The 56,843-nt window shown below is 38.3% G+C and carries 61 protein-coding genes (2 of these 61 cut by a window edge); 18 read left to right on the forward strand and 43 right to left on the reverse strand.

Features of this window, described 5'->3' with window-relative positions:
* A protein-coding gene (locus ACNHOZ_RS18200) for an ArnT family glycosyltransferase (RefSeq protein ID WP_048021185.1) crosses the window boundary here: on the reverse strand, nucleotides 1–1,319 show its 5' portion. The gene continues 964 nt to the left of window position 1, outside the view; only the first 1,319 of its 2,283 coding nucleotides appear in the window; it begins with the start codon at nucleotides 1,317–1,319; its stop codon lies off the left edge, out of view.
* Between the two features lie 238 nt (nucleotides 1,320–1,557).
* Here ACNHOZ_RS18200 and ACNHOZ_RS18205 point away from each other — a divergent pair, with 238 nt between their 5' ends.
* Together ACNHOZ_RS18205 and ACNHOZ_RS18210 are read left to right on the forward strand one after the other, a co-directional pair.
* A complete protein-coding gene (locus tag ACNHOZ_RS18205; protein ID WP_014460341.1) occupies nucleotides 1,558–2,130 on the forward strand; it encodes a GNAT family N-acetyltransferase in 573 nt (190 codons plus the stop codon).
* 71 nt (nucleotides 2,131–2,201) lie between these two features.
* Complete coding sequence (locus ACNHOZ_RS18210) at nucleotides 2,202–2,426, forward strand: hypothetical protein (RefSeq protein ID WP_048021187.1); 225 nt, start codon at nucleotides 2,202–2,204, stop codon at nucleotides 2,424–2,426.
* A 59-nt stretch (nucleotides 2,427–2,485) separates the two neighbouring features.
* Here ACNHOZ_RS18210 and ACNHOZ_RS18215 read toward each other — a convergent pair whose 3' ends face one another.
* The 3 genes from ACNHOZ_RS18215 to ACNHOZ_RS18225 all read right to left on the reverse strand — a co-directional run bounded on the left by ACNHOZ_RS18215 (nucleotide 2,486) and on the right by ACNHOZ_RS18225 (nucleotide 4,818).
* The gene (locus tag ACNHOZ_RS18215; protein WP_028413551.1) at nucleotides 2,486–3,358 is read right to left on the reverse strand and encodes an STAS domain-containing protein; all 873 of its coding nucleotides are present in this window, start codon (nucleotides 3,356–3,358) and stop codon (nucleotides 2,486–2,488) included.
* Between the two features lie 393 nt (nucleotides 3,359–3,751).
* Nucleotides 3,752–4,444 (reverse strand): LrgB family protein, encoded by a 693-nt coding sequence (locus ACNHOZ_RS18220; RefSeq protein ID WP_028413552.1) that lies wholly within the window; start codon nucleotides 4,442–4,444, stop codon nucleotides 3,752–3,754.
* A complete protein-coding gene (locus ACNHOZ_RS18225; protein WP_033578834.1) occupies nucleotides 4,414–4,818 on the reverse strand; it encodes a CidA/LrgA family holin-like protein in 405 nt (134 codons plus the stop codon). Before ACNHOZ_RS18225 ends, ACNHOZ_RS18220 begins: the two co-directional genes overlap by 31 nt.
* Before the next feature lie 190 nt (nucleotides 4,819–5,008).
* Between ACNHOZ_RS18225 and ACNHOZ_RS18230 the strand changes: the two genes are divergently transcribed.
* Nucleotides 5,009–5,440: a MarR family winged helix-turn-helix transcriptional regulator gene (locus ACNHOZ_RS18230; protein ID WP_048021189.1), complete on the forward strand. Its 432-nt coding sequence runs from the start codon at nucleotides 5,009–5,011 to the stop codon at nucleotides 5,438–5,440.
* 105 nt (nucleotides 5,441–5,545) lie between these two features.
* Nucleotides 5,546–5,827, forward strand: coding sequence for a hypothetical protein (locus ACNHOZ_RS18235; protein ID WP_080754416.1), 282 nt, complete (start codon nucleotides 5,546–5,548; stop codon nucleotides 5,825–5,827).
* Between the two features lie 36 nt (nucleotides 5,828–5,863).
* Here ACNHOZ_RS18235 and ACNHOZ_RS18240 read toward each other — a convergent pair whose 3' ends face one another.
* Both ACNHOZ_RS18240 and ACNHOZ_RS18245 read right to left on the reverse strand, forming a co-directional pair.
* The gene (locus ACNHOZ_RS18240) at nucleotides 5,864–6,343 is read right to left on the reverse strand and encodes a GNAT family N-acetyltransferase (protein ID WP_048021498.1); all 480 of its coding nucleotides are present in this window, start codon (nucleotides 6,341–6,343) and stop codon (nucleotides 5,864–5,866) included.
* A 218-nt stretch (nucleotides 6,344–6,561) separates the two neighbouring features.
* Nucleotides 6,562–7,986: a phospholipase D-like domain-containing protein gene (locus ACNHOZ_RS18245; RefSeq protein WP_048021499.1), complete on the reverse strand. Its 1,425-nt coding sequence runs from the start codon at nucleotides 7,984–7,986 to the stop codon at nucleotides 6,562–6,564.
* 172 nt (nucleotides 7,987–8,158) lie between these two features.
* Here ACNHOZ_RS18245 and ACNHOZ_RS18250 point away from each other — a divergent pair, with 172 nt between their 5' ends.
* Entirely contained in the window at nucleotides 8,159–8,425 is a 267-nt protein-coding gene (locus ACNHOZ_RS18250; protein WP_028413557.1) for a hypothetical protein, read from the forward strand.
* A gap of 2 nt (nucleotides 8,426–8,427) precedes the next feature.
* On the opposite strand, the gene ACNHOZ_RS18255 is transcribed toward ACNHOZ_RS18250, so the two are convergent.
* The 3 genes from ACNHOZ_RS18255 to ACNHOZ_RS18265 all read right to left on the reverse strand — a co-directional run bounded on the left by ACNHOZ_RS18255 (nucleotide 8,428) and on the right by ACNHOZ_RS18265 (nucleotide 11,641).
* Nucleotides 8,428–9,027, reverse strand: a complete 600-nt coding sequence (locus ACNHOZ_RS18255) for a DUF3298 and DUF4163 domain-containing protein (RefSeq protein WP_048021191.1) — start codon at nucleotides 9,025–9,027, stop codon at nucleotides 8,428–8,430.
* 110 nt (nucleotides 9,028–9,137) lie between these two features.
* Nucleotides 9,138–9,992 (reverse strand): bifunctional methylenetetrahydrofolate dehydrogenase/methenyltetrahydrofolate cyclohydrolase FolD, encoded by an 855-nt coding sequence (gene folD, locus ACNHOZ_RS18260; RefSeq protein WP_028408722.1) that lies wholly within the window; start codon nucleotides 9,990–9,992, stop codon nucleotides 9,138–9,140.
* Between the two features lie 248 nt (nucleotides 9,993–10,240).
* Entirely contained in the window at nucleotides 10,241–11,641 is a 1,401-nt protein-coding gene (locus ACNHOZ_RS18265) for a tannase/feruloyl esterase family alpha/beta hydrolase (protein WP_034265692.1), read from the reverse strand.
* A 202-nt stretch (nucleotides 11,642–11,843) separates the two neighbouring features.
* On the opposite strand from ACNHOZ_RS18265, the gene ACNHOZ_RS18270 reads away from it, so the two are divergent.
* Nucleotides 11,844–12,314, forward strand: coding sequence for a staygreen family protein (locus ACNHOZ_RS18270; protein ID WP_028413560.1), 471 nt, complete (start codon nucleotides 11,844–11,846; stop codon nucleotides 12,312–12,314).
* A gap of 52 nt (nucleotides 12,315–12,366) precedes the next feature.
* Nucleotides 12,367–12,846, forward strand: coding sequence for a hypothetical protein (locus tag ACNHOZ_RS18275; RefSeq protein ID WP_047751087.1), 480 nt, complete (start codon nucleotides 12,367–12,369; stop codon nucleotides 12,844–12,846).
* A 33-nt stretch (nucleotides 12,847–12,879) separates the two neighbouring features.
* On the opposite strand, the gene gltD is transcribed toward ACNHOZ_RS18275, so the two are convergent.
* Both gltD and gltB read right to left on the reverse strand, forming a co-directional pair.
* Complete coding sequence (gene gltD / locus ACNHOZ_RS18280; protein WP_255900666.1) at nucleotides 12,880–14,361, reverse strand: glutamate synthase small subunit; 1,482 nt, start codon at nucleotides 14,359–14,361, stop codon at nucleotides 12,880–12,882.
* Nucleotides 14,362–14,377: 16 nt separating this feature from the next.
* Nucleotides 14,378–18,931, reverse strand: coding sequence for a glutamate synthase large subunit (gltB, locus tag ACNHOZ_RS18285; protein WP_447697263.1), 4,554 nt, complete (start codon nucleotides 18,929–18,931; stop codon nucleotides 14,378–14,380).
* A 134-nt stretch (nucleotides 18,932–19,065) separates the two neighbouring features.
* Here gltB and ACNHOZ_RS18290 point away from each other — a divergent pair, with 134 nt between their 5' ends.
* On the forward strand, nucleotides 19,066–19,968 hold the full coding sequence (locus ACNHOZ_RS18290) for a LysR family transcriptional regulator (protein ID WP_013056801.1): 903 nt from the start codon (nucleotides 19,066–19,068) through the stop codon (nucleotides 19,966–19,968).
* A 160-nt stretch (nucleotides 19,969–20,128) separates the two neighbouring features.
* Nucleotides 20,129–21,199, forward strand: coding sequence for a DUF3900 domain-containing protein (locus tag ACNHOZ_RS18295; RefSeq protein ID WP_447697264.1), 1,071 nt, complete (start codon nucleotides 20,129–20,131; stop codon nucleotides 21,197–21,199).
* Between the two features lie 72 nt (nucleotides 21,200–21,271).
* Here the strand turns inward: ACNHOZ_RS18295 and ACNHOZ_RS18300 are convergent, their stop codons facing one another.
* The gene (locus ACNHOZ_RS18300) at nucleotides 21,272–21,451 is read right to left on the reverse strand and encodes a small acid-soluble spore protein H (protein WP_048021199.1); all 180 of its coding nucleotides are present in this window, start codon (nucleotides 21,449–21,451) and stop codon (nucleotides 21,272–21,274) included.
* A gap of 77 nt (nucleotides 21,452–21,528) precedes the next feature.
* Complete coding sequence (locus ACNHOZ_RS18305; RefSeq protein WP_048021201.1) at nucleotides 21,529–21,888, reverse strand: hypothetical protein; 360 nt, start codon at nucleotides 21,886–21,888, stop codon at nucleotides 21,529–21,531.
* 221 nt (nucleotides 21,889–22,109) lie between these two features.
* Between ACNHOZ_RS18305 and ACNHOZ_RS18310 the strand changes: the two genes are divergently transcribed.
* The 3 genes from ACNHOZ_RS18310 to ACNHOZ_RS18320 all read left to right on the forward strand — a co-directional run bounded on the left by ACNHOZ_RS18310 (nucleotide 22,110) and on the right by ACNHOZ_RS18320 (nucleotide 23,048).
* Complete coding sequence (locus tag ACNHOZ_RS18310) at nucleotides 22,110–22,418, forward strand: flagellar hook-associated protein FlgK (RefSeq protein WP_013056797.1); 309 nt, start codon at nucleotides 22,110–22,112, stop codon at nucleotides 22,416–22,418.
* Nucleotides 22,419–22,559: 141 nt separating this feature from the next.
* Nucleotides 22,560–22,706: a hypothetical protein gene (locus ACNHOZ_RS18315; RefSeq protein ID WP_098626789.1), complete on the forward strand. Its 147-nt coding sequence runs from the start codon at nucleotides 22,560–22,562 to the stop codon at nucleotides 22,704–22,706.
* A gap of 129 nt (nucleotides 22,707–22,835) precedes the next feature.
* The gene (locus ACNHOZ_RS18320) at nucleotides 22,836–23,048 is read left to right on the forward strand and encodes a hypothetical protein (RefSeq protein WP_028413567.1); all 213 of its coding nucleotides are present in this window, start codon (nucleotides 22,836–22,838) and stop codon (nucleotides 23,046–23,048) included.
* 60 nt (nucleotides 23,049–23,108) lie between these two features.
* Here ACNHOZ_RS18320 and ACNHOZ_RS18325 read toward each other — a convergent pair whose 3' ends face one another.
* From ACNHOZ_RS18325 to ACNHOZ_RS18340, 4 genes are all read right to left on the reverse strand, one after another.
* Nucleotides 23,109–23,543: a MerR family transcriptional regulator gene (locus ACNHOZ_RS18325; RefSeq protein ID WP_033578828.1), complete on the reverse strand. Its 435-nt coding sequence runs from the start codon at nucleotides 23,541–23,543 to the stop codon at nucleotides 23,109–23,111.
* A 524-nt stretch (nucleotides 23,544–24,067) separates the two neighbouring features.
* Nucleotides 24,068–24,676: a methyltransferase gene (locus ACNHOZ_RS18330; protein ID WP_447697265.1), complete on the reverse strand. Its 609-nt coding sequence runs from the start codon at nucleotides 24,674–24,676 to the stop codon at nucleotides 24,068–24,070.
* Between the two features lie 68 nt (nucleotides 24,677–24,744).
* Nucleotides 24,745–24,921: a hypothetical protein gene (locus ACNHOZ_RS18335; protein WP_165573411.1), complete on the reverse strand. Its 177-nt coding sequence runs from the start codon at nucleotides 24,919–24,921 to the stop codon at nucleotides 24,745–24,747.
* A 95-nt stretch (nucleotides 24,922–25,016) separates the two neighbouring features.
* Entirely contained in the window at nucleotides 25,017–25,631 is a 615-nt protein-coding gene (locus ACNHOZ_RS18340) for a poly-gamma-glutamate hydrolase family protein (RefSeq protein WP_447697266.1), read from the reverse strand.
* Between the two features lie 391 nt (nucleotides 25,632–26,022).
* Here ACNHOZ_RS18340 and cyoE point away from each other — a divergent pair, with 391 nt between their 5' ends.
* Nucleotides 26,023–26,940, forward strand: a complete 918-nt coding sequence (gene cyoE, locus ACNHOZ_RS18345) for a heme o synthase (RefSeq protein ID WP_013056789.1) — start codon at nucleotides 26,023–26,025, stop codon at nucleotides 26,938–26,940.
* 24 nt (nucleotides 26,941–26,964) lie between these two features.
* Here the strand turns inward: cyoE and ACNHOZ_RS18350 are convergent, their stop codons facing one another.
* Nucleotides 26,965–27,903: a carbohydrate kinase family protein gene (locus tag ACNHOZ_RS18350; RefSeq protein WP_447697267.1), complete on the reverse strand. Its 939-nt coding sequence runs from the start codon at nucleotides 27,901–27,903 to the stop codon at nucleotides 26,965–26,967.
* A gap of 1 nt (nucleotide 27,904) precedes the next feature.
* Nucleotides 27,905–28,114, reverse strand: a complete 210-nt coding sequence (locus ACNHOZ_RS18355) for a cysteine-rich CWC family protein (protein ID WP_063247299.1) — start codon at nucleotides 28,112–28,114, stop codon at nucleotides 27,905–27,907.
* A gap of 162 nt (nucleotides 28,115–28,276) precedes the next feature.
* Here ACNHOZ_RS18355 and ACNHOZ_RS18360 point away from each other — a divergent pair, with 162 nt between their 5' ends.
* On the forward strand, nucleotides 28,277–29,635 hold the full coding sequence (locus ACNHOZ_RS18360; RefSeq protein WP_447697268.1) for a D-serine ammonia-lyase: 1,359 nt from the start codon (nucleotides 28,277–28,279) through the stop codon (nucleotides 29,633–29,635).
* Nucleotides 29,636–29,666: 31 nt separating this feature from the next.
* Here ACNHOZ_RS18360 and ACNHOZ_RS18365 read toward each other — a convergent pair whose 3' ends face one another.
* The 3 genes from ACNHOZ_RS18365 to ACNHOZ_RS18375 form a co-directional block, all read right to left on the reverse strand.
* On the reverse strand, nucleotides 29,667–31,049 hold the full coding sequence (locus tag ACNHOZ_RS18365; protein ID WP_257042552.1) for a PH domain-containing protein: 1,383 nt from the start codon (nucleotides 31,047–31,049) through the stop codon (nucleotides 29,667–29,669).
* Nucleotides 31,042–31,524, reverse strand: a complete 483-nt coding sequence (locus tag ACNHOZ_RS18370) for a PH domain-containing protein (RefSeq protein WP_013056785.1) — start codon at nucleotides 31,522–31,524, stop codon at nucleotides 31,042–31,044. The genes ACNHOZ_RS18365 and ACNHOZ_RS18370 overlap by 8 nt, the downstream gene beginning before the upstream one ends.
* A gap of 142 nt (nucleotides 31,525–31,666) precedes the next feature.
* On the reverse strand, nucleotides 31,667–32,998 hold the full coding sequence (locus ACNHOZ_RS18375) for an NAD-dependent malic enzyme (RefSeq protein WP_034265658.1): 1,332 nt from the start codon (nucleotides 32,996–32,998) through the stop codon (nucleotides 31,667–31,669).
* 303 nt (nucleotides 32,999–33,301) lie between these two features.
* Here ACNHOZ_RS18375 and ACNHOZ_RS18380 point away from each other — a divergent pair, with 303 nt between their 5' ends.
* Nucleotides 33,302–33,880 (forward strand): LOG family protein, encoded by a 579-nt coding sequence (locus ACNHOZ_RS18380; protein ID WP_028413576.1) that lies wholly within the window; start codon nucleotides 33,302–33,304, stop codon nucleotides 33,878–33,880.
* A gap of 29 nt (nucleotides 33,881–33,909) precedes the next feature.
* On the opposite strand, the gene ACNHOZ_RS18385 is transcribed toward ACNHOZ_RS18380, so the two are convergent.
* Complete coding sequence (locus tag ACNHOZ_RS18385; protein ID WP_221833439.1) at nucleotides 33,910–35,121, reverse strand: cytochrome P450; 1,212 nt, start codon at nucleotides 35,119–35,121, stop codon at nucleotides 33,910–33,912.
* Between the two features lie 285 nt (nucleotides 35,122–35,406).
* Between ACNHOZ_RS18385 and ACNHOZ_RS18390 the strand changes: the two genes are divergently transcribed.
* On the forward strand, nucleotides 35,407–36,138 hold the full coding sequence (locus ACNHOZ_RS18390) for a ZIP family metal transporter (protein WP_221833441.1): 732 nt from the start codon (nucleotides 35,407–35,409) through the stop codon (nucleotides 36,136–36,138).
* Between the two features lie 83 nt (nucleotides 36,139–36,221).
* A complete protein-coding gene (locus ACNHOZ_RS18395; protein ID WP_028413579.1) occupies nucleotides 36,222–36,767 on the forward strand; it encodes a DUF4825 domain-containing protein in 546 nt (181 codons plus the stop codon).
* Nucleotides 36,768–36,787: 20 nt separating this feature from the next.
* Here the strand turns inward: ACNHOZ_RS18395 and ACNHOZ_RS18400 are convergent, their stop codons facing one another.
* The 11 genes from ACNHOZ_RS18400 to ACNHOZ_RS18450 form a co-directional block, all read right to left on the reverse strand.
* On the reverse strand, nucleotides 36,788–37,690 hold the full coding sequence (locus tag ACNHOZ_RS18400) for a GNAT family N-acetyltransferase (protein WP_048021212.1): 903 nt from the start codon (nucleotides 37,688–37,690) through the stop codon (nucleotides 36,788–36,790).
* A gap of 149 nt (nucleotides 37,691–37,839) precedes the next feature.
* Nucleotides 37,840–39,189, reverse strand: a complete 1,350-nt coding sequence (fucP, locus tag ACNHOZ_RS18405; protein ID WP_048021214.1) for an L-fucose:H+ symporter permease — start codon at nucleotides 39,187–39,189, stop codon at nucleotides 37,840–37,842.
* Nucleotides 39,190–39,277: 88 nt separating this feature from the next.
* On the reverse strand, nucleotides 39,278–40,003 hold the full coding sequence (gene nagB, locus ACNHOZ_RS18410; protein WP_447697269.1) for a glucosamine-6-phosphate deaminase: 726 nt from the start codon (nucleotides 40,001–40,003) through the stop codon (nucleotides 39,278–39,280).
* 107 nt (nucleotides 40,004–40,110) lie between these two features.
* On the reverse strand, nucleotides 40,111–41,070 hold the full coding sequence (locus ACNHOZ_RS18415; RefSeq protein ID WP_033578816.1) for a shikimate dehydrogenase family protein: 960 nt from the start codon (nucleotides 41,068–41,070) through the stop codon (nucleotides 40,111–40,113).
* 19 nt (nucleotides 41,071–41,089) lie between these two features.
* The gene (locus ACNHOZ_RS18420) at nucleotides 41,090–42,043 is read right to left on the reverse strand and encodes a phosphotriesterase family protein (protein ID WP_048021221.1); all 954 of its coding nucleotides are present in this window, start codon (nucleotides 42,041–42,043) and stop codon (nucleotides 41,090–41,092) included.
* The gene (locus ACNHOZ_RS18425) at nucleotides 42,043–42,705 is read right to left on the reverse strand and encodes a bifunctional 4-hydroxy-2-oxoglutarate aldolase/2-dehydro-3-deoxy-phosphogluconate aldolase (RefSeq protein WP_048021223.1); all 663 of its coding nucleotides are present in this window, start codon (nucleotides 42,703–42,705) and stop codon (nucleotides 42,043–42,045) included. The genes ACNHOZ_RS18420 and ACNHOZ_RS18425 overlap by 1 nt, the downstream gene beginning before the upstream one ends.
* A complete protein-coding gene (locus tag ACNHOZ_RS18430; RefSeq protein ID WP_047751097.1) occupies nucleotides 42,689–43,654 on the reverse strand; it encodes a phosphoglycerate dehydrogenase in 966 nt (321 codons plus the stop codon). The genes ACNHOZ_RS18425 and ACNHOZ_RS18430 overlap by 17 nt, the downstream gene beginning before the upstream one ends.
* Nucleotides 43,655–43,673: 19 nt before the next feature.
* Nucleotides 43,674–44,258 carry a glucose-6-phosphate isomerase family protein gene (locus ACNHOZ_RS18435; RefSeq protein WP_033578812.1) on the reverse strand — a complete coding sequence of 195 codons (585 nt, stop codon included), beginning with the start codon at nucleotides 44,256–44,258 and terminating at the stop codon, nucleotides 43,674–43,676.
* 22 nt (nucleotides 44,259–44,280) lie between these two features.
* Nucleotides 44,281–45,789 carry a xylulokinase gene (gene xylB / locus ACNHOZ_RS18440; protein WP_063247292.1) on the reverse strand — a complete coding sequence of 503 codons (1,509 nt, stop codon included), beginning with the start codon at nucleotides 45,787–45,789 and terminating at the stop codon, nucleotides 44,281–44,283.
* Between the two features lie 107 nt (nucleotides 45,790–45,896).
* A complete protein-coding gene (locus tag ACNHOZ_RS18445) occupies nucleotides 45,897–46,655 on the reverse strand; it encodes a GntR family transcriptional regulator (protein ID WP_049164277.1) in 759 nt (252 codons plus the stop codon).
* 234 nt (nucleotides 46,656–46,889) lie between these two features.
* Nucleotides 46,890–48,749: an N-acetylmuramoyl-L-alanine amidase gene (locus ACNHOZ_RS18450; protein WP_221833443.1), complete on the reverse strand. Its 1,860-nt coding sequence runs from the start codon at nucleotides 48,747–48,749 to the stop codon at nucleotides 46,890–46,892.
* Nucleotides 48,750–49,229: 480 nt separating this feature from the next.
* Here ACNHOZ_RS18450 and ACNHOZ_RS18455 point away from each other — a divergent pair, with 480 nt between their 5' ends.
* On the forward strand, nucleotides 49,230–49,610 hold the full coding sequence (locus ACNHOZ_RS18455) for a plasmid mobilization protein (RefSeq protein ID WP_028413582.1): 381 nt from the start codon (nucleotides 49,230–49,232) through the stop codon (nucleotides 49,608–49,610).
* Nucleotides 49,611–49,666: 56 nt separating this feature from the next.
* Here ACNHOZ_RS18455 and ACNHOZ_RS18460 read toward each other — a convergent pair whose 3' ends face one another.
* The 9 genes from ACNHOZ_RS18460 to ACNHOZ_RS18500 form a co-directional block, all read right to left on the reverse strand.
* Nucleotides 49,667–49,846, reverse strand: coding sequence for a hypothetical protein (locus tag ACNHOZ_RS18460; RefSeq protein WP_025752091.1), 180 nt, complete (start codon nucleotides 49,844–49,846; stop codon nucleotides 49,667–49,669).
* 97 nt (nucleotides 49,847–49,943) lie between these two features.
* On the reverse strand, nucleotides 49,944–50,945 hold the full coding sequence (locus ACNHOZ_RS18465) for an N-acetylmuramoyl-L-alanine amidase family protein (RefSeq protein WP_048021228.1): 1,002 nt from the start codon (nucleotides 50,943–50,945) through the stop codon (nucleotides 49,944–49,946).
* A 96-nt stretch (nucleotides 50,946–51,041) separates the two neighbouring features.
* On the reverse strand, nucleotides 51,042–51,545 hold the full coding sequence (locus ACNHOZ_RS18470) for a hypothetical protein (protein WP_240962061.1): 504 nt from the start codon (nucleotides 51,543–51,545) through the stop codon (nucleotides 51,042–51,044).
* Between the two features lie 168 nt (nucleotides 51,546–51,713).
* The gene (locus ACNHOZ_RS18475; protein WP_048021231.1) at nucleotides 51,714–53,036 is read right to left on the reverse strand and encodes an LLM class flavin-dependent oxidoreductase; all 1,323 of its coding nucleotides are present in this window, start codon (nucleotides 53,034–53,036) and stop codon (nucleotides 51,714–51,716) included.
* Between the two features lies 1 nt (nucleotide 53,037).
* Complete coding sequence (locus ACNHOZ_RS18480) at nucleotides 53,038–53,760, reverse strand: riboflavin kinase (RefSeq protein WP_048021233.1); 723 nt, start codon at nucleotides 53,758–53,760, stop codon at nucleotides 53,038–53,040.
* A 165-nt stretch (nucleotides 53,761–53,925) separates the two neighbouring features.
* Nucleotides 53,926–54,699 carry an amino acid ABC transporter ATP-binding protein gene (locus ACNHOZ_RS18485; RefSeq protein WP_048021236.1) on the reverse strand — a complete coding sequence of 258 codons (774 nt, stop codon included), beginning with the start codon at nucleotides 54,697–54,699 and terminating at the stop codon, nucleotides 53,926–53,928.
* Nucleotides 54,696–55,406, reverse strand: a complete 711-nt coding sequence (locus ACNHOZ_RS18490) for an amino acid ABC transporter permease (protein WP_014460395.1) — start codon at nucleotides 55,404–55,406, stop codon at nucleotides 54,696–54,698. The genes ACNHOZ_RS18485 and ACNHOZ_RS18490 overlap by 4 nt, the downstream gene beginning before the upstream one ends.
* A 27-nt stretch (nucleotides 55,407–55,433) precedes the next feature.
* Nucleotides 55,434–56,132 (reverse strand): amino acid ABC transporter permease, encoded by a 699-nt coding sequence (locus ACNHOZ_RS18495; protein ID WP_033578804.1) that lies wholly within the window; start codon nucleotides 56,130–56,132, stop codon nucleotides 55,434–55,436.
* Between the two features lie 74 nt (nucleotides 56,133–56,206).
* On the reverse strand, nucleotides 56,207–56,843 hold the 3' portion of the coding sequence (locus ACNHOZ_RS18500) for an amino acid ABC transporter substrate-binding protein (protein ID WP_033578803.1). The gene runs 185 nt beyond the window's last position; 637 of the gene's 822 nt are visible here — the last part of the coding sequence; its start codon lies beyond the right edge, outside the window; it ends in the stop codon at nucleotides 56,207–56,209.

Consider the following 56,843-nt stretch of genomic DNA (forward strand, 5'->3'; position numbering starts at 1 on the left):
AGCCATGATTTCCAGCCATTATGCTGTTTGTACATACTCCATAAAGCTACTGCTCCCGCTCCTGCAAATGCTGCGATTGGAGGTGCCAGCATAATTAAATAATACTGATGGAAAAATCCTGCGATACTAAAGAAAACAGCTACCGGCAGCAGCCAAGCTAACCAAAATAAACTTTCTTTTTGTTTTGCCGTGTAAGGCCCTTTAAATTTCACTCCAGCAAATAGACCCACGATTGAAAAGATTACAAATGGTAATAACCAGCTGATTTGATCTGATAACCCTTTTTGGAACAGTCGGAATGGACCAGGGTTCCCCGTGTTGAACATTCCGTTTTGATTTCCTCCATCTGGAGCCTGCATCTTTTGAGAAGAGCTTCTCTTGCTTTGATTTGAGCTTTGTGAAGACTCAGCATTTGAATTACTCGTTTGTTTTGTTTCACTGCTTGCTGTTTGCTGCTGAGCTTGAGCAGGCTGTTTATGACTGCTTCCCGTCACGCTTGTATTTCCAGTTAAACGATTGATACCGTTATATCCAAAAGCAAGCTCTAGAACTGAATTTGTTTGACTGCTTCCCATATAAGGACGCTTATCAGCCGAAGTTGAATCTACTACAACTGCCCATGAGACAGAAACAGCAAGCATCAGTGCAGTTGCTGTTGTTAAAAAAGCAATTTTCTTTTTCCATGTAATTTTGGTTGCCACTACATAGAAAACATAGAATGCTGGTAAAACCATGTATGCTTGAAGCATTTTCATGTTAAATGCAACACCAATCATCGCAAAAGCCGCTAACACCCAGCCAAATTTAGCTGTACGCACAGCACGAAACAACATCCACGTTGCTACTAATAATGTAAACACAAGCATACTATCAATATTATTTGTTCGGCTTACCGCGGGTACAATTGGCGTCAGAGCCATCGCAAGAGCAGCAAACCTCCCAGCCCATACGCCAAACGTACGTTTTACGAGTACGTATAGTAAAAGAACTGAACCGATGCCTGCTAATGCTTGCGGTAAAATGACGCTCCACCCGTGAAATCCAAATATTTTGGCGCTAATTGTCTGAATCCAAAACACAACCGGCGGCTTATCAATGGTTACATAGCCTCCTGGATCAAAAGACGCGTAAAAGAAATTATGAAAACTTTGAAGCATACTTTTGACAGCTGCCGTGTAATAAGCGTTGGCGTATTCATCTGTCCAAATTTTAAATAAGTTCAAAAACGCTGCAATTAAAACAATTGGAACTAAAAATAAGTCTATTCTTTTTTTGTTTGAAGTCCGTTCTTCTTTCACTTCACTGTTCATGTGTTTCATTTCACTCCTTCGTAATTTCTGACTTTAGTCTAACAAGCTTATGTGAACTGATTATGAACAGTGAAAATAATGTTTTTATTTTTTAAAAAGCTATTTGACCTCTTACGCTCAGCAATGAAATATTTTACAATTAAAGAATCAAGTACATGAAATGAAAAGGATCTTTCTTGGATGCAGCTTCTATGAAACATTCTTATCAACACTTCATCCACTTCTTGCTGAGAAAGGAGACAACTTTATGATTCAAGTAAAAGATATATACGGAAATTTACCCACACTAGAAACAGAAAGACTCCGCTTGCGGAAAGTTACCAAAAAAGATGTGCGTGACATGTTTGAATATGCCTCAAATGAAAAGGTAAGCAGATATGTAAATTGGGAAAAGCACCGAAAGCTTCAAGATACAAAAGAGTTTGTTTCCTTCGTTTTAAAGCAGTACAGCAACCAATCCATTTCTCCTTGGGCTATGGAAATCAAAGCCCTGAAAAAATGTATTGGCACCATTGACTTTGTCACTTGGAACCCTACTCATCGCATTGCGGAAATTGGCTATGCGATTTCTGAAGCATATTGGAATAAGGGATTTGTTACGGAAGCAGCTGAAAAAGTAATTGCGTTTGGATTTGAAGAAATGGATTTAGTGCGCATTCAGGCCAGGTGCTTTGTTGAAAATGCCGCTTCTGAGAAAGTGATGAAAAAAATCGGTATGTCTTATGAAGGAACAATTCGAAAAGCCATGTTTATTAAGGGAGCTCATCAAGACTTAAAGTTATATTCAATCTTGCGAGAAGAATACACGCGCAACGCGTAGAAAATGTATAAAATACTTTCCATAACACAGGCTAACTTCAACACTAACTCTTCCTTTTGAGGTGAACAATGTTGGAGCAAGCAATTCAGCATTTAGACTTATCTGCACACGGTTTGTGGTTTCCGATTACCGTTAGTTTATGCTTATTTATTCTTGCCCTTGTTTTATTTAAACGGCTGGTTTTTTATCTATTCAATAGCGGTATACTTCCTCGTTTATGCTTTTGTGCTGCCATGGCATATCGCATTTATCATGGCATATCGCATTTATTAAGTAAAAAAGCGGATGTTGATTAACATCCGCTTTTTTACTATGCACTTACTTTCTACATGCTGAAATCCATATTTATGGCCGGTCATTTTATGCGCCGCGATGACACATGCGTGCGGCTATGCTCTTCAGGACGTGTAAACCCAATTTTTAAAAGCGCCGCTTCTAAATTTGCTTCTGTTTTAATTTGATTAAAATCAATTCCTAGTTTCACTACCGTTTGGGCAATTTCCGGTCGTATCCCCGTTATAATAGCTTCCACTCCCACCAATTTAAGCGATCGATGAATTTTAAAAAGATTGTCTGCTACCATTGTATCAATAATCACGACACCTGAAATATCTAAAATAAGATAAGATAATTGAAGGCTTGTCCCTTTTTTCAAGCAGGTTTCCATAATAACTTGCGAGCGGTGGGTATCAATTTCTCCAATAATCGGCATAATAGCAATCCCTTTTGTGACAGGTACGAGCGGAACTGAAAGTTCTTCTAGTGACGTATAGGCTAAATTCATCATATATCGATTATGCTCGTCATAAATTTGACCAAAAACACATGTTACCGTATCTAAAAGTGGATCAATTCGTTCACTGACATGCAGCATGGTAATTGCAGCAAACTGATGCTCCTCTAGTTCTCTTGTAAATACATCCCAAATAACGCTGCGATAGATTGGAAGGATACCGAGTGCTTTTTCTAAAGGAATATTTTTTTCCACTGCATATTTACCCGTATCAAGTGCCCATTCTTTAACAAGTTTAAGTACAGCCTCCTGTTCTTCAAATAGAGATCTCCCAAAGTACTCCATAATTGACACTCGCCACTTCAGAATTTTCTTTTCTTTCAATTCCTCTAGACTTAGCGTATGTGTAGCATCTAAACGTTCGGCTAATTTTTCTGACAAGCTATATTTATGTTCAAGAATCTTTTTTCCTATATACACGAGCTCCTCTTTCATAAAATACGTTCAGCTCCTCTTTTCTGCTATTTTTACTGCGTATATAACCTTGACTAAGCCTACTTATCCATCCGAAAATTGACTAGCCTTCCTAAAAATAACAAAAAAGCGGTTATTTTATGAATTTTCTTTCTTTTTATTATAGTACCGGAGTAAGAGCCGCACAACTTAAAATTTGCTTCGGAAAAAATTTATGCTTTTATATAAAAAGCGAGATGGGGGCATAACGAAATCAACATTTAGAAGCCAGTACATACATTAAATCTACGTTTACGATGAGCATAAAAAAACACGAACTATCCATCACCTTTCAATAGATCGTTCGTGTTCAACTTTAACTAACATACTTTTGTCTCAGCCTCGTTTTTTATATTCACTTTCTTTTATCTCGCCTTACACTTGGAATAGCCAGACAACAATTGGCCCAAAAACAGATCCTAATACAGCGCTTAACGTCATTGATACTGAACTCATCGATACCGTTAGCTCACCGTATTCAAATGCTTTAGAAGTTCCTAGCGCATGAGAAGCACTGCCTAATGCAATTCCTTTTCCTAAAGAACTCTTAATCCGAATCCATTTTAAAAGTAGCGGTCCAAGGATTACTCCAGAAAAACCTGCGATCATAACAAATACCACGGTCATCGATGGAACGCCCCCTAGCCCTGTGGCGATCTGAATTGCTACCGGAGTAGTAATAGACTTAGGAATGATGGATAAAATCAGGCTTCGATCAACGCCAAATACTTCAGCAAACACAAGTCCGCTGATCATGCCTGCGAATAACCCTACAAATACCCCTCCAATAATAGGAACGCTGTATTTTACTAGCATCTCACGCTGTTTATAGAGTGGATACGCTAATGCAACAACCGCTGGTCCTAGAAGTGAATTAATCCATTTGCCTCCAATCATATACTCATCATAGGAAACATGAAAAGCAAGCAAAAGAAGAATAACGAATATGGTTGTAGTTAAAACAGGAATAAGAATTGGATAGGAGAACCGCACGTATACTTTTGCCATGACTAGATACAAAGCAACTGTAGCTACGATTATAAAGACCGCGATAAAGAATTCTTGCACTGTTGTTTCTCCTTTCGTTTGTTCGCTTTCTTTTCCAAAAGTTGGCTGGCAGTCCCTGCAGCGGCCATCGTAACAATCGTACTAAGCACAATAATTAAAAATAAAACCGCTCCGCTGCTTGAAAGAAGCGAAGGATAATTCATCACACCTGCCATAGCTGGTATGAATAATAGCGGTAAAAAAGATAACAAGAAACTTGCTCCGTCTTCAATTATTTTGATGGGAACAACTTTGCACGTTAAGCAAATGAGCATTAAAATTAAGCCTATAATACTGCCTGGAATAGGTAGATGAAGCATATGGTGAACGGCTTCGCCAATCATAGAAAAAGCATAAAGAATCGCAATTTGTAAAATGATTCGTATCACTTTCATTATAGGTCACTGTCCTATAAATAAAGAACAGCTGCCCTCCTCTCTTTATTTTGTCATGTTGTCTAACATTTAACTATATAAACACCTTTACTTTACCTACTTTTACTTGTACTATACAACTATATATACATTTGTATTATACAAGTATATATTTCTTTGTCAATGAATGATTTTGTAAGGGGCGATTATAATGCAAGAAAAGAATTCAATTGAATTGATTGAATATGAACTTACTACCTTTATTAGACGAGCGGTCTATCTTGATAATTCCGAAAATAAAATAGGAAACCTAGAAAGATCAGCTTATTTATTGCTGCGGCAATTAGATGAATTTGGACCAGCTCGTGTAAAAGAACTGGCAGAAGCATTTAAACTCGACATTTCAACTCTTTCTAGACAGGCTGCTGCTTTAGAAAATAAAAAGCTTATTTCTCGCTCCTCTGATCCTTCGGATGGACGAGTCAGCCTATTTGACATCACAACACACGGGAAACAAATGCTGCAAACTGATAAGCAAATGCGCCTTGAACGCTATCATAGTATGTTAAAAAAATGGTCAAGTGAAGAAAAGGAGCTATTTGGCAAACTATTAATGCGGATGAATGACGCATTTATCGATTAAATAGAAATTCATGAAAATTAGGCTACTGCTGCAAGGTGTTTGTCCCTTTCTCTTTTCTCTTTTTTGCATTTAATGTAAAGAGACTATTGAAAAGGATGTATGATTATGTCTGTTCCGAATAAACGGAAAGCCACGCCCTGCCTCTTCCCCGGCTATAAATGGTGTGGCCCCGGATGCAGTGGTCCGGGATGTCCTGTAAATGATGTAGACTGCTGCTGTAAATACCATGATTTATGCTATGAAGATTACGGATCATGCCGCTCATGTGATGAGCAATTTCTTGAGTGTCTTTGCTCCAAAGCAAATCCTTACAGTTTAAAAGGAAGACAGGCATACGCTATGTATACCTATATGCGGCTGAAGTTAGCTTTAAAACAATATGACTAAGCAGAAAAGAGGTGAATTAAAAAATTCATCTCTTTTTTATGCCATTTTATCCGTATGAATCCAAAAGCGTTGAACAATAGCCCCGTCCTCTTCTATATAATCCTCGTCCTGTATACCACCGTTTGCCAGAATAGTTCGACGAGAAGCAGTGTTCCAATCATCACACACAACTAATGCCCGTTGAACTCCCAGCTTTTTAATTTCTTGAAGAGATAACCTCAGTAGCAGCTTGGCATATCCTTTTTGTCTTTCACTTGGCCGAATACCATACCCTATATGTCCTCCGCTGTTTCGAAGTATTTCACTTAGCTCATGGCGGATATTAACTACGCCTATTACTCTTTCGTGATGCATTAGCCAGTAGGTGGAATCGGGTACAAATCCTTTTTTTAATCCGATCCCTTTTTCTGCATCTAATAACTCTTGAACCATTTTTTCAAAGTAAGCAGGATCTTTAGCAATGACCCACGGAATCATTTTTTCTCCGCTTGCTTTCCATTCATGATAAAAGCTCATATAAGCCTTTTTATAAGCTGCATCTGGTTTAATTAAAACAGCGGTTTCCACGTACCTTCCTCCTTTTTGTTTATTATGTTTATACTACCGATTTTTCCCAATAAATAAAAGAGGATAATTTACGTGATGTGATCGTTGTATGAGCTTGTTTATAAGGTATGTAACAAAAAGCGCTCAATGAATGTTCATTGAGTGCTTTTTGTTCTACTGCCGATTATTTAAATAAACTCCTTAAAAAACCTCGTTACTTTTGCAAGGGTATACAGTAAGGTACGCTTCATAACAGGCTCTTCTTTCTTTTGGATTTCAGGAGGTTTAACCCAGCGCTTGTGATTGGCAATAAGAATACTTTTATCCATTTTGTTTTCCATCGCCATCGTCAACTCTTTTGCAAATTTTTGACTATCGATAATGACCATTGATTCGTTATTCAAAAATGTAGAACGGGAATCTAAATTAAAAGAGCCTACGGCGCTAAGTCTTTGATCATAAATCACAGACTTTGCATGGATCGAATAAGGTCCTTGGTATTCGTAAAGCTTTACACCTGTCTTCATAATCGTATCACGCATACTAATATATCCGGAAAAAGCCAACACATTGGGCGTAGATGTAACTGAATTTGTGAGTAGCGTCCATTGAACGTCTGGCTTCTTTTTCATGGCTGTATACTTTCTCATCGCATTGGTGGGCACCACATAAGGACTTTGAATAAGAACAGAGCGGTTAGCTTCTTCTGCTAGGTTAATAAACGTTTTCCACATAAAAGGTCGTTTATTAAAGCGTTCAATTGGATTATGAATAAAAGAAACACGCTTTGTAGAAACGGTGGAAGCATTCCAATTAATCTTGGGGGTCGCAAACGTTTCTCCTACTTGCTTAGCTTTATCATATTGCTGCAGCAGCAAAGCTTTCATCCTCTTCCCCTGATCAACCTGGTACTGTGTGAGATGATGAAAAGCTTTTTTAGTGTAGGGATGAGCCCATAATTCATTTATATAATTTTGCATTTGAGTGATGACGCTATCTTGTTTATGTTTACTGTTTGTAATAAAGACATCACGATCATAGACGAAGTCTGGAGGAGGCTTTTTAGCCAAATATTTGTCCCCTATATTCCGTCCCCCTATTATGCCTAGCTGTCCGTCTACAACCATTATTTTGTCATGCATACGATTTTGCCACGCCCAAGGTTTAAACAATTGAAACGGTTCGTAATACTTCACTTCAATATTAGGATGTGAAGCTAATGCATAGAGCACGCCCCTTCGGTTTCCCCGTAAGCCGTTAGCTATCCCATCCAAAAGAACGCGAGTATGGACGCCTCGATCAGCTGCTTTAAAAAGAGCGGCCATAATTAAATCAGTTGACTCTCCTTTTCCTATTGAGTAATAAGCAATATCAATCGATTTCTCAGCTTGTTGAATCATTTGAATACGAACTCTTCCTGCCTCATAACCATCTTCAAGAAGTCTCACTCGGTCCGTAGACTCACTGTGACCAAAAAAGCTAGCCGGTTTAATTGAGGTCGTTTCCTCTCCTATTTTTAAAGGTACATAAAAGAGAACCACCGCCGTTATAACCACATACAGAATATATAAAGATAAAATAATAAGTAATCCTTTGAATGCTATTTTTATCATCGCAACTCCAGCTTTTTGTCTTTTTCTGTTATCGTTCACAAATAATGATCATTACATGCAAGAAACTGCTTCCTTGATTACTTTGCGCTTTGTTCTTTTGACACATTTATTTTTTCTGATTCACTATTTGTATAGTATGCTAGTACATATCATAGAAAAAAGGATGATGGTGATGGAGGAATATTCTTTTCGTTTTCATATTACAGATTCTTACCCTTTGCAAAATGAAAACGATAAAATAGAAGCTGTTGTACGCACCAAAATCAAGCATGCGGAGCGAGGATGCTTGTACGAGGGTTATCTTCGTGTTCATATCACTAAAATCGGGGTGTTTCCTGTAGCAAAAGATATTGCTGAAGCGATTGGCGTTCGTTCGCTTCGTCAGCAGTTAGCGGCCGAATTAAAAAGATACGTACGGCCGCACCGCAATTTTTTATAACTTTATCCAAACATTTGTCCAAGTGGACTTTCATCTGTAATAATATCTTGAATAGCATAGATAGAAATTGGAAAGTAAGGAATTCCATATGCGTAAGGAGCCAGGTCATACAGCTGATAAAATAGTACAAGTGATTTATCGGCGATATAAAAATCCTGATTTGGTTTAATTCCTTTATATTCTCCAAGAACCATAATATCGCGCTCTTTTATTTGCGCTCCTACTATTTTAGAAAGAACACTTACGTAATTACTGTCTTTTTTAAACAAATCTTTTAGTTGATACGTTTTTCCAGTCAGCACATTAAACGTTAACGGAACTACCACGGTCAATCCGTGCGCTCCCCCGGAATAAGCAAAATTGACAAGCGTTAAGCTGAGCACATTTCGCTCGTTTGTTTTCAACTCATAATAACCCGTTTCTTCTGTATCCGGATTTTCTCCATATCCCTGCTGACGAATTAATTCATTCGTACGCTGCAAGATCTTACTGTTAATGCTGTGCTGAACAGCTGGATTAGTCAAATGAACAGCTGGATAGTAAACGTTTAACTTTTTCTTCACTATTTGTTGAGAATATACCGTTGCAGGTAACGTAACCATCGCTTCCTCCTCTTTCTATACAGAATGTTACATTCTATTCTTTTAGCTTTCATTCCATTACTGAAGCAAAAAAATCCCGTGCATATACGCACGGGATTTTTAACTTTCTATTATTTTACGTTGTTAATTGTTTTAGCAGCGTCTACCGTATTTTTTAATAGCATTGTGATGGTCATCGGACCAACGCCGCCTGGTACTGGTGTGATATAACCTGCAACTTCTAAAGCCGCTTCGTAATCAACATCACCAACGAGTTTACCATTTTCCATTGTGTTACCTACATCAATTACAATGGCACCCGGCTTAATATCATCTGCTTTGATAAGTCTAGGTTGTCCTACAGCTGACACAAGAATATCAGCTTGTTTTGTTAAAGCAGATAAATCTTTTGTGCGAGAGTGAGCAATTGTTACCGTTGCACTTTCTTGAAGTAACAGCATGGATACTGGTTTACCAACAATATTGCTTCGTCCAATTACTACCGCATGTTTACCTGAAATTTCTTCACCTGAACGTTTAATTAACTCAACGATACCGTGTGGTGTACATGGTAAATAGCACTCATCGCCAATGACCATATTCCCTACGCTTACTGGGTGGAAGCCATCTACATCTTTTTTAGGAGATACAGCATTTAATACTGCTTTTTCATCAATATGTTTTGGTAATGGAAGTTGAATAAGAATACCATGAACAGATGGATTTCCATTCAAGTGATGGATTTCGTTTAAAAGCTCTTCTTCCGTAATCGTTACGTCACGTTTGATAATTTCAGACGCAACACCGATTTCTTCACAAGCCTTTGCTTTTGCTTTTACATATGATTGGGAAGCAGGGTTTTCTCCTACTAAAATTACGGTTAAACCAGGAACGATACCTTTTGTTTTTAATTGAGCTACCTCTTCTTTTAATGCGGCGCGCAGTTCTTGCGCTACTTCTTTTCCTTTAATTACTTTCGCTGTCATGATGTTTTTTGCTCCTTTCAACTGTAGCCATTTAATAAATGTACGAATTATAGTTATTAATCTAACACAAAAGTTCGGTTTTGTTCAATGTTTTTATTATTTTTATTTTAAATAGATAAAAATAAATAACAAATAACGTATATTCCATTCTTATCGCACTATAATATTTTGTATTCATAGAAGCTGTTTTTATTCAAATGTTGCTTTTCTAAATTAAAAACCGCGCCTTCGGCACGGTTTTCGACGATTTATTTTTTTGTTGATATGCTTTTCTTTGTAGTCAACGGCAGCACGTCTTCCTCTGTTTTTAGATCCTTTACATGCATTTCCTTGAGAGGCACACTTATTTTCTTATTTTTCGGAGGTTCTTCAAAATTCTCCACCCAATCACATAGCAGTTCAAATCCTTGATACACATAAGGAAGGAGAGGCTGAAGCTTTCGATCTGGATCAATTTGATGATTCCATACTAAGCTATCAATATGGTTTCCATTTTCAATTACGTAGTGACGATGAAGGTGCTGCTTACCAGAATCTTTTACCAGTTGTTCATAAGGATAAGCATGAATATCCGGAAAAATAAGAGCATCTAACGACCCTGTAATGCTTATCAACGGAACGGAAATATCACCTGTATTTTCAATTTCACGAACTTTTTGCTTAACATCTTGTGGTCTTTCTTGATAATCATACTTTTTAAAAATAGAATCTAACGAACGATCTCTAACTCCGTTTTCAAAAAGCGTCAAGTATTTTTGCCACGGAATGCTTCCAGGTGCTTGACTGTCAAACTCATCTCTATATATATTAAGTGTTAAAAACCAATAATACTGGTCATGATATGGCCATAAAAACTCAGATCCTTTTGGCAACCCTGCTTGATACAACCGGTGCAAAGCTTCTTTTTGCGATTCACCTACCGTATACAGTGCTTCTTCGGCATGATTTACAACAGGTGTTAGGGAAGTGATCAAGTTATCGTGATCAGCTCGCCACATAACCCCTTCCCATTCAACCCCTCCATTAAAAAGCTGAGGCTCTCCATTTTTCCCATCGTTTTCTAAAGCATAGCGAACAACATAACCCCCATTAGAAATACCTAAAGCATACGTTTTTATATCAAAATATTCTGTCACTTCTTTCTGGAGTTTGTGACGATAATTTTCAAACAAAAATCTCTGAGCAATTTTTGTCACTTCTCGGTATTGAATATGCCATTTTCTAATGGAGTCTTCTTCTTTGACTAGAGCGTTTTTTGCTTTAGCAAATGGATCATCTCTCACTTCTTCTCCCTGTGTCCCTTTATCAGAAGCAGCAAACGCAAACCCTTTTGCCAACACATAGTCGCTGAACAGTAAATCCGTTGATTTCTCATCTCTGGTAGCTGGAACTCCCGACATAACTAACTTTCCATTCCAGTCATCAGGAATTCGAATGAGAAATTTACCACCATCAACTTCACCTTCTACTTGAACGCCCGTTATTTCTTCAGGCTGATACATGTAATACCATCCATTTTTTTCTTCTTTTGTTCCCCAATAGATAGGAGCCAGCCCAATGTTCCCATAGGCAGTCGCTGCTTGAAATTGAAGAGGGTTTTTAGTCGTTAACCAGTTTCCATACTTACCGTCAAACGTTGTGATATTCAAGTGATAACCTCCATTCACATTTGCTTTTGAAGACAATCTTCGGGGACTGTACACGTATAATTTTAGTTAAATATTACCATTAATTTCTCAAAAAGTACATCAAAACGCCTTTGTTGCAGAAAGAAAGTAGACATTTATCACATCTGAGCCCATAGCGCCGTATAATATTGAAATTTATTCAAAAAAAGGAGTGTCAATGACTATGAGTTCGTTTAATTCTTCAAAACTCTCTACAACTCTCATTCCCCCTGCTACTTCCTCCTATCCGGTTTCTGGAAGAAAATATACTCTTACTCATTCTGATACAACCGGTCAGCTTTTTTTAAGCATCGGATGCTCATATAACAACAAGGCGATAGATAAAAATATGCGTGATGAAGTACTAGCTGCTCTTCACGTAACAGACCGACAAGCAGTTATTCAAGGCGAAGTTTTTGTTAGCGGAGGTGAGTTCAGCCGCGAGCAAGCACAGCTTCGTTATCACATTTTCCGCCGGGAGCTTCCGCTTGCTTTAGAAGCAATATTTTACGGAGACCAAGCGTTTTTTCAACATTATCCAGACTTGCTAAATACACCGATTTACATTTATTTTGTATCGACTTATCAAGAATTTAGAGGGTGGTCCTATTATCAAACCCCTAAATTTTATTTAAAACAAACATGCAGCAGCTAGCACGCTAGTGCATAAACTAATGGAAAATGAACGAGGAAGGTGTGAATGTCTCATGTACAGTCAATGGGTTTACCCCTATATGCCGCGCTACTACCATCCAGTGGTTCCTACTACGAATGAAAATTATTTAGAACCTTATAGATACAATGAAGACTTATTTTCTTATATCCTGCATGAAGAAGAGGAAGTTAGATCTACACGCGATGTAGACAGAGTGATGAAAATTTTAAAACGCCAGTATCAGTCCATCTACAGAGATGCTCAACGAGGCGGGATGGATAGCAAACTAACAGAATACTTATTTCGTTCCATTGTAAGATTTGTTGATGATAACTATAACAATTACAGCGGATCTATTAACGAACGCGTCGAAAAAGCCGCGCGACAGCTGAAAAAACGTGATCCCTGGATATTTGAACTTTTTAACTTATACAGCGTTTCCCCTGTTTCACAAGTTCGAATTACTAACACGATTTTAACCGTTTCATTTGAAAATTTACGTAGAGGAAATGAAGTGCCAAATCCTAGATAAACAAAAAACCGCCACAATTGTGACGGTTTTTTGTTATGGTAATACAGTTGCTCCCATTAGATGGCTATCAACTTGTTTAGCTACTTCACGACCTTCATGAATAGCCCATACGATTAAACTTTGCCCACGACGAGCATCACCAGCAGCAAAAACACCTTCAACATTTGTTTTGTAATTTCCATACGCTGCATCTACGCGACGATTTTTCGTTTCAACACCAAACGCTGATAGAACCGGATGCTCTGGACCTTCAAACCCAATCGCAATAAAGACAAGCTGAGCTGGCCATACTTTTTCTGTTCCTGGAATTTCGGTAAAGATGTACTGTCCATTTTCACCTTTTACTTTTTCCATTTGAACCGTATGAAGTTCTTTTAGATTACCTTGCTCATCTGCCACGATTTTTTTCGTTTGAATTGAATATTCACGTGGATCGTCCCCAAATTTCGCCTGTGCTTCTTCATAAGCATATTCAAGATTAAATACATGTGGATATTCAGGCCACATATTATCTGCCGTACGCTCAGCAGGAAGCTGAGGATGTTTACCAAACTGAACAACGCTGCGGCATTTTTGACGAAGAGCAGTAGCTACACAGTCAGCTCCCGTATCTCCGCCTCCAATAACAATAACGTCTTTTCCTTCAGCATCAATAAATTGACCATCTTTGAAGTTAGAATCTAAAAGGCTTTTTGTTGAAGTTGTTAAGTAGCCCATTGCAAAGTGAACTCCTTTTGCTTCACGACCTTCTAATACTAGATCTCTTTGCTTCTGAGCTCCTGTACACAAAATGACAGCATCATATTGTTCTTTTAACTCTTCAGCAGTAATGTCTTTTCCAACTTCCGTATTCGTTACAAAATCAATACCTTCTTGTGTCAATAAGCGAACACGTCTTTCCACTACTTCTTTATCTAGCTTCATATTTGGAATTCCATATGTTAATAAACCACCGGCACGATCTGCTCTTTCATATACCGTTACTGAATGACCCGCTTGATTCAGCTGATCTGCGCTCGCTAAGCCTGCTGGTCCAGAGCCAATAACAGCAATTTTTTTGCCTGTTCTTTTCTCCGGAATACGTGGAATAATCCACCCATTCTCAAAGCCTTTATCAATAATAGCGCGTTCGATATTCTTGATCGAAACCGCTGGATCTGAAATAGCAAGCGTACAGGAACCTTCACACGGAGCAGGACAAACGCGTCCTGTAAACTCCGGGAAGTTGTTGGTTTTCATTAAACGCTCTAAAGCTTCTTTCCAGCGTCCTTTATAAACTAAATCATTCCACTCTGGAATTAAGTTATAGATTGGACATCCAGAAGTAAAAGCATTAATATCCATTCCCATGTGGCAAAAAGGTGTGCCACAATCCATACATCGTGCTCCTTGACGGCTTAGCGCTTCATCAGATAAAGGAGCAGCATACTCTTTCCAATCACCTAAACGTTTTAACGGGTCACGTTCCTTCCCTTTTTCACGTTTGATTTCCATAAATCCTGTTGGTTTTCCCATCGTACTCTCCCCTTTCTTACTGAGCTACCGCTTCTTGTTGTTTTGCCGATGCTTTCTTTTCTTGTTTTGCATTTTCCTCAAACGCACTCATAGCTGCTTCTTCTTCCGTTAACCCAGCTGCTTTTTGCTCTTCAATGCGATTCATCATGCGTTTATAATCATTCGGAATCACTTTTACAAATTTCGAAAGCGATTCTTCCCAATTTTCTAATACAAATGCTGCTTTATGACTGTCAGTATATTTTAGGTGATTTGCAATCATCTCTTTTACTTCTTCTGCTTCTTCTCCTTTTAAGCTCTCAAACCCAATCATGTCTTTATTACAAAGGTTTTTGAATGCTTCTTGATCATCAGCAAATACGTAAGCAATACCGCCAGACATTCCCGCACCGAAGTTTTTACCTACATCACCTAATACGACAACGCGTCCGCCAGTCATATATTCACAGCCATGATCCCCAATTCCTTCAACCACTACGTTCACACCGCTGTTACGAACCGCAAAACGTTCTCCTGCTAGCCCGCTAACATAAGCTTCACCGCTTGTTGCACCGTAAAATGCCACGTTCCCGACGATAACATTTTCACCTGACACAGCTGTTGTTTCCTTAGGTGGAGCAACGATGATTTTACCTCCTGATAACCCTTTTCCGATATAATCATTTGCATCTCCAGTTAGATACATAGACATTCCTTTTGGAACAAATGCACCAAAACTTTGTCCTGCAGAGCCAGTGAATCGAAGAGTAATCGTATCTTCTGGCAGACCTTTCTCACCGTAACGTTTTGTAACTTCACTTCCTACAATTGTTCCAGCTACACGGTTAATATTAGAAATTGGCAGTTCTAACTCGACTTGATACTTATGCTCGATTGCTTGCTGTACCGCTGGCAAGATTTTTTGCATATCAAGAGATTCGTCAATTTTATGGTTTTGAGGTGTTTTAAAAGTACGTACACCTTCAGCTTGATATAAAAGAGTTGTTAAGTCTAAGTGCTGCGCCTTCCAGTGATTTTTTGCACGTTCGCTAACGCTTAATACGTCTGTACGTCCAACCATTTCATCTACTGTTTTAAATCCAAGTTCAGCCATAATTTCGCGTACTTCTTGTGCAACAAATTTCATATAGTTAACGATGTGATCCGCTTCTCCTAGGAACTTTTTACGAAGCTCTGGGTTTTGCGTCGCCACTCCAACTGGACATGTATCTAAGTGACACGCACGCATCATGATACAGCCTAAAACAATTAAAGGCGCCGTAGCAAAACCAAACTCTTCTGCTCCTAAAAGTGCTGCCATGACTACATCTTTACCCGTCATTAATTTCCCGTCTGTTTCAAGCACTACCTTTTCGCGAAGACCGTTTAACATAAGCGTTTGATGAGCTTCCGCTAAGCCCAGTTCCCACGGTAGTCCCGTATGTTTAATACTTGTTTTTGGAGATGCTCCCGTACCTCCGTCGTAGCCGCTAATAACGATAACGTCCGCTACTCCTTTTGCTACTCCGGCAGCAATCGTTCCTACTCCTGCTTTTGAAACGAGTTTGACGCTGATTCGTGCATCACGGTTTATATTTTTTAAGTCATGAATAAGCTGTGCTAAATCTTCAATCGAGTAAATATCGTGGTGTGGAGGAGGTGAAATTAAGCCTACTCCTGGCGTTGATCCACGCACATCTGCTACCCATGGATATACTTTGTTTCCTGGAAGCTGACCGCCTTCTCCGGGTTTTGCACCTTGTGCCATTTTAATTTGAAGCTCATCCGCATTCACAAGGTAATGACTTTTCACTCCAAAACGGCCAGAAGCAATCTGTTTAATCGCACTGCGGCGATTATCTCCATTTTCATCCACAGTGTAGCGGCTAGGGTGTTCGCCACCTTCTCCACTGTTACTGCGTGCGCCTAAACGGTTCATCGCAATCGCTAATGTTTCATGAGCTTCTTGACTTAAAGATCCAAACGACATAGCACCTGATTTAAAACGTTTTACAATCGAATCAACTGATTCCACTTCATCAATGGAGATAGATGAACGCGTTCCATTAAACGAGAATAGGTTGCGCAAGAAACCGATGCGTTCTTCATTAGCCGATTCAGAGAATTTTTTAAATAAGCTGTAATCTCCCTTACGGCAAGCCCACTGCAGCGTGTGAATTGTTTTTGGATTAAACGCATGATGCTCGCCCGTGTGTCTCCACTGGAAGTCGCTTCCTGACTCTAACGTTTGCTCAATTGTTTCAACATAAGCATTGTCGTGACGCGTTTTCGCTTCTTTTGCAATAACATCTAAACCGATACCGCCAAGTTGCGAGGCAGTACCTGTAAAATATTGCTCGATAACCTCTGCACTGATTCCAACTGCTTCAAAAATTTGTGCGCCCCGATAACTTTGCACCGTTGAAATGCCCATTTTAGACATTACTTTTACAACACCTTCAGTAACGGCTTTTACATATTTCTCAACAGCATAGTCATACGATACGTTCAACGTACCTGCGTTAATTTCATTTTGATATGTTGCAAAAGTAAGATATGGATTAATTGCGTCTGCTCCGTAACCAATCAGTGCTGCAAAATGGTGCACTTCGCGCGCTTCTCCTGTTTCCACTACAATGCTCGCCTTTGTACGGTTTCCTTTTCGCACTAGGTGCTGGTGCAGCCCGCTGACCGCTAATAAAGCTGGAATGGCTACAGAGTGAGCTCCCGCTTCACGGTCTGTCAGAACAAGAATGCTAGCGCCTGCGTTAATTGCCGCTTCAGCTTCAGCAAATACGCGATCAAGATCTACTTTTAAATCATTTGTGAACACCGCAGAAATAACAGCACTTTTGAAATCTGGATGAATGGCAGACTTCAGCTGATGAGTTTGATCGTTTGTTAAAACCGGCGTCTCAAGCTGAATTCGATGAATGTTTTCTTTGGTTGGATGCAGTAAATTCCCTTCTGCACCAAGCAACGTCATTGTTGATGTAACCAACTGTTCACGAATAGCGTCAATCGGTGGGTTCGTTACTTGAGCAAACAGCTGCTTAAAGTAATTGAACAGCGATTGAGGACGATCAGACAACACGGCTAATGGAGTATCATTACCCATTGAACCAAGCGGATCTTTTCCTTCTGTAATAACTGGAACTAAATATTTATGAATATCTTCATACGTGTAGCCAAATGACTTCTGGCGAATGACCAAATCATCGAAGTATTCAGATTTTTCTCCCTGCACTTCTGGCAACGTTACCAGCTGTTCATCTAACCATTCTTGATAAGGCTCAGCCTGTGCCATTTCAGATTTAATTTCTTCATCTGAAATAATTCGGCCTTCTTCTAAATCGATTAGAAGCATTTTACCTGGGCTTAAACGATCTTTATATAACACATTTTCATCTTCAACATCAATGACGCCTACTTCTGATGAAAGTATGATGTAATCATCTTTTGTAACATAATAGCGAGCTGGACGTAAACCGTTACGGTCTAAAATAGCACCGATTTGCTTTCCATCCGTAAACGAAATAGCAGTCGGACCATCCCATGGCTCCATTAATGCGCTATGATACTCATAGAAAGCACGTTTTTCTTTTGACATGTGCGGATTCTCAGACCAAGGCTCTGGAATAAGCATCATCGCTGCATGGGCTGGCTTGCGGCCGGCCAATACAAAAAACTCTAGCGCATTATCTAACATGGATGAGTCGCTTCCTTCAGCATCTAAAATTGGAAGAACCTTCGGCAAATCCTTACCAAATGCGTCCGAAACAAACTGCTGTTCACGCGCTCTCATCCAGTTTTGATTACCGCGAAGCGTATTGATTTCACCGTTGTGAATTAAATAACGGTTTGGATGTGCTCTTTCCCAGCTTGGGAACGTGTTTGTGCTAAAGCGAGAATGCACTAAAGCAAACGCTGAAGTAAAGTCTTCATCTTGTAGGTCAAGATAAAAAGCATCCACTTGTTCAGGTGTTAACAACCCTTTGTACACAATTGTTCTGCTTGAAAGACTTGTAAAATAAAAACGGTTTTGACGTGCCTGCGCCCAATTTTCCGCTTGCTTACGAATAACATATAGCTTGCGCTCAAACGCTAAGTCATCTTGAATACTGTCATTTGCCCCAATAAATACTTGTCGTACGTATGGACAGCTTTCTTTTGCAACTTTTCCGATTTTTCCGACATTTACAGGCACAGTTCTCCAACCTAATAACGTTTGTCCCTCTTCTTCAATTAATTTATTAATATAAGCTTCAATTTCTCGACGCTCGTCTTCATTATTTGAGAAAAAGATCATTCCAACTCCATAACGACCGTTTTCTGGCAAGTTCAGTTCAACGCATGTCTTTTTAAAGAACGCGTGTGGAATTTGTACCATTAATCCAGCTCCATCTCCTGTTAGCGGATCACTTCCCTGTCCGCCTCGATGGTCAAGCTGGCAAAGCATGTTTAGTCCTTTTTTAACGATATCATGTGACGCTACGCCTTTCAATTGAGCGTATAGTCCGATTCCACATGCATCGTGCTCAAATTCAGGACGGTAGAGACCTTGAGCTTTTGGCATTTGATTGTATGTCATCTTCTTCTCCCCCGTTCGTTTTCTTTATCTTTTTAAGATCACCTGTTTACATTGTAAGTTTTCAAATCAATATAAACAATATATAATTTAGATAAAACTAATCTAATTTTGATATATATAGATGGAGGATGCTTATGGAACTGCGTCAATTACGCTATTTTATGGAAGTTGCAAAAAGAGAACACGTATCTGAGGCCGCAGAATATCTGCATGTAGCTCAATCAGCAATCAGCCGTCAAATCGCGAACCTGGAATCTGAGCTAGGTGTTAGTTTATTCAAACGTGAAGGAAGAAATGTCAAGTTAACAGCAATAGGAAAAGTCTTTCTTGAGCATACGGAGACGGCCATGAAAGCTATTGACTATGCGAAAGAACAAATTGATGAATACTTGGATCCCGAAAGAGGAACGATTAAAATCGGATTTCCAACAAGCCTTGCTAGTCACCTTCTTCCTACTATTATATCAGCCTTTAAAGAAGAACACCCAAATGTTGCTTTTCATCTTAGACAAGGTTCGTACAAATTTTTAATTGAATCGGTTAAAAAAAGAGATATTAATATCGCTTTTTTAGGCCCTGTACCTGTAGAAGATCAAAGTATTGAAGGGCATATTCTATTCACTGAAAATCTTTTAGCCCTTGTTCCCTCTCATCACCCGCTCGCTGAACGGGATAACATTCGGCTGCGGGATTTAAGAAATGAAGATTTTGTGCTATTTCCAAAAGGATTCATTTTACATAAAATGGCCTTTGACGCTTGCAAACAAGCAGGATTCATGCCCAATATTTCATCTGAAGGAGAAGATTTAGATGCGATTAAAGGTCTTGTATCCGCAGGAATTGGCGTGACGCTTCTTCCTGAAAGTACAGTGTCTGAAACGACTCCTCGTTTTACGACTAAACTTCCTATTCATACGCCGCAGCTTCAGCGGACAGTCGGAATGATTATTCCTAGAAATCGTGATTTAGCACCTTCTGATAAAATTTTTTATAAGTTTGTCAAAACCTTTTTCGAACGTTTGGAACAGTATAAATAAGAGAGGCCCCCTGCCTCTCCTATTCTTTGCTTTATACACTATTCCTCAGCTGATCAATTGTATAAATAGATCTTTTTCCCCTAAAGCTAACAGGCATTGACGCTTACCGGACTCTTTCTTATACTGAAGTAACTGACTAAAAAGAAACAAGGTGACTGCTATGGATTTTAAAATTAATTTTTTATCATTTTACGTAATACAAGTAGAAGGAAAAGAAGAACAGGCCTCTAAACAATATAAGCATTTTCAAACGCTTGATACGGAAGAATATGAAGAAAGTTCCATTAAAGATTTTTTAGACGGTGAATTTAAAAAAATTGTAAAGCGCAAAGTAGAGCGACACCCCAAAGCAGAACAAGTGCCTACAAAGCTCGGGTATTTTATAGTTGAACCGGGACACGCTCTCGACTCAAACCCTAATTATAATTTATTTCACCGCACTCGTTTTGCCACAACCAAAGAAGAATTTGAAGAAAACAGCGAACAGTTTATCAATGCATACCTTGATACTGCAGCCGTTCGAGGAGGAGCATTTTTAGTGGTATCTGCTGTTCCAAGAAAATATTTTGATCATGCTTTTGTGTTTATTTTAAAATGTGACTTCGAACCAAAAGTGGCTTCAATTTCAGATGAATCAACCCTTATTCGTCACGTAGAAATGGCGATTACTACTAAAAACATGAAATCCATTCAATACCCATACATGCCTGAAGAAGGCATGGTGGAAGAAAGCGAACTCGTTATCCACCAAGCGTCTCACGCCCGTTATTTTGAAGACTTTTTGAAATTCATTGATTACAACGAGCCGATGCCTGAGATTATGAAAACACAAGTGATGGATATGGTGCGTGAACACGTCAGCGAAACGTTTGAAGCAGAAAGCGTAGAGCTTGAACAGTTTGAATCAGACATGGAACTGTGGGCAACAAGTGAAAAGCGTGAGCTTCAAGAACGTTTAGATACCCATCAAGTCATGGAAGCCGCTGCTCATATCGTCGAGCATACCCCTGATGCAGAGCTTAAAATGAAGCTTGGCGAAACAGAGATTAAAGGGCTGCTAGCTGATTTTGGTAAAAATATTCATTTAGCAAAAGTGAACGGACGCTACGTGGCGTTAATTGAAGCGGAATCGATTCTGTTTGAAAAAGGCGCGTCTCCGATTGAGTTTCATAAGCCAGGTGATTTGCACGGGATTATTGAGAAAATCAACAGTAAGAAATGGGAAGAATAAATAAAAGGAAGAGAGCTGTGTATTTGCTCTCTTCCTTTTATTTAACTGAACTAGTAGCTCTATTTATCCACCTTAATTCTCTACTAATTGACTCACCGCAACATCTTGTTCATTTTCCGGCTGACCTAGCGGATAAATTCTTGCCGTATCATTTTCTTCGCTTACATGTTGAATATAAACGGCCGTATCGTTATACGTAACGTTAGCCATAACGGGTGAATCAGCAATTTGTTTTGCTCGCTGCTTGTCCACGTTTCTTCCCCCCTCTATGCTGATATACATATAAGGTTTGCTTAAAGAATGGATGATATTCGCCGTTTATAATCGTTCTAGCGCTTTTTAGCGGTGCGGTAGCCAAGGTAAAAGATGAAAGAAGTATAGATAATAAATGCAGCTCCAGCTAGCAAGATCATTTTGTGATGATGCCAAAGGTCTACGTATGTTTTGATGAAGACCCCTTTTGTAAGTAAAATATATTGATACACAATAAAACCAACCGCCAAAGCAAGAAACAGCACGCGAAACAAACGAATGAAATCAATGTTAGATAAAATGGAAGCAGCTTTTACCCAGGGCGATGTAGGAGGCGGAGCTTTTTTGGTGCTGCGGCTCTTCGGCTTTGGTTTCTTTGCAGGCGGAGCTTTTGATTCTTCTATTTTAGGTGCTGGTTTTTGTTTCCCTTGAGCCATCGGTCACTTTCCCTCTTTCTTAAATAAAGTGTCTAAAAAAGAAGCTTTTCTATTTTGCATATTCAAGAAAGGGTTTGCTATCTCCTTTTTCCTCTTAAAAATACTTTGCTTTTTTAAAATACAGAATGTCTTTAGGTATATGCCTATAGCATTTTTCTTATCTTCGCATACGTTATATCGTGTTTGATTTGAAGTTACTATTTAAAAGGAGCGGTGCCCTAATGAACCCTTATTATTTCAACCCCGGATATATTCCTCAGCAAGTTGATTACTCAGTTCAACAATACTATCCCCCTTACGTACCACAGCATGAAGAATACGATGAAAGACAGCAGCTTCAAAATCTTGGAGGATTTGAACGAAGAATTCGTGCTCTTGAGAGACAAAATGAGGAGCAAGTCAGAGAAATTACTCGCTTAAATCGAGTTGTGGAGCGACATACTGACCGTATAAACAGATTAAATCAGCGCTTACGCAATGTAGAAAGAAGACTTAACATTCCATTTACAGCAAGCCAGGACGGATTTTAAACTTACCTTAAGCATTCCCGTTTCTTTTGAGCGAGAATGCTTTTTTACATATCTTCCGTCGTTTTTGATAGCACGAAGGATATTTGATTAAACTTTACATAAAATAAAATTCGACTATAAAAAAGAAAAGGAGAAAATCACATGAAATCCCCTGTTGTTATTTGTCCTAACTGTCATTCTCAAAAAGAGCTCGCTACCGTTTTAACTGCTCAGTCCAATCAAAACGTTATCTATATATGCTCAGCTTGCGGCTATAAGCTGACAAACATTAAAACAAGCAAAGGATAACCAGTATCTCTCCCCTCACTTAGTACCTATACTTAATACGTTCTTCTGTCCACATACAAAAATTAACGTTTACGTAAATGTTATTAATTTTGTATACTGATAGTATTATGGGAAAGGGAGTTGAAGAAGTTGAAGTTTAAAATGAAGGAACGCGGGCAGCTGCATTTGAGTCCAGAAGGAAAACAATTGATTTTAGACTTATACGAATCAAATATGATGGAATCTGTAAATGAAGCTTTGGATGCTGAAACAAGAAGCTTTCACAGCGGAAAAGCCGACGGGATACAGGCTATTCTACTTCTTTTAGGGGTACAGCTAGAAGAAAACTCTTCACAATCATAAATAAATTCCCTATAAAACACATAAAAGCAGACGCACTCTTCTGGTGAATGCGCCTGCTTTTTATGATTCTTCCTGCTCGAATTTTACAATTGCAGCCTTAGCACGATCTCTCAGTGACAGAAGGTCAGACTCTACTTTTAAGATGTTTTTCTTTTTCTGTTCAATCAGCTTGAGCTGCTCTTCTACCGTATGTAACACTTGCTCTAACTTTTCTTTTTGTTGACTTGTTCCTTTCACTTGCCTATAATCCATCTTTTGTATTTCAAGAGTATCACTTAAAGCAAGAAATTCCTGTAATTCTTGAAGTGAAAAACCCATGACTTCTTTGGCATTCGTAATTTTCTTTAAGAATTCTACGTGTTCTTCCGTGTACAGACGAAATCCACCTTCACTTCTTGGAGGTGCTGGCATCAGTCCAATTTGTTCATAATAACGAATCGTACGTTTTGTTAAACCGCTTTGCTTCGCTACATCATCTATTTTTAGTTCACTCATTTTTAAATCCCCTTTAATCAATTAACAATGTCAACTTTTCGTACTTTTTACTATTATACACTAACGCTAGATATCTCAAAACAAATCTGAACAGCTGTGCACTTATTTAAAAATAAATAAGCAATTTCTTCACCCTTTTTTAGAGTAAAAAAATTGCTTATACAGTATATACTGGGTTCTTTTCTCTAAAACCTTATCATAAATGCCGTTTCTGTTAATTTACGATTTAGCATACAAATTAATAAATTTGTTTTTGAGACTTCTTATTTCTATCGACTAAATGTTTATTAACTTGTATGTAGCCTTCTCTTTCTGTACTAGCCCCGCCTGCGCTGAGTACACCGATAGCCACGCATGCTATCCAACCTAGTTTCATTATAACAGAAAGCGCTTACATAATAAAGTGTTATGCTTTAATTTCTAAAAAGTTATAAATAAAATCAGCAGGTCTTTTTCTAGTCCCTGCTAATTTGTTAAATAGAACGAGCGACGATACACCTTTATGAAATAGTAAATAAGTCGTCTTAATAAGCTACTTTATAAATCAAAAACCGTTCATATGGATTTTTACGATTCAACTCTGGCAGCATTACCTCTTCTTTTAAAATGAAAGAAGGGTGTTTTTCGAGATGATGAAGATAATCCTCTGAACTATAATACAAAATTAAATCAATCTCGCGCTTATTCTCTTCCCACGAAAGCAAAATATTGTTCACTACTTGGATAAAAATTTGAACTGAAAAAGGATTAAAAAAATAAAAGCAGTTGTCTAGTGGGTGAATCTTATATTCCTGGGCTAAACAACACTGAAAATAAATATGACTTTTTCGGCCCTTGGCTTTTTTTAAATAGCGCCTCTGATTATCTATGGCCTGCTCATAGAAGTGCTCATTCATTTCTATCCCTACAGCGGTGGCATTACATAGGTAGTTCACATAAAAATTCAGCCTTCCTTTCCCACACCCGAAGTCGACAATTCTATCGCTGCTTGTTAGCTCATATTGACTGAAAAGTGCTTCGAATGCACTATAAGGCATGGGTTCATAACGATGGTAATGAAATGAATCATTAAATCCCTTTTGTTCTCCCGTTGTTTTTATATTTAATAAAGCGTCATAATATTGTTCATTCATGGCCAATCTCCTGTTTATAGTTGTCGAAAAAGAGAAAGAAGGACAGATGTCCTTCTTTCCCTTTTTACTCACTCTACTTTTACGCGCATTTCTGATATTTTAAGACCAATCTCTTCGATTAACTGCACAGCTTCCGCTCGTTTTTGATCATCTAATGTGCTGATTTCTGGTATGTCTATGCTTTTTAAATATCGATAAGAGGCTTTAAGTCGTTCTAGGGTATCTTCTTGGTCAAACTTTTTCATGATTATCTCCTCCAGTTTATGTAGTTACTATATGTATACCACAAACATGTCCGTAATAAATCTAACCTGTTTAATAAATACTAAACGTATCTGATTTATCTAAGAGGAAATGCACTTCTAATAGCTGATATATACTCAAAAAATTCCTGGGTTTTCGAATTTTTACGTTCATTTCTCGTGTTAGTTGAAAAAAAAGCTTCTCTTTGCGCTTTACTTATCTCAATTTGCACACCCATCCGCCTAGCTGTTTTATTGGTTATATTTCTAGGGCTGGTACCGGAAACAGGATCTTGATCTGATAAAATTTCTGTACTAAAGCCTTTAGAAACAAGCGCTTCATGTACTTTGGACCTTAACGCTTTGTCAGCACCGCCGATTTTAGTATGCTTTTCACTTTTGTCTTTGTATCCATGAAAAGATACTGCATAGTCTTCTTTTGATATAATCGTTAACGCATGAGGTTCATCAAAATGAGTGGATGTGATATGAAGATCGGCATTTCCTGATTTCTTTAACCCTTCAAATATATAGTACGAGTATTCGTTGCCGGCTAGGCCCACAGCAAGTTCGGATGTTCCAGTTTCGATACCTCCGCCGTGTATCGCGAGCATAATAATGTTAGAAGGTCTGATTTCAAATTGAATTTTGTAGTCTTGGTTGTATACTTCATAAGAGGCAAGTTCAGAGAAGCTAGCATATTTATCTGGCATCATATATCCTCCTTGTGAATAAGACATAGTAAATAAACTTATTAGTTCTTTCTTTAATGTACCACATCTTTTCTTTCATCACATACTATGTGATTGCAATTACCAATAAATATGGTACGATTAAGTTCGAGTTTCTTGCTCGTTAAAAGTTCACCAGATAGTCAAAATTTTCGTTTTTAAGCATTCCATTTTTATCTTATAATAAAGGATGTACTTATTTTCAGTCGGAAATTCGACATTTTTCTTTGTTTTTTAAAAAAGTTCAAGGAATGTTAACAATTTTTACGAGCAACCTTGATGTAATTACGATATTTTTTTGTTAAAATAGTTTAGTTGATTAATAAAGATTAGGTTTATTCATGTAAGAATAAGCTCAAAAAGGAGAATTGCTGTGAAAAATACCGAAGTTATCACAAAGGAATCACTTCCTATCAATCAGTATTTTTCCCGGGAAGTAATCAGTGCTATTATAAAAACTGGGATTATTAAATCGAACTCACTAGGAATGGTTGCTGGGCTTTGTCTCGCAATTGCTGTTAATGACTTAAGCTTTGTGACACAAATTCCTATCATTATTTTGGCTTTAATTGGGACATCCTTTGTCGTAGGAGGAGCTGGGGCAGTTAATAACTTCTATGACCGTGATATCGATGCAATCATGAAACGTACAAAAGACAGACCGACGGTAACAGGAGCGGTCAACCCTAAATTTGCTCTATGGTTAGGACTGGCTTTATTTGTTATTGGTGTAGGTATTTTATTTTTAGTTTCTAACATGGCCGCCATTATGGGTATTTTAGGATTTTTCTTTTATGTAGTGCCTTATACTATGCTTACAAAACGTACAACCATTTATAATACCGAAGTCGGAAGTATTTCTGGAGCTATGCCTCCAATCATTGGCTGGGCCGCTATTTCACCAGACTTATTTCATCCGGTAGCAATTGGATTGTTTGTATTTATGTTTTTATGGCAGCCTCCTCACTTCTACGCTATTGCGATTAGAAGACTTGAGGAATATAAAGCCGCAGGTGTACCAATGCTTCCTGTAGTAAAAGGTATCCGTCGTTCCAAAGTCCAAACGCTTGTATACCTAGTTATTTTACTAGCGGCATCGTTCTTATTTTTATCGTTTAGTAAAATTATCGCATTTACAATGTTCGGTTTAACACTCGTGTGGATGCTTCTTGGAATTGTTGGATTTAAAAAATTAGAAGATACAAAATGGGCTACTTTAATGTTTGTGTTCTCATTGAACCACCTTACGATTATTTTTGCCCTTATGATTATACTGTCATTTTTTAAATAATAAACGTTCAAAAGCAGGTAGCTATCAGCTACCTGCTTTTATACTAGATACTTCTTTTGCTTTCAGTGAAATTATTCCTCCGTATCTCGCCGAAACTGCTCCACCTAACGCGTTGGCAAACATTGTGTACTGCTTACATGACTCCTCACGTTCAGGCAAACCTTTTTCGTGAATACACCAGAGAATTCCTGCCATAAATGCATCCCCCGCTCCCGTCGTGTCTATCGCCTGTACTTTTTTTGCACTCACATGAAGCGTTTGATTTGCAGTAACGGCTACTGCGCCCTTTTCTCCTTGAGTGACCCATACGAACGGAATATGATACGCTCTCAGTTTTTCTAGGCTTTCTGCCAGATCTGTTGAATTCATCAAAAATAGGAGCTCATCTTGAGAGATTTTCAAAATATCTGTTTCGTACAAAAACGATGTTACAATATTTCTACATGCTGCTTCACTTTCCCATCTTTTCATTCGAATATTCGGATCAAAAGCTACCAGCATACGATATTTTTTTGCGAGCCTCACAGCTTCTCTTGTAGTTTCCTGGGAAATCGGATGAAACAAAGTGCCTGATCCAAAATAAAAAATCGCTGCCTTCTCAAATAGATCTTCCTGCAGCTCATATTTATACACTTGCTCATGAGGGGTAGAATCTATGTAGGAATGAAAGTAACGATCTCCTTCTTTACTTTTATGTACATACACTTCACAAACTTTTTTCGTCACCGAAGTTACACAGCCGCTTTGGTTTACTCCTTCAATTAAAAGCTTCTTTCTTACAAAATCACTTGTTTCATCACTCCCTAACTTGCAGATATAAGATGCTTTTGCTCCTAGCTTCTGAACTCCAACTGCTACATTAACGGTTGTGCCTCCTAAAAAAGGGTCAAAGTCAGTGTTAGATTCATTTTTGGCGATAAAATCAATAAATGCCTCACCGTATGAAATAATTCCTTTTTTCACGTTAATCCTCACCTTCTTCCTTCTGTCTCGCAACGCATTTGACGCATACACACGCTTTCCCTCTGCTTTCTAAAGGAATTTGTTTAAACAAATCAGGAGTAAAAACTTTCTGCATGCACCAACACTTTTCTATTTCTCTGCCTTGTACAGAAGCACAGTTATTTTTCTCTCCGCAGATAGGACATCTGCTATCATCGCCTGAAAATGCCATAAATTCCTCTCCTTTTTTCTATGCAGTTGTATAAGTTATCTTTATTAGTATACAAGAGGCAGTTAAAATGCGCTTTCTGCTTTTTGATATTTTCGTTTTCAACTTCTTCTATTCTTGATACTATACATATAAAGGAAATAACATATTGAGAAAGGAGCCTTTATGACTACACATTTATTTCACCAAAAACCCCTTGCTACATGGATGCGTGAATATCCTTTATCAACACCTTTAATCAATAAACAGGAAATACTTTGGATAAATCCTTATTTAAAACCTGCTCAAGAAGCACTTTCGTCTCTTTCTTTACATACCAAAGGTATAAAAGATGCAAAAGAGCGACTTTCTCGCTTTTCTTCTTTTCTTCAAATCGCTTTTCCGGAGCTAAAAGCATCAAAAGGAATCATTGAATCACCTCTTCAAGAAATTGCATACATGAAAGACTATTTAAATCAACAAATGAAGAACGAGCTGCAAGGAAAATTATTGATGAAATGCGATCACGATCTTCCTATATCAGGTTCTATTAAAGCAAGAGGCGGCATTTATGAAGTATTAAAATTTGCTGAAAGCCTTGCTATCAAAGAAGGGCTGCTTACCGAAGAAGACAGCTACGCTCTTCTAGCTGAAGAACGATGTAAAAAGTTATTTTCTTCTTATTCTATTGCAGTAGGATCTACCGGTAATTTAGGTTTAAGCATTGGTATTATAAGCGCCGCTCTCGGCTTTAACGTCACCGTCCATATGTCAGCCGATGCGAAGAAATGGAAAAAAGATCTGCTTCGTTCGAAAGGCGTAACCGTTATTGAATATCAGTCTGACTACGGAAAAGCCGTGGAAGAAGGACGAAAGCAAGCCGAAGCAGACCCCGCATGTCATTTTATTGACGATGAGCAGTCTAGAGATTTATTTCTTGGTTATTCCGTCGCTGCCTTACGCTTGGAAAAGCAGCTAGCCGAGCTGCAAATTCAAGTAGACGCCGAACATCCTTTATTTGTCTATTTACCTTGCGGAGTAGGCGGAGGTCCTGGCGGTATTACGTTTGGATTAAAAGCAATATACGGTGATCATGTTCACTGCTTTTTTGCTGAACCTACTCACTCTCCTTGCATGCTGCTTGGATTAATGACCGAGCTGCATGATGGCATTTCCGTTACCGATATTGGACTTGATAACATAACAGCTGCCGATGGACTAGCTGTAGGAAGGCCATCTAGCTTTGTAGGCGAAACGATAAAATCGCTTATTAGCGGAATTTATACTGTAGAAGATGATCAGCTTTTCCGATTTATTTATGAGCTAGCCAATCGTGAAAATATGTATATAGAACCTTCAGCAGCGGCTGGTTTACAAGGGCCTCTTCACCTGATGGAAAGCGGGTCTTCCTATATACAAGCGCAAGCACTAGAAAACGATATGTCAAAAGCTACTCACCTTGTATGGTCAACTGGAGGCAGTATGGTGCCCGCTGACGTGATGAATAGCTATTACGAGCAAGGAAAAAAGTTAATGAATAGATAACGTCAAAAGGCATGAAGAACAATGATATTCTTCATGCCTTTTTAGAAGAAGTAGCTTGCAGAAAGATAGGATGCCAAATTTCAAATGGAAAATATCCCGATTTATAGCTGCCGCTTGTACCCATAGTTGAAATTTTTATTTTCCTGTATCCTTTTTTCCATAAAAAGGTGCCTGCAAACACCTCAATTTGCTCCACTTTCTTCCTTCTAATAATCGTTGTTTTTCGTGTTAAAAACTGTGAGCGAATAGCGACAAATACCTCGTTCATCATTAAGCCGCCTTGGCGATAGCCCAACCAGTGAATAAGTACATATGCAAGGCATAGCACAGCAATAACCCACACGAACATTGATTTCCAAAAGCTGATGCCAATCCCTGCCGCTACAAATAACAAGAGCGGTAATAGTAATGGGTACCATGCATATTGAATAGCTGTATTTCTTGGACACTTTATATATTCGTAGTGCGGGACATATACGTTCATTAACGCTGAAATCTCTTTTTGCTGGATAAACGGGTGTAAATAGACCTTTTCTTTTAAATCAGAGGTTACGACATTTAACGAAACGGAAGACCATCCAAATAAGCGTCGAACCAACCCTTCCTCTATCGTAACAGCCTGTATTTTATGAAAAGGAATCGTAAGGGATTTCTTATTTAATAGTCCGTATTTAATATGTAGATAATGATCGTAGCGTTCCACTGTGAAACCGCCAAATCGTATCACATATAAAACGATAGACAACAAATAAGCAAGCACCACAATTGCAGCCACTAATACAAATAAACCAAGCATCGATTGATGAATCACTTCTTCGTAAGCTGTCTTCACCCAGCGGTTGATATACGTATCAATATACTGATAGAGAAAACCAAGAGCAGCAAATATATAGCCAAAATTCCCGGAAAACGCAGCAGCTAACGCCAGCTGTTTCACCGACACTTTCATCATACGTTCAGGACTTTTTTCTGTTATTTCCGGCTGACTCCCTGACAGCTTTAACGTATCTTTAAGATGGTGCGCTTCTTTTAGTGAAATACCAGATAAATCAATTTCAGCATCCGTACCGCTGCTGGCCGTGTCAATACGAAGCCGAGCTAAGCGAAGAATTCTAAAGACAAACGGCTGATCTAACTGAATCGATTGAATGCGATTTCGTTGAATAAATCGTTTTTCTTTTTTAAAAATCCCTTTATATAGACGCACTTCCGTTTCCGTTACTTCATAACGAAATTCCCTCCAGGTAAAAAAAGCAAATAAAGCGACTACGCCTCCCGCTAATAGCGTTGCCCACCAATATGTAAACAACAGGTGCCGATTGACGATAAATACAAACACAAAAGGCAGGATATTATTTTTTATATGTTCAATAAATGCTATTGCAATATATAGCGGATGCAGCCGCTTACTCATCTTCATCATCTACCTCTGCTAGTCTAGCAATATACTCTCGCAGTGCTTCAGCATCTCTTTGTACGAGTGCAGGAATTTCGACGCTTCCAGCTGCTGTGATGATTTTAACAGATGCCAAGTCAAATTTTCGAAAAATCGGCCCTGTCAACGTTTCAACGTGCTGTACTTTCACAAGGGGAATTTTCGTATGATACCAGATGAAGAGCCCTCTTTGCACATCAATTTGAGTATCTGTTACTTCATATGAATATACATTCATATATACATTTGGAGCTATAATTGTATATATGATAAAGCTCACGACTAATAGTCCAGCTGATATCCATCCAATAATTGACCACCAATCAAAAAAATGAACGAGTAGAAAATAACCCGCTGTTGCCAGAAGCCACAGGCTATGCGTAAAAATGGATTGCCAGCGCATCGCTTTTTTAGCCTCGAGGGGCAATTTGCCCTTTAAATGTTCAAACTCCATAGAAACTCCTTTCTCTACCTTTTTTACTATTTCTATTACTATATTACGTTAAAAAAGGAAAAAAGTTTCATCGTTTACTATTTTCTTATTATTTTTTGATAAAAAACAAACAAGGCTGCCTATTTCGAGGCAGCCTTGTTTGTTATCGATAAACGCCGTCTTTCTCTCCGTGTGCAACAGCCGCTCTTTCAACTGCTTCAGATACTGCTTCGTGTACAGCTAGATTAAGAGGGTGAGGAACTAAATCGCCTGGACGCGTTGAATTTGCAATGGCTTCAGCTGCAGCTACAAGCATCGTATGCGTAATATCACGCACTCCCGCATTTAATACTCCTCTGAAAATACCTGGGAAGCCAAGCACATTATTCACTGACCTTCCGTCAGTAGCATAAATAGCTCCTGCTTCAAGAGCATCTTCAGGTTCAATTTCTGGTTTTGGATTAGAAAGTGCTAAAATGATTTGCCCTTTTCGAATCCATTCTTTCTGTATTAAGCCAGGTACACCTGTTGTCGCAATAACAATATCACAGTTCTCCATAAGCTCTTCTAATGAATCCGCTACTTTTCCACCGTAGCTGACCAAGCGCTCATTCGCTTCAGGAGACTTATCAGCTCCTATCACCTGTTTGACACCGTAAGCCATGAACATTCTGCAAGTAGCGATACCAGCAGCTCCTAAACCAATCTGCCCTACTTTTGCTTCTTTCAAATTCACACCTGTGCTGCGACAAGCTGAGATAGCTGCTGCTAGCGTCACAACTGCTGTTCCGTGTTGATCATCATGCATAACTGGAATATCTAGCTCTTCTTTTAAACGTTCTTCAATTTCAAAGCAGTGAGGCGACCCTATATCTTCTAGTAAAATACCGCCAAATCCTGGTGAAATATTTTTAACCGTTTGAATGATTTCTTCCGGCTCATTTACATTCAACAAAATAGGGATAGCGTTTACACTGGCAAGCTGATCAAATAACGCAGCTTTTCCTTCCATAACAGGCATTCCTGCAACTGGACCAATATTCCCTAGTCCTAGTATAGCGGTACCATCCGTTACAATCGCAACCGTGTTTCCAATGCTCGTATAAATTTTAGCTTTGTCGGGCTGTTCTTGAATAGCACGGCAAACGTTTGCTACACCTGGTGTATATACTCTTCTTAAGTCAGCGATCGACTCAATTTTCATTTTGCTTTTCATTTGAATTTTACCGCCTTCATGCGCATGAAGAACTTCATCTGATACTGTATGTAAAGTAATGCCTTCTAAACTGCGAACCGCTTCAAGCAATTCCTCAAGCTGGTCTTCACTTTCTACTTGAACCGTAATACTTCTCATCGTGTAGTTATGTCCTACTTTAACGGTTTCAACCTCGCCAATGTCTCCTCCTACATTTCCAATGGCTGTTGCTACTCTTCCTAAGTTTCCCGGTACAGTCGGTGTTTGTACCATTAATGTGCGTATTAAATTATTCATCATATCCCCATATCCCCCTTGTCCTAATCCTGCAAGTACGTATACTTACTAATGAAGCATTTAAAACGGTCCAATCTCCCATAAGTTCATATTATCTACTTATCTTACAAGTAGATCTATGCGTACTCTCTTTTTCATCGAAAGAAATAGATAACGCTTTCAAACAGATGTTTCGCTTTGATTATAAGCAAAGTTTTTAGAATAATCAAGCGATGACATTGCGAAAATTCATAAATTATTAAGAAGGATTTTGTTGTTCATAAACAGAAAAGACTTATATAGAGAAGAAACAAAGGAGTGAAGAAATTGAAATCAATTTGTGTGTTTGCAGGATCAAGCGCAGGAATAAAAACAGAATATAAAGAGGCCGCCGTCTCGCTAGGACGCTACATGGCCCAAGAAAACTACCGGCTGATTTACGGAGGCTCACGAATGGGCCTGATGGGAGAAGTCGCAAATGAAATGCTTGAACATGGGGGCGAAGTCATTGGTATTATGCCCCGCGGTTTGTTTAGCGGTGAAATTGTTCATACCGCGCTGACAGAACTCATCGAAGTAGAGAGCATGCACGAGCGAAAAGCAACTATGCACGAGTTAGCAGATGCTTATATTGCCCTTCCTGGAGGTTTCGGGACATTTGAAGAGCTGTTTGAAGCTCTTTGCTGGGCTCAAATTGGCATACATAAAAAACCAGTGGGGTTATTAAATGTAAACGGCTACTACAACCCGCTTATGCAAATGGTTCAGCATGCAGTAGATGAAGGATTTTCTACGGATTCTGCTATTCGTCTCATCAATATTTCTGATACTCCCGAACAGCTTATCTCTTCAATGGACACCTATACGTCTCCTTCAGAGGACCAAAAATGGAAGACTGAACGCTAAAAAGCAAGCGCATCATTTGCGCTCGCTTTTCAGGCGTTGTCAAAAGTAATTTCATATTTTTTTACCCCAAAAACAAAAGGGCTATCTATTGGCTTCAAAGACTGATTCTGAACTTTGGAAAATTCCCCTTTTTCTAGTAATTTAGCAAAGGCAATTTTCCCTTCCATTCTTGCTAACGGTGCTCCTAAGCAAAAATGGATGCCAAAACCAAAGCTTACGTGAGGATTCGTTTTACGACGCACGACAAAAGTGTTAGACCGTTCGAACTTAGCTGAATCTCTATTTGCACTTGCTGCCCAGCTAATTACCTGCTGCCCTTTTTTAATTTTATACTCTCCAAGTTCTACATCTTCAGCGGCTATGCGTCCAATCGCTTGAATAGGAGGATAATAGCGGAGCGTTTCTTCCACGAGATTCGGAACTAGGGATATGTCTTGACGAACTTCATTCTGTATGTCTACGTCTTCTGTCATATACCGGACTCCGTTCGTAATTAAGTTTGTTGTTGTTTCATTGCCCGCTACTAGCAATAGAATACAAAACCCCAGTACTTCCTCTTCTGTTAAATGTTTGCCGTCAATTTCTGCTTCTAAAAGCAGCGAAATCAGATCTTCTTGTTTCTTTCTCTGACGCTCAGCGATAATTTCTTTAAAATACCCTTGTAAAAAAAGCACCCCTTCATTACGCTTTTGCATCATTTTCGCAAAAGCTTCGTCTGAATTATTTTCAGCACCGCTCACTAAGTCATCGGAGTACTTTTTAAACAGTGCCCGATCTTGCATAGGTACTCCTAGCAGCTCAGCTATTACAATAATCGGCAGTGGTCCAGCAAAATCTTCTACTATATCAAACTTTTTTTTGCTGCTTACTTCATCTAATAAATAATCTGCAATCTCTTCAATATGACCCTCCAAGTGCTGAATAGCTCTTGGTGTAAAAGCTTTATTCACTAAGTTTCGTAATTTTGTGTGTTTTGGAGGATCCATCATTAAGATACTTTCTTGGCGTTCTTCCATTGCTCGTTTGGATGAAAAAAGCGACGGGTTTTTTAAAATATACTTTACTGTTTCGTAATCAAATACATCCCAGCAGTTTCGGCTTTCATCGTAACGAATAGGTGCTTCTTGACGCAGACTGTTATAAATATCAAATGGGTAAAGCTGCTGTTCAACGGATTTAATTTCTTGCATAGGAATTAAGTTAGCATAACGATTTTCTCTTTTCACTGCTTTTGGATTCATCTCGTCTTCCTTCTTTCGTTTAAAAGTGACCTCATTAAGTTTTTTGACCTTCTACAGATGAAAGAATTTTTTTCCATCTTTATATCTTTTGATCAGACTATCACAAGGTTTTTTCACTTTCAACGTACATAATCAGAAAATTTTGTCAATTATACAGAAGACTTATTTTATTTAAGGTCTAAATCAGTGATTCTTTTCCATTTTTTTAGTTCTTTTATCTTGTTTCATAATAATCACATAGATGGTTACACTACAAATAAGTACGCAAGAAAGTAGGGATCTCATGTGATAGATGCCCTTATGTGGGGTGGTGTCTCAGGCTCAGCTGTATTAATTGGAGCTATTATAGCTATTTTTGTACCTTTAAAAAAACAGTTGACTGCTTATATTATGGCTTTTGGCACGGGCGTTTTGTTAGGAGCTGCTGCTTACGAGCTCATTCAAGATTCGGTAAAAGAAGCGGGAATTATTGCTTCTTCTTTAGGCTTCTTAACAGGCGCAGCACTTTTTACTCTTCTTGATATGTCTTTAGCTAAAAAAGGTGCTCACAAAAGAAAACGTTCAAACCACCTTGTCCCAGCTAGCTCAGGACTAGCCATTTTTATTGGTACCATTATGGATGCTATACCTGAATCACTGATGATTGGCGCAAGTTTGATTGAACAGCACCACGTTAGCTGGCTGCTTGTTGTTTCTATTTTTATCAGCAATATACCGGAAGGAATCTCCGGGACAAGCGGACTACTAAAAAGCCAATATAAGCGAAAGAAAATTTTTTCATTATGGCTTTCGGTCTTCTTTATATCAGCTCTTTGTTCTTGGATTGGATATCTATTTCTTCAAGACGCTACCCCAAACATGATGGGCTTTATTGCCTCATTTGCCGGTGGTGGAATTGTGGCCATGGTTGCTTCTACGATGTTGCCGGAAGCTTTTGAAGAAGGTGGTCCTATTATTGGTTTTATTGCTTCATTAGGGTTATTAACTTCTATTATTTTGGATTATCTGTCTTTTTAATGAATAAACTTATATTTTGTATGAAACAAAAAGTGTAGGTCTTTCGTCTTTACAAATAGATATAAACAAAAGGAGTTACCATTATGAAAAAAATAGATGCTTCTCTTACACTTTGTATAGTGCTCACTTGCCTATCAGGGTGTGCCTATGCACCTCATAATAATCTGTCTGCTGAAAGAGTCTCTGCTTCTTCTATTCATCATACTTCTTCTTTAAAACGTGATACTTCAATAGAAGAAATAACAAATAAACTTCCAGGACACGTTTATTTAAAAGGTATAACTTTTCAAAATGCGCAAAAACCTTACTACTTAGCAATTAACTACGCTGCAACAGATAATCAGCATGCGTTTGAAAAAAGCTGGACGTCTGTTAAAACTAAACGTACACTTTTACATAACGCAACCATTTTACTTTCTGCCGTACAAAATGTTGACAGCGTTCACTTTACTATTAACACGACTGTTCCTCAGACAATCACGATTACTCGAAAAGAGTTAACCGACTTCTACGGAACAGATCTGCGCAATTATAAGGACGGGACTCAAGCATGGAAAGCAAAATACGAAGGGCAGCAAGAAAAAATCGAGGAATTTTATGATGCACATCCAATTACGGAAATGCAGTAAAAGCGGCCCATGGCCGCTTTTTAAAGTTGTTTTTTCATAAACACCTGCTCAAGTTTGATTCCTTCATCTGTATATAAATCTTGAAAACCAAATGATTTTAACATTTTCACGAGTAAGCTATTTCCTTTTTCAGGTACATTATGTGTATTGTAAGCAATTGGTCCATACATATTAAAAATGGTTGCTAATAAAAAGGCCAGAACGTCCTCTGAATTTGAGATATGTTCCTTAACGCTTCCTTGATAAAAAGTAACGGAATTCACGATGCCTATGGAAGAAAAATTCTTTTGAAATAATAGATAGCCAACTTCTTCGTTTCTTTCATTCAACGCAATAAACGATTCTCCATCACAAATACAGTCAAATTGATTTTTCCACGGAACGTCGTATGCATAAAAGGGTAGGTTTTGAATATCTTTTGCAAGCCGTCGCTTTAACGAATATGCAAGCTGATTCTTCTTTTTAAGTAAAGAAGCGGGAAAACTACCTCTATGCTTTAGAAAGAAAAGCGTATCTACAATTTCATATCCATATTTCTCATAAAGGTGAATAGCTTTTTTATTGACTGTAAATGCTTCCAGACTGGCTTCCACTACTCCTTGCTGCTGATATTTCTCAAGTGTAGCTTTTAGTAAGGCTTCACCAATTCCCATTTTTCGGTAAAGGAATGCTACACTTGTACCTCCATTCCAAGCATGTTTCTTTCCTTTGACTCTTTTTATTCCATTTAACATAATTCCAGCTGGTGTGTCATTATAAAAAGCGACAAAAGAATGCTCGACAGATAAACGATCCACACCAAACCTACAAATGAATTGATCTAGTGACATCTCAACCGGAATGTAATAATCTTCAAAACCCTTATTAAATGCTTCTAGCGCATCAGAAAAAGAACACTGACTTAAAGGCTTAATTATAATCACAGGACATTCCTTCCTTTTTTAAAAAGATAATAATAAATAATTAAAGTAAAAAAAGAAAACTGCTTCCAAAGCAGTTTTCTTTTTAACTTAAGGCAATTTACATTGTATTCGATGAAAAACTTAAAATTCCTTGTTTATAAAATCAATTTCTATTTAGCTGAATTAACTTGGTCTTCATTCATTAGTTTTTTTACTTTTTCACGTTTGTTTACACCACTATAAAAATAGTATCCTACATAGATAAAACATGCCGTCGGAACTAAAAAAGCGAGTTGAAGCGACCCTGTTAAGTCTGATACAAGTCCTTGAACGGCGGGAATAACAGCTCCTCCTACAATAGCCATAACTAGAATAGCTCCCGCGACTTCCGTATGCTGTTTTTCTTCTACTATTTCTAACGTTTCACTATAGATTGTTGCCCAACATGGACCAAAAAGCATGCTTACAGCAACAGCTGCATATACAGCCATCGTACTGGATGCAAACGACGTATACGCAAGTAAAAGCGTACCAATAATTGAATAGATAACTAACACTTTTTTGGCTGAAAAACGTGTCATCAATAGATTAGCTATAAATTTCCCAACAAAAAAAGCAATAAAACTATAAATCATGAAATTTGATGCGCTTCGCTCATTAATTTCAGAATTAAGATCTAAGGCCAATCTGATGGTAAATGACCATACAGCTACCTGCATCCCTACGTATAGAAATTGGGCTATGATACCTTTACGAAAACGCGAATTCCCCCCTAAATACTTTAGCGTTTTTATTAATTCGCTTTTTTGCCCTACCTCGTGCTTCTCTATTTGAGCTTTACATGAAGGATATTTCGTTATAAGAAAAAGTACCAGTACGGCAATAAGAACTAAAATCATATATTTATAAGGCTGCAGCGTATGCTGTAACATTTTAAGGCCAAAGATATGTGCTTCTTCCGAGCTCATTTTAGCAAGCTGATTATCAAGGCTTTCCCCTTCTTGGAAGATTAAATACTTACCAAGTACAATTCCTAAAAGAGATCCGATAGGTGTAAACGTCTGACTGATATTAAGGCGTAGCACTGCGGATTCCCTAGGTCCCATCATGGAGCTATACGTATTAGCTGATGTTTCAAGAAAACCTAAACCAATGGCGATTGCAAAAATTGCGCATAAAAACATAGAATAGGTAGCCATATGAGAAGCAGGAAAAAACAGTGAACAACCTATAATATAGAAGATTAGTCCCGTAATAACAGCAAGCTTATAATTTGTTTTTTTAATAATTAACGAAGCTGGAATAGCAATTAAAAAGTATCCCCCGTAGAAAGCACTTTGCACAAAAGCCGTTGCAAAGTCGCTAAGAGTAAATACACTTTTAAACTGAGCAATTAAAATATCATTTAAACTCGCGGCTGCTCCCCAAAGTGGGAAAAGAATAGAAAGTAAAATAAATTGAAAGATAGGCGTTCGATTAAGATACCCATTAGGCATTTGAACTAAATTTTTATGTTTCATTGTAAAGCCTCCCTATTATAACTCATCATTTCTTTACAAATCCACTTGCTTCCGTGTTCACCTATGCTGTTAAAATACTCCTTGACATCTAAAGTAACGAGGCTGCTTCTTTGTCTACAATAACTGTGACGTTAGGATGTAACTGAAGAAGAGAAGAGGGACATCTTGTTGTAATATGTCCATGTAACGTTTGATAAACAGCCTCTGCTTTTTCATTACCACTGGCGATAAAGATAATGTGTCTTGCTTTTAAAATGTCTCCTACTCCCATTGCTATTGCTTTTTCAGGGACATCTTCTATATTTGAAAAAAACCTAGCGTTGTCTCGTATCGTTTCTTTGGTTAACTTAGCAATATGCGTAGCCCCATGCAAGTAATCTTGAGGCTCGTTGAAACCAATGTGACCATTCCTTCCAACTCCCAATATCTGTACGTCAATTCCGTTGGCTTTCATTAATTTCTCATTGTATTCTTTCACTGCTTGATCTTCGTTCTCAAATATACCTAAAGGAATATGCACCTGCTCTGCTTTGATATTTAAGTATTTTAAAAAATTTTCCCATGTATAGTACGCGTAACTTTGGAAATGCTCTGGCTCCAAACCGATGTATTCATCTAAATTGAATGTTGTTACATTTGAAAAATCTACTTTTCCTTCCTCGTATAACTGAATTAAATTTTTATACGTACCTAGAGGCGTTCCTCCGGTCGAAAGACCCAATACTAACTCTGGATTTTCCTTTATACATTTAGCCGTTTCAACAGCTGCCATGTAACTCATTTCCTCATAATTTTCTGTGCTTATAATCTTCATAAGAGGCACATCCTTCACCTTTTTGTAGTCTTTTTTGTTGACGCTTTCACTTTTAGTTATCTCTGTTTTATGTAAGTGAAGAGGAGAAACATTTTCTCCTCACTCCCTTATTTCCCACTTACTTTTGATTGATTAAACTCACTTGAAATTCTTTCAATTTCAGTAAATTGCTCATTGCTTAGTTGGATTTGGAACACTTCTGAAATTACCTGAGTCCACCCATGTATGAAATAGATCCATCCGTCTTCAACATATAATGACTGCGTCTCTTTTTGCGACAGCGCTTGGTGCATAAACAACAAATCCCCTCGATAATTCAGTTCCCACACAAGACTATTGTGAGGAAATAGCGCCTCGTTGCTTAGCGGAGAGCCTGGTCGATCTTTTCCAAGCCCTGTTGCATTAATAACTAGAGAATAAGGCTTGAGTTTAGATAACACTTTATCATTTTTAGATGGCTCGTCTACTGTAAGATACTGAATAGGTACATCCGTAGACATTTCCGAGATAATTTTCTGCATTGAATCTAACCTCGGTTGACTTCGGTTTGTCACATAGATAGCAGATGGCATGCCATTACGTTTTGCATCGTGGATCAAGTTTGAAGCAATGGCAATGGCACTTCCGCCAGCTCCCATAATAAGGACATCCCCCTTATGTTTGTTCCAATAACCTTTTGGAAGGAAACCCTCCATGGCTAATCCGCTAGAGATATGATCCTTAGCATGTCCAATCAGCTTTCCGTCTCTTTTGGAAATACTTGATAACTCTCCAAATAACAGCGCATAAGGATCAAGCTCATCGAACAAGTCTTTTGCCGCATGATATAGATCAATTTTGTGTGTTGTGACCAATGCCCCCAGCGACAGAGGATCATTCTTTAAAAAAGTTACCACTTCACGGTACACTTCACGGCTTGCATGAATATCAATATCAATTCCTTTAATCTCCGCATCGATACAAAGAGATTTAGCCCATAAAGGAAATAGCTTCATGATAGAGGATTGTCCTGTTGTAACGCCAATAAAATAAAAGGTTGGTTTGGTTGCATTTACTAGATTTAACATAGTGTCCTCCTTGATTTTTCTAAACGCTTAAAGCTGCGAGCGGATTATCCAGAACTAAGGTACTAATGGTTTTATCTGAAATCCCACTTATTTTCAACTTTGGAATAAAGGTTTTAGTTAAGTAATCAATTCCTATTTCTCCCCCATATGCTTGCAGCCTCGCTCTAGTTGTATCCAGGCTAATTAAAAGAGATTCTTGAAAGCCGCTATTCAACATGTGGTGAATTAACTCAATTTCTTTATCATCGCTGTGATATTTAAACCGTCCAATCGTATCGTACTCAAGGTAGACACCCGTTGCCGCTACTTCTTTATGCAATCCGTAGTCATGATGAGTACGATCGAGATGACAAAGAATTATTTTTTTAGCTGCTACCTGTTTATCCGTCAAAAATTGAATAATTTCAAACGGATCGGATTCTTTTTCAATATGAACCATAATAGGGACGTTTGTTAAAAGCGACGCTTCGGCAGCTGCCTCAAACTTCATTTGATAATAGGGAGTTAACCCCTTTTTATCGACGGCTGTTTTAATTAGCCCTGCCTTTGCATTAACTTTTTTAGTGGGCCTCTCTATTCCATTACCTACATACATTCCTTTTTGAATTTCAGAAACAAAAAGCGCTGTAAGGACCTCTGCTGATTCATTATGGATCCAATGATCTCGCCAATAGAACATGGATTTATGGAACCCTGTTGAAGCAACAATATGAACATCTGTTCGCTTGGAGACTCGTATCAAGTCCATTGCCATGCGCCCCGCGCCGATCGGCTGTGCGTCCACTACAAGAGAGCGCGCAGACAGTTTCTTTACTTCACTTACTGTAACATCGACATTATCAATGCATAAATCTGAATTAGTACTCGCTGCATGACCTTTTTCAAGCATAAGGTGCTCATGCGGCTGAACATGTACGATTTCGTTTGAATCCACAAGGCCTAAAACAGTTTGTATACGACTTGAATTTTTCATTATCTAATACCGCTAAGCATCAATTTAGCCTGCTGCGCTTTACGTATCAACAAAGAGGCATATTCACGAATTTTTTGGGAGTCAAGCGATTCCCCACCTGCTTTTGTTAAATTAGACCCTACCCCTACAGCGATTGCTCCTGCTTGAATCCAGTGCTCAATATTTGTTTCATTGACGCCTCCAGTAGGCATAATATTAGCTTGAGGCAAAGGCCCTTTTACATTTTTAATATGGGCCGTTCCTGCTAAGTCTGCTGGGAATAATTTAAGAATTTCGCACCCTGCTTTAAGCGCAGTAACCATTTCTGTCATTGTAAAAGTTCCGGGCATAACAAGAGCTTGATATTGATGGCTTACCGCAATAATGTCCATGTCCAAGTGAGGAGTCACAACAAAATCTGCTCCTGCTTGAAGGGCACTAACCGCCGAATGAACGTCTATGACGGTACCCATTCCTATGTAAACGGACTGAGAGGCACATTCACTTTTTAATTGACGTAATATGTCAATTGCATTTGGAACCGTCATCGTTAGTTCGATTGCCTGTATTCCGCCATCAATTGCAGCTCTAGCTGTCGTTAACACTTCCGCTTCTGTACCTCGTAAAACTGCCACAACACTACTTTTACAAATACCATTCATAACTTCACGTTTGCGTGACATGCTGGTTCCCTCCTTGCCCTTTTGAAATTCCTTGCTGGAAAAATTTAATGACGCTATGCGTTGACTGTAATGTCATACGCTCGATTGCCTCTTTACTGGCCGCTGCATTATGAGGGGTTAAAACAGCATTATCTAACTCTAGCAAAGGAGAATCTGTAGGCGGCTCAACGGAAAATACATCAATTCCCGCTCCTAGTATTTTTTCTTCTTTTAAAATATGAAAAAGATCGGTTTCATTTATGATTCCGCCTCTTGCGGTATTAATGAGAATTGCCTCTTTCTTCATCTTCTTCATCATTTGATAGTTTAGAAGGTTTGTTGTTTCAGGCACAAGAGGCATATGAACAGATACAACATCGCTTTTTGTTAACAATTCATTTATGTGGACGTAGGTTGCACCATATTCAGCAGCTGCCTGCTCATCTTGAAAAACGTCATAAACGAGGATGTTCATTTGAAATCCTTTAGCACGGCGGGCAACAGCTTTTCCTATTGCACCGAACCCTAGAATCCCTAGCGTTTTCCCATAAAGTTCAACACCTACGTTTTTTGTCCACTGCCCTTTTCTGAGCCTTTGAGAAGATAGTGAAATTTGTCTGGCTACAGACAGCATTAAACCAAACGCGTAGTCTGCAACAGCTTCATGATTCACACCGGGAGTATTCACGACCACAATTCCTTTTTGGGTTGCATATTCTTTAGGAATATTATCAGTACCTGCTCCATATTTTGCTATAATTTTAAGCTCCGAAGCGTGGTTTAAAACTTCTTTACTAAGATGGTCAGTTCCTATGATTAAGGCTTGTACATTTTGTATGAGCTCTATAAACCTGGACTCAGAAATAGGGCCGACCTCTCTTATCACCTCAAACCCCTCTTCGCGCCATTTATTCATAATGTCTTCTGTAAACATCCCATATGACCGAGGGGTAATTAATACTTTAAGCATGTGGTTTTCTCCTTTTTTGTTATTTTACCGCTTGTATATAGCGAGGGTTTTCAATATATGTTGGCTTGTCATTTTGTTCAACTAACGCCTTTACAAATCCTTCTGTTTCAATACCTCCGTAATCATGGCCTGCATCTCCCGGGTAAGCTGCAAAAAACACAAAAGGTTCTTCCCCCGTATTAACAGTGCGATGAGCCCATTCTGGTGCCACATATGCCACTGTTCCCGGCACCATTTCTAGGCTAGAAAATTCTCCGTCTTTTGTTTGCATTAGCAGCTCACCTTTTCCTTTAAGGCAAAAATAAATTTCAGCTCTATCTAATACTTCGTGATAATGTCCCTTGGTCATAAAATACTCTTTTCCTACTTTTCCTGGATGCAAAATAGTTACGCAATGCTGAATGTGAGGCATTGTCTCTGGAACTACTACGTTATAAACCTCGTAAATAAGCGGGTTGTTCTTAAGTTGATTTTCAAATTCTCCCTCGTCTAAGTACATGCCTTCCATATCCGATAAATGTCGAATAATGACTTTTCCTTCTGGATTTAATTTACCTGTTTCAAAATCTAATTGTGTAGCAAAAGGTTGAAATAATGTACTCATTTATCATGCATCTCCTCTATTTTTAATTAAAAACTTTTAACTTTTGGTAAACTGGTTTTAGCTGTTCATACGTTTCATTAAATACCGAAAAAAACTCTTGATACTGTTCTTGAATATCTGGCTGAGGATGGTGAATACCTACTCTCTTCACCCATTTTTTAGCCTCTTTAAAATTATCTACTATCCCTACTCCAACGGCTCCAGCCATCGCTGCCCCCATAGATGTTGCTTCATCTAAATAGTTAGGCACATACACATCAAGCCCGTAAATATCTGCTAGAATTTGACGCCATAAAGTGCTTTTTGCTCCGCCGCCTAATACCCACATCCGGTCAATTGGTGCTCCTTCTTTTTGAAAAGTATCAAGTACAATTTTCAAGTTATATGCCACTCCTTCCATGACGGAACGAGCAATGTCTCCTCTTGTGTGAGTAATGGACAAACCAGCAAAAGCTCCCCTAGCATCCGGATTCCATCTGGGTGAGCGTTCTCCCATTAAGTAAGGTAAATAAATTAGCCCTTTTGACGTAGGGGGCGATTGCTCGGCTTCACTATTCATAAGTTCATAGCTTTTGTTGGAATTTTGATAAAGTAACTCTGTGATCCATTGCATAGATCCCCCACCGCACTGCATTGTTCCATTAGGGGAATATTTAGTAGAATCAAGGTGAACCCATGTATACGTTTTCATTTCAGGATCAAAAATAGGCTTGTTTGATGCCGTTGCAATCCATGAAGAAGAGCCAATGTAATTAAAAGCTTCTCCTTCATCCATAACGCCCACGCCGGCAGCTGCACACACTCCATCACCTCCCCCTATTACCACAGGAGTTCCTTGAAGTAAGCCTGTTTCGTCTGATGCCTTAGCTGTTACTGATCCTACTACATCAGTAGAAGCATACAAATCTGGAAAAAGCTCCGGCTCAATTCTCCATGTATTTAAAATGTCACGAGACCATACTTTATTTACTAAATCAAAACAGTTAGTTCCGCATGCATCTGAATAATCGGTTGCAAATATACCTGTTAGTTTATACACAAGGTAATCTTTCGCTTGTAAGATTTTATATGCTTTTTTAAAGCGTTCCGGCTCATTTTCCTTGACCCATTTAATCTTTGCTCCAGAATATGATGAGCTAATGCGGTGTCCTGTGATTTCATAAACATTTTTCATACCTATTTCATTCTCAAACCGCCGAGCCTGATCGGCCGCCCGCATATCTGCCCATATAATGGAATTACCAAGAGGAGTTCCATCTCGATCTACAAGCAAGCAGCCGAGCATTTGCCCGCTGAAACTCACAGCAGAAATTTCTTCGCGTTTCACTCCACTTTGCTCAAGCAAAATTTTTGTTGTTTCACAAACGGCTTCCCACCAGTCTGATGGATTTTGTTCAGCCCATCCAGCTTTAGGATAGAAGGTTTTATATTTATAGAGCGTACTATTAACCAACGTTCCGTCAGCCTTGTATAAAGTTGCTTTATTTCCCGTTGTTCCGATATCATGAGCAATAATATACCCATTACTCATATCCATCCCTCCTTCAATAGCTCATAGACTAAATCTTTCATCTTGTAATGACGTAATTACCAGTTGGTGCAGAGAAATGAACAAGTTAAAAAACTCGTTCAGCTTTCTTATATTCTTTCGTATTTTACCTCTACTGTAAACTTGTTTAAATCTCCACGGTAACGCCCTATAGAATACTCAAAAGGCTGAGAATCTTTTTGAAAAGCCGTTGTTTTTGTAATTTGAACAGCAGACATCGGAGGAATATTTAAAGCGCCAGCGTCCTCACTCGTAGCATTAACAGCCTCTATTACACGCTTAGCATGACTGATATGAAATCCATATTTTAATTCAAGCGTCTTGTACAAAGACTGAACCTCTAAATCTTCATCAAGCAGACCCGATGCAAGAGATGCTGGAATATAGGTCGTTACAAGGACGTATGGATCTTCCTCAATATACCTTAGTCGATCAATTCGGTAAAAAAACTGATATTTATCTCCAAAGATCTCTTGAAGAGTGGACGTTTTTTCAACAATCTCTTTATTTAACACTTTTGTTTCAAAGGAAAGTCCTTTACGCTCCATTTCATCTCCAAAACTACTCAAACTTTCCAAAAACATTTGGTCAATCTTCTTTGGTGCAACGAAGGTTCCTCTACCGTGCTCTCTTCTCAAAAAACCTTCAGCCACTAGTTCATTTAAAGCCTGCCTTACAGGTGTTCTACTTATCCCATAAGTATCAATTAGTTCTCGTTCAGAAGGAATCAATTCATCCGGCTTATAAATTCCTTTTTCAATTTTTTCTTTAAGTACTTCTTTCAGCTGAAAGTATAGAGGCAAAGGTCTATTTTTTTCTACCACTATTTTATTTGTATTGTCTATCACAATGCACCTCTTCTAAAATTTATTTCTTTTCTCCATTGTAAGACAAATGAATTAAAAAATAAATTTTATTTACATTCACAACTCATAATGATGTAATTACCAGTTGAATAATCTTATTAAATCACTATAAGGCAATACTGTCAATAAAATTCTGAATTTTTCATAACATTTTATTGAAAGGAAGAGACAAACCCTTTATACACCCTGTCTCTTCCTTTCTTTTAACACTCTATTCTATTGTTTTTTAATCTCTACATCCGAAGCTTTCACAAACGCATAGCGGTGATTAAAATAAATTTGATAATATTCATCTTTTCCCACAATCATTTTGTGATCGTTTTGATTTGTTGTAAAAGTGGGTGCATAGTAATAGTCACTCTTTACTTTTTCTACCCCTACGTACACCTGATCCGGAGAGATTGTATACTGAAGTGGGACCATGTCTTTAACCGGGATATCAGAAGGATAGGCTGAAGCTTCCGGGAAAGCTCCTCCGTACACTTGAATGCTTTCTTTTCCTGCTTTTGGCGTTAATAATATGCCCGTACCTTTACTCGTATTTTGATTATGTGGATTATAAAACCACGCTTTTTGTCCTCCGTACCAAATCGCTGTCCATTCTCCTTTTGTCTCAGCCACTGCGTACGTTTGGCCCGTTACAGCTTTGCTTCCCCAGTCTAACGTTTGTTTCGTTCCTGGCCCTGAAGCGGCAGGCTCATTCAGTAGCGGTGAATCATTGCTAGGAGCTTGATGCAAATACACAAAGTTGGCCGGCTGCTTTGGTGCATCTGATACCTCTGGCTGGTTGTTTTCAAAGACGGGATTAATTGTAACGGCTAGTTTGCTTGTATGCTGGCGCTCGACTGGGCTTCCTACTAAATCCATATAGTGCCCCCAATCCCAAAACGGTCCGGGATCCGAATGCATACCTGATTGAGCCTTAGGAGACAAACCCGGTACCTCGTCATGACCGATAATATGAGCTCGGTCCAATGGAATATGATATTCTTTGGCAAGGTGGCGTACGAGTCTTGCTGAAGAACGGTACATTTCTTCTGTAAACCACGTGGATCCTTCAAGGGCGAACCCTTCATGTTCGATTCCAATACTGTGCGTATTAAAATACCAGTTTCCTGCATGCCATGCTACATCTTTGTTATCAATCATCTGTGCAATGTGGCCATCACTTGAACGTATGACATAGTTTGCAGCTGCTCTGTTAGGGTTAGCAAACAAATCAATGGTTCCGTCATAACTTACTTCTGTATCGTGAATAACAATATAGCGAACATCTGATTTTTGACGATTTGCAATATCATAGTTTCCGTAATCTGAAGGACTTTCGCTGAATTTCCCGTAAAAAGCAGGAATGTATTCACATTTTAAAGATCCCGGACAATCCGCTTTATTCGTATTGGAATTTTCAGCACGAGGAATCGACATATCTATATGTTGAGGAGAAATTTTAAGATGCTGTCCATCTGATGTTGTACGCTCTGCCCCTTTTTCCAGCGTTTCATATACATCATCGGCAAATACTTGAGCGTTTTCTTTATCTTGAGAAGAACTGTAAGCGGCGACTGCGTCGTACCATTTCTGATCAGTAGACGGTACGTTTCCATTTTTGTCTTTTGCAATAAAAGCTAGTACAGCAGCGCCACCGCGAATATTTTGCACAGGGTCATTTTTTAATCTTTCTTTATCTGACTTAAGCAGCTTAGCAGCTAAGGAGAGCGTTTGCTGTTTGTCATATGCTGGTTGTGAAGACGCAGTTCCGTTTCCTTTTCCATCTTCTAAAAAAGGGATGTCTGTTAAATGCATGAGGCCGTATCCCCCGGCTGCGCTAGGTTTCCCATTATGACTTTCCCAGCGCGACTTGTTGTAGGAAATTGCTTTTAAAAGCGAAGCTGGCACACCAAATTCTTTAGATGCTTGTGCAAATGCTAACTCCAAAGAGTCCGACTGATTCTCTGCAGCCTGAGCGACTAGAGGCGCTTGTAGCATATGAATAGGCGTATAACCTGTACATATAACCCCAGCCGCAAGCATGGCTGCCCCTATCTTGTTTAGTTTTAATCGTTTTTTTAGTTTCAAACGTATTCCTCCCCCGTAAAGTATGTAAATGATGTAAATGATGTAAATAAAGACATAATATGACTTTACCTCGTTCTCAACCATTTCGTCTTCTTTCGTTCTATTCCCTTGAGACAATAGTCTAGAAGATTCGACAGAGTTACTAGGAGGAAAGATGTGGTAGGAGGAAAAAATGATAAAAACCATCCCTCTTCTTTAAAGCTGCGCTTTCAAAAATGGTGAGTACAAAGGCGGTATATTCATCCCTTTGGCTGCCTTTTTAATAAAGCAGCAATATTGTAGATAATGACATTATTTCTATAATTCAACTATTACTAAACCAAATTTCTTAATTTACCAGTTTTTTAACAGACTGTACGTTCGACATTTTAGTAACTTTTCACCATAGTTCACCATGGAAAAGGTTGCTATTATTAAAGACAAGAGAATGTTTACATATGATTGAACGCAGCAAGAACTGCTCTTGAAAGGAGATACCTTATGAGAGGACACAGCATTCCAGCAATTAAGTTGAATGAAGAAGAAAAAGAAAAATTAGAGGAACTTATTGAACACTATAATTTAAAACGAACGTCTCTCATTCGAAAATTTATTATGGACGGAAAAGTTAAGCCGCCTTTAATCGGCAAAGAAGCAGGTGTGGAACTATTAGTTAACCTGCGAAAAATTGAGTCTGAGCTAAGCCGGCTAAGCAATAATATGCATCAAATCGCAAAGTATTTACATAAACCAAAAGATAAGCAAAATCATTCACAGAACCTTGAACAAATCCTGTTAGAAATGATGAAAAAACAAAAACATGTGCAAGAAGATGTAGAAACTATTTCAGAGCAGCTTAGCGATCATTTATACGTTAAATAGAGAAAAAACGCTCTTTTCATTTTAGAAAAGAGCGTTTTTTATAAAGAAGTAGGGATTTAAATACTTTTTTTCATGCCGCACTTTGCGCATGTACGGATAAAAATAAAGTCTTTTACTAAGCTTTTAAATTTCACATGTCCACAGTTATCGCATCTGCCTGCAACTTTATCCGGAAACTCCTCATATACATATACTTTTGTTAAATCAATCGCTTCTTGTTGCTCTTCCATTTCCATCACACCTTTATGCATCTTTACGATTCAACTCTTTATATTCTATCAAAAATAAGTAAAATTACTAGGGTGAAAGCTTCAAAAAAACAAGCAGGTTTTTTCACGATGTTTTTATCCGTTCAGCTTTGTACCACCATTTTTCTCTATCTAAAAATGCTTTTACATTCAATATTTTTTTATCGTGAAGTGTAAAGATGGCTACCGCAGCTCCTTCTTTAGAAAAGGTTACCGCTGTTTCTAACTTTTCTTTCGTCACAAACACTTTTAATGTTTCCATATTCTCTTTTGTTAATTCCGCAGTTGTGATAGTTTCTCCTTCAATGATTGTATCTTTTTTTTCAATAAAATGTTCTCCATCAATTATCCAGGCTGCATGCGTTTCACTATCAACTTGAAAGAGGGTATTCTTTTTTAAATAACCTGTTCTCTCTGACATATTGGTATACTTATACGTCTCCTTATCCTCGGTTGTTTTTATCCATAAAGGTTTATATAAAAAAGTAGGCTTTAGAAACCCTTCCTCGTCAGGATCTCCCACAGAATTTGTAGATTTAGGCTCCAAGTTTAAAAACTGCGCAATCCCTTTTGCATATGCCACCCCCATATCTTTTAGAAATTGAGGATTTTTTAAGAGCTTTGCATCGTGTTCTGTATCAATAAACCCAATTTTAGTTAATACAGACGGCATATATGAACGCCTTAACACACTATAATTAGCTAATTTCCTGCCTCGGTTAGAGTAATTGTATTTAGCGAGAACAAACTTCACATGATCGTGAATATCGTTTCGTAACACAATGGTTTGGTTATTTATATTTTTGCTATAAATAAAATCTTCATATCCCGTTTCGCCACCTGAACTTATATGAATAGATAAGTATACATCAGCCCCCCACACATTGGCTTTATTGACCCGTTCATTTAATGACAAAAACACATCGGTTGTACGCGTTGTGCAAAGAGAAAATCCTTGATAGTGAGTAGAAAGAAAAGAGATGATGTACTGTTGAACAGCTAACACTACGTCTTTTTCATATAACCCGCTGGCTACAGCTCCTAGATCTGCCCCTCCGTGACCTGCATCTAAATAAATTTTTTTCATATAACCTGTCTCCTCCTTATCCGTAGCATATGCATGAATAAGCGAAGACGTTTGTTATACAAAACTACTTTTATGTATAAAGCTTTTTGCTATAGCTCATTTAGAAGTCTTTACAACTGATTTACCATAGCTGGTAACATTAAAATATGTATTTGATCCATCGTCTTCATTGATCACAACATCTAAGTCATGAAAATAACGATGAAGTTCTTTTAACAGTGCTTGATCTTTCCTCTGCTCTAGCTGTCCAGCAAGCTTCTCCATATGCTGAAAGTCTTTCTTTAAAACAGAATCTTTTACTTCAATCGTGCCAATGGTATTTTTAATGGCTGCCGCTTCTTCTTGTACGGCAGGCCAGTCTGGGTGCTCAATGGCACTCCACCCCGTCAAATCATTTAGTACGTCATGATGTTCAGCTATAAAATCTTTTGCCTGCTGATCGTTGCTTTCCAGCTTATCAACTTTTTGTTGATTCACTTTAATGGCACTTGCCTTTATACTTTGCTGTGATAAAAAAGGAATTTTTCCGTTTTGGTACAATATCCATCCTGTCGCTCCTCCCCCGACTAAAAGAACGGATAAAGATATCCACATAATCATACGCTTCTTCTTACTTTTATGTCTTTTTTCCATTTGACTCCTTTCCGGGTATTCAAAACCCTTTAGGCCTTATGAACTGAAACGAATAACCTACAAAAATAATTTTACCATATTTTTAATATTAAAAATATTAAAAAAGAGACTCCTTCGAGTCTCTTTTAATCCACTTCAGTTAACTTTCACCTGTGTGTAACGATTTTTAGGAACATTCAATTGCAAGTTACTTCTTAACGTACTCCCTTCGTATTCTGTACGATACAGGCCTCTTTCTTGCAGTATCGGTACGACGTGTTCAACAAAGTCATCTAAGCCATGCGGAACGCTTGAATGAATAATAAAGCCGTCAGCTCCTTTTTCTTCAAACCACTGTTGCATCAAATTAGCGATATGCTCTGGCGTCCCAATAAATTGTGTTTTAGGTGTAGCAATTCGTAGCGCCACTTCTCGCAGTGTCCACTTATGTTTTTTAGCGTTTTCTTTGATTTTATCAGTTGTACTGCGGAAACTATTACTTCCGATATCCCCTAAATCAGGAAACGCCTCGTCTAATGGAAACTGTGAAAAATCAAAATGATCGAAAAAACGTCCTAAATAGTTGAGCGCATGTTCAATTGTTACCAATTGAGCAAGTTCTTCATATTTTCTTTCGGCTTCTTCGGTTGTACTGCCAATGATAGGACCTATTCCCGGGAAAATTAAAAGTTCGTTTTCATTGCGTCCTTGCGCTACGGCTCTTGATTTTACATCTTGGTAAAAAGCTTTCGCTTCTTCTAAATTATCTTGTCCCGTAAACACTGCGTCAGCCGTTTTCGCTGCTAAATCTTTTCCGCTTTCAGAGGAGCCTGCTTGAAACACTACGGGCTGCCCCTGAGCTGAGCGGCCAATATTTAACGGACCTTCTACAGAAAAAAATTCCCCTTTGTGGTGCAAGCGATGCAACTTTTTCTCTTCAAAAAATTGTCCGGTTTCTTTATTTCGAATAAATGCATCATCTTCCCAAGAATCCCATAATCCCTTCGTTACTTCTAGAAACTCTTCAGCTATTCTATAGCGTTTATCATGAGTGGGGTGCTCTTTTCCATAGTTAAGCGCAGATCCTTCCAATGGAGATGTTACAACATTCCATCCCGCTCGGCCGCTGCTAATATGATCAAGTGAAGCAAATTGTCTAGCCACCGTAAACGGCTCGCTATACGAAGTCGATAGAGTGCCAACTAAACCAATATGAGAAGTGACAGAAGCAAGTGCTGATAGAATAGTGAGAGGTTCAAAACGATTCAAAAAATGCGGAAGCGATTTTTCATTAATATATAACCCATCGGCAATGAACACTAAATCAAATTTTCCGTCTTCCGCTTTTTGAGCCTGCTGCTTGTAAAAACCGAAATTAACGCTGGCATCTGACAAAATTTCAGGGTGTCTCCATGCCCCCATGTTTCCTCCCACTCCATGAATAATAGCCCCTAGCTTTAATTGTCTTTTTATTGTCATATTACCATTCTCCTTTTTCATATCCATTCATAAATTCTCGTAGTTGATTGGTCAAACCGCCTGCTCCAAAGCGAAGGACTCCTTCTTTTTCTGTCTTTCTTTCATTTCCTTCCTGTGCAAATTGCAAAAAAGCGATAACGTGAACTCTTCTAGGGTGAATATTTTTAATTCCTTCGTCATAAAACCATTGATCAATTGTATTGTAAATCCCTTTATTAACTCTGAATTGGCTGTGGCACCAATTAAAAAACTGTAGATCAGGCAGATTTAAATATCTCGCTTGCCCTAGCTTGGAAGCTGTATGTTCACTAGATACATAGCCCATATGTTGAAATCTTTGCTTAACTTGTAGTGTATCAGCTTTAATTTGATGTTTTAAAAACTCAATGGAAGGGAACTTTTTCTCACCTCGCACCCGAAAGATAACGTCGCATTGAACTGTCTCTCCATAAATAACGTCGTTAAAATCCAAAATATGAACCTCAAATGTTTTAGATAGTTCCGATCCAAATGTCGGCTTAACGCCTACATTCATAACTCCTATATGTTCAAGTCCCCGCAGATGAACGAGGACACCATACACGCCATTTTTTAATTCCTCATGCTGAGTATCTATATTAGCTGTCGGAAAACCCAAATGTCTTCCTTGCTGCCTTCCAGGTACAACCTGGCCTTTTATAATAAGTTTTTTGCTCGTTTTAGCTTTTAATGCTCCTCGATTCACTACGTTCACCCTTCTTCCCTTAAGTCTAGTAAAAAATAAAAGGTTCTTTGCACAATGCGTGACATTGTGCAAAGAACCTCTAGTGATCTAGTCGGTTTGTTTAATTTGATGATTTTATCATATACTTATTATTCCTATGAGTCAAGTGGGTTTTAAATTAAAATATTAGATTGTTTTTTCATAAACATAAGAGTAAGGCGAATGCGTTGGGTTAATACGCTTGAAAAATTGCTTTGTTCGATCTTCTTTTGGATTTAAAAATATTTCTTCAGGATGACCTTGTTCGACAATCTTTCCTCCGTCCATAAACACCACGTGATTAGAGACTTCACGGGCAAAACTCATTTCGTGCGTAACAATAATCATCGTAATTCCTTCTTCAGCAATTTTACGAATAACAGACAGTACTTCACCCACCAGTTCAGGGTCCAAAGCAGACGTTGGCTCATCAAATAAAATGACTTCAGGATTTAAAGCAAGCGCTCTAGCGATACCCACTCGCTGCTGTTGACCTCCTGATAACTGACTTGGGTACGCATTTGCTTTTTCAGCAAGCCCAACTTTTTCAAGGACGTCTAAACTTCGTTGTTTTGCTTCTTCCTTTGGCAGCTTTTGAACAATAACTAGCCCCTCCATAATATTTTCAATAACGGTTTTGTGTTTAAACAAATTGTATTGCTGAAAAACCATCGTTGTTTTTTGTCGAAGAGTTAAAATATCTTTGCGGTTTGGCTTTTGGCACTGAACCGTAAATTGATCGATCGAAACTTTTCCTTCATCTGCTTTTTCTAAGAAATTAATGCAGCGTAAAAACGTAGTCTTTCCAGAGCCACTCGGCCCTAAAATGGTCACAACGTCCCCTTTTTTAACAATTAAATCAATACCGTCCAATACTGTATGTTGACCAAATGTTTTTTTAATATTTGTTAATGTAATCATACAACCCCTCCTCGATTATAAACCGTTAATTTTCGTTCAAGCAGCGCTGTTATTCCTTCTATTAACATCGTCAGCATCCAATAAATAAGGGCAGCAGCAATATAGGCTTCTAAAAACTTAAGATTATTTGAAGCTACGATATTAGCTGCACCGTTTAACTCTTTTTGTGAGACGATGAATGCGATAGAAGACGTATGCAAAAAGCCGATGAAGATATTGCATAAATTTGGTAAAGATAAAGCAAACGCCTGAGGGAAAACAATTCGTTTCATCGATTGAAAACGATTCATTCCAATGGAATACGCAGCCTCAATTTGTCCTTTTTCTACCGCTAACAAACCAGAGCGAATGATCTCTGACATATAAGCCCCCGCTGTAAAAGACAAAGCGATTAATACAAATACGACAATAGGAATGCTGTTTGCATTGAAGCCCCATCCATAGTAGCTTGATAGTTTATTAATCAATAGCGGGAACCCTAGGTAAATAACCATAATATGAAGAATGGCAGGCGTTCCTCGAAAAAATGATACGTATACGTTGGCAATAGGCGTTATTATTTTTACTGAATTAATTCTCACAGCCGCAACAGCAATACCAATAAGCAATCCGCCTAGTAATGGACCGATGGTAATAAGGAGTGTTAAAGGTAATGCCTTCAAAATTTCTACAAATGCTGTCCATATAAACGGTACGTCAATAATCATGTTTACACCTCTTTTAGTAAGCTCGTTTTATACATGAACAGGCTGATCGTGTTTTTGCAGCTTCTGTTCGGATTTCATAAAAAATTTCTCTAATATAATGGCTACCAAATAATAAATAATGGCAAGTGCAATATATACTTCAACTGCATGAGCCGTTGCTGCGATAATGGTATCTCCTCTTCCCATCATATCCATGACACCAATGGTAAAGGCTAAAGACGTATCTTTTAAGGAACCAATCACAAGGTTTCCAAAGTTAGGAAATGCTACAACGAGAGCTTGCGGCAGCACAATTCGAGTGAACGTTTGTTTTCCGGTCATTCCTACACTATACGCTGCTTCAGTTTGCCCTTTATCTACACTATTAATGGCACCGCGCATCATTTCAGAAAAAGACGCCGCCGTGCTCAGTGAATATGTGATAATCACAAATACCAGCGGAGCCATTCTAGAAACGTCAATATGAATCAATTGTAAGAGGGCAGGTACCCCGTAAAAAACTAAAAATAATTGAATTAAAATAGGCGTCCCCCTCATAAAAGAAATATAAACTGCTGCTAATTGACTTAACACCGGTACTTTATAAATACGAGGCAGGGCAATAAACAATCCCAAGGTACTGCCAATCAAAAGTGAAGCAACCAAAATCCAAATTGTAATATGCAAATAAGATAATAATTGAGGAATAGAGGTGAAAATCAGCTCTATATCAAATGCTTTTCCCATCTTTTTCTCTCCTTTGTTTCCCTCTACAGGTAGCGAAAGGACCCAAGTTCAAGGCTTGGGTCACAGTAAGTGATTTAGTTATTTCCAGCTGCTTTTGTATAATCTTCTCCTAGCCATTTTTTGCTTAATTTTGTCAATGTTCCGTCTTCTTTTATTTCTTTTAGCGCTTTATCAACATCTTTTTGTAAACCTGTTTCATTTTTTCGAAGCATAAAATATACTTTTGAATTTGAAATAGCAGGTCCCACAACTTTTTGCTCTGCGTCCGCTTGCTTATTGACAAAGTCAACTGCAAACGGCGTACTAATTGTAGCGTCCGCACGTCCTGTTTTTAGCTGCGTTTTTGTATCATCAGATCCTTGACCTGAATAAACGATATCAATTTTATTTCCATGTTCTTTGTTATACTTATCGATTAAGTTAGCAGAGTTACTCGTTGCTCCTACAATTACCTTTTTACCGCTCAAATCTTTAATTGATTTAATTGACGTATTTTTTTCATTTACAACTACATGTAGCGGAAAGATATTATAAGGTTCTTTATTAAACAGGAACTTTTGTTTTCTTTCTTCATTCACTTCCATCTGATGGGCGACTAAATCAATTTTGTTGGATTCCAAGCTCAAAAGTAAATTAGAAAAATCCATCGTTTTGAATTCAAACTTATAGTTTGGAAGACGTTTGTCTATTTCTTTAACAAGCTCTACGTCA

The sequence above is a fragment of the Priestia sp. D51 genome (assembly GCF_053345675.1).

Coding starts and splice junctions, on each gene's coding strand:
- ACNHOZ_RS18205 (WP_014460341.1), top strand. CDS start 1,558: ATGATTCAAGTAAAAGATATATACGGAAATTTACCCACACTAGAAACA.
- ACNHOZ_RS18215 (WP_028413551.1), bottom strand. CDS start 3,358: ATGAAAGAGGAGCTCGTGTATATAGGAAAAAAGATTCTTGAACATAAA.
- ACNHOZ_RS18225 (WP_033578834.1), bottom strand. CDS start 4,818: ATGAAAGTGATACGAATCATTTTACAAATTGCGATTCTTTATGCTTTT.
- ACNHOZ_RS18230 (WP_048021189.1), top strand. CDS start 5,009: ATGCAAGAAAAGAATTCAATTGAATTGATTGAATATGAACTTACTACC.
- ACNHOZ_RS18235 (WP_080754416.1), top strand. CDS start 5,546: ATGTCTGTTCCGAATAAACGGAAAGCCACGCCCTGCCTCTTCCCCGGC.
- ACNHOZ_RS18240 (WP_048021498.1), bottom strand. CDS start 6,343: ATGAGCTTTTATCATGAATGGAAAGCAAGCGGAGAAAAAATGATTCCG.
- ACNHOZ_RS18245 (WP_048021499.1), bottom strand. CDS start 7,986: ATGATAAAAATAGCATTCAAAGGATTACTTATTATTTTATCTTTATAT.
- ACNHOZ_RS18250 (WP_028413557.1), top strand. CDS start 8,159: ATGGAGGAATATTCTTTTCGTTTTCATATTACAGATTCTTACCCTTTG.
- ACNHOZ_RS18255 (WP_048021191.1), bottom strand. CDS start 9,027: ATGGTTACGTTACCTGCAACGGTATATTCTCAACAAATAGTGAAGAAA.
- folD (WP_028408722.1), bottom strand. CDS start 9,992: ATGACAGCGAAAGTAATTAAAGGAAAAGAAGTAGCGCAAGAACTGCGC.
- ACNHOZ_RS18270 (WP_028413560.1), top strand. CDS start 11,844: ATGAGTTCGTTTAATTCTTCAAAACTCTCTACAACTCTCATTCCCCCT.
- ACNHOZ_RS18275 (WP_047751087.1), top strand. CDS start 12,367: ATGTACAGTCAATGGGTTTACCCCTATATGCCGCGCTACTACCATCCA.
- gltD (WP_255900666.1), bottom strand. CDS start 14,361: ATGGGAAAACCAACAGGATTTATGGAAATCAAACGTGAAAAAGGGAAG.
- gltB (WP_447697263.1), bottom strand. CDS start 18,931: ATGACATACAATCAAATGCCAAAAGCTCAAGGTCTCTACCGTCCTGAA.
- ACNHOZ_RS18290 (WP_013056801.1), top strand. CDS start 19,066: ATGGAACTGCGTCAATTACGCTATTTTATGGAAGTTGCAAAAAGAGAA.
- ACNHOZ_RS18295 (WP_447697264.1), top strand. CDS start 20,129: ATGGATTTTAAAATTAATTTTTTATCATTTTACGTAATACAAGTAGAA.
- ACNHOZ_RS18305 (WP_048021201.1), bottom strand. CDS start 21,888: ATGGCTCAAGGGAAACAAAAACCAGCACCTAAAATAGAAGAATCAAAA.
- ACNHOZ_RS18310 (WP_013056797.1), top strand. CDS start 22,110: ATGAACCCTTATTATTTCAACCCCGGATATATTCCTCAGCAAGTTGAT.
- ACNHOZ_RS18315 (WP_098626789.1), top strand. CDS start 22,560: ATGAAATCCCCTGTTGTTATTTGTCCTAACTGTCATTCTCAAAAAGAG.
- ACNHOZ_RS18325 (WP_033578828.1), bottom strand. CDS start 23,543: ATGAGTGAACTAAAAATAGATGATGTAGCGAAGCAAAGCGGTTTAACA.
- ACNHOZ_RS18330 (WP_447697265.1), bottom strand. CDS start 24,676: ATGAATGAACAATATTATGACGCTTTATTAAATATAAAAACAACGGGA.
- ACNHOZ_RS18335 (WP_165573411.1), bottom strand. CDS start 24,921: ATGAAAAAGTTTGACCAAGAAGATACCCTAGAACGACTTAAAGCCTCT.
- ACNHOZ_RS18340 (WP_447697266.1), bottom strand. CDS start 25,631: ATGCCAGATAAATATGCTAGCTTCTCTGAACTTGCCTCTTATGAAGTA.
- ACNHOZ_RS18355 (WP_063247299.1), bottom strand. CDS start 28,114: ATGGCATTTTCAGGCGATGATAGCAGATGTCCTATCTGCGGAGAGAAA.
- ACNHOZ_RS18360 (WP_447697268.1), top strand. CDS start 28,277: ATGACTACACATTTATTTCACCAAAAACCCCTTGCTACATGGATGCGT.
- ACNHOZ_RS18365 (WP_257042552.1), bottom strand. CDS start 31,049: ATGAGTAAGCGGCTGCATCCGCTATATATTGCAATAGCATTTATTGAA.
- ACNHOZ_RS18370 (WP_013056785.1), bottom strand. CDS start 31,524: ATGGAGTTTGAACATTTAAAGGGCAAATTGCCCCTCGAGGCTAAAAAA.
- ACNHOZ_RS18375 (WP_034265658.1), bottom strand. CDS start 32,998: ATGATGAATAATTTAATACGCACATTAATGGTACAAACACCGACTGTA.
- ACNHOZ_RS18385 (WP_221833439.1), bottom strand. CDS start 35,121: ATGAATCCAAAAGCAGTGAAAAGAGAAAATCGTTATGCTAACTTAATT.
- ACNHOZ_RS18395 (WP_028413579.1), top strand. CDS start 36,222: ATGAAAAAAATAGATGCTTCTCTTACACTTTGTATAGTGCTCACTTGC.
- fucP (WP_048021214.1), bottom strand. CDS start 39,189: ATGAAACATAAAAATTTAGTTCAAATGCCTAATGGGTATCTTAATCGA.
- nagB (WP_447697269.1), bottom strand. CDS start 40,003: ATGAAGATTATAAGCACAGAAAATTATGAGGAAATGAGTTACATGGCA.
- ACNHOZ_RS18415 (WP_033578816.1), bottom strand. CDS start 41,070: ATGTTAAATCTAGTAAATGCAACCAAACCAACCTTTTATTTTATTGGC.
- ACNHOZ_RS18420 (WP_048021221.1), bottom strand. CDS start 42,043: ATGAAAAATTCAAGTCGTATACAAACTGTTTTAGGCCTTGTGGATTCA.
- ACNHOZ_RS18425 (WP_048021223.1), bottom strand. CDS start 42,705: ATGTCACGCAAACGTGAAGTTATGAATGGTATTTGTAAAAGTAGTGTT.
- ACNHOZ_RS18430 (WP_047751097.1), bottom strand. CDS start 43,654: ATGCTTAAAGTATTAATTACCCCTCGGTCATATGGGATGTTTACAGAA.
- ACNHOZ_RS18435 (WP_033578812.1), bottom strand. CDS start 44,258: ATGAGTACATTATTTCAACCTTTTGCTACACAATTAGATTTTGAAACA.
- xylB (WP_063247292.1), bottom strand. CDS start 45,789: ATGAGTAATGGGTATATTATTGCTCATGATATCGGAACAACGGGAAAT.
- ACNHOZ_RS18455 (WP_028413582.1), top strand. CDS start 49,230: ATGAGAGGACACAGCATTCCAGCAATTAAGTTGAATGAAGAAGAAAAA.
- ACNHOZ_RS18460 (WP_025752091.1), bottom strand. CDS start 49,846: ATGGAAATGGAAGAGCAACAAGAAGCGATTGATTTAACAAAAGTATAT.
- ACNHOZ_RS18465 (WP_048021228.1), bottom strand. CDS start 50,945: ATGAAAAAAATTTATTTAGATGCAGGTCACGGAGGGGCAGATCTAGGA.
- ACNHOZ_RS18470 (WP_240962061.1), bottom strand. CDS start 51,545: ATGATTATGTGGATATCTTTATCCGTTCTTTTAGTCGGGGGAGGAGCG.
- ACNHOZ_RS18475 (WP_048021231.1), bottom strand. CDS start 53,036: ATGACAATAAAAAGACAATTAAAGCTAGGGGCTATTATTCATGGAGTG.
- ACNHOZ_RS18485 (WP_048021236.1), bottom strand. CDS start 54,699: ATGATTACATTAACAAATATTAAAAAAACATTTGGTCAACATACAGTA.
- ACNHOZ_RS18490 (WP_014460395.1), bottom strand. CDS start 55,406: ATGATTATTGACGTACCGTTTATATGGACAGCATTTGTAGAAATTTTG.
- ACNHOZ_RS18495 (WP_033578804.1), bottom strand. CDS start 56,132: ATGGGAAAAGCATTTGATATAGAGCTGATTTTCACCTCTATTCCTCAA.